The organism is Parasynechococcus sp. (assembly GCF_045559935.1).
In the GTDB taxonomy this organism is placed as follows: domain Bacteria; phylum Cyanobacteriota; class Cyanobacteriia; order PCC-6307; family Cyanobiaceae; genus Parasynechococcus.
Map to the genome: position 1 here is coordinate 159,438 of NZ_JBJLJL010000010.1, position 53,472 is coordinate 212,909.

A 53,472-nucleotide genomic window follows, 5' to 3' on the forward strand; every position below is an offset into this window, starting at 1 on the left:
AACAGCGGCTGCGCAACCACCGGTTCCCCCTCCCCAGACAACGACATCCCAGGACATCACGCGTCGCCGCCTGGGTGGAGAGCGGCGAGCCCGGCCTGCAGGCTCCTGTCATCCAGTTCTGAGGAGCGCGTCATCAGGTGCTGCAGAGGATGGTCGTTAGGATCCGGCGTCGCTGCGGTGCAGCGGAGTTACCGCTTTCAAGATGCCCTACACCCTCACAACTCCGCTTTATTACGTCAACGACAAGCCCCATCTCGGCAGTACCTACACGACCATCGCCTGCGACGCCCTGGCCCGCTACCAGCGTTTGCGCAACGGTTCCGTGGTGTTCATCACCGGTGTTGATGAACATGGCCAGAAGATCCAGCGCACAGCGGAACGACAGGGGGTTTCACCCCAGGAACACTGCGATCGCATCAGTTCCACCTACCGCGACCTCTGGGCCCGCTGGGGAATCAGCCAGGACCGCTTCATCCGCACCACCGATCCGCGACACCTTGACCTGGTCCAGCAGTTCTTTGCACGGGTCGAGGCCTCCGGCGATGTGGTGACAGGACGCCAGACGGGCTGGTACTGCGTTGACTGCGAGGAATTCAAGGACGATCCGGCCGAAGCGGTTGACCCCGACTGCCCGATCCACCGCAAGCCATTGGAGTGGCGCGATGAGGAGAATCTCTTCTTCCGGTTGTCCCGTTACCAGAGCGCCATCGAGGAGCTCGTGAACCGGGACGATTTCATCGCCCCGGCCAGCCGTCGCCAGGAGGTGCGCAATTTCGTCGCCCAGGGGCTGCGGGACTTCTCGATCTCCAGGGTCAATGTGTCCTGGGGACTGCCGGTACCCGGCCATGACGGACACACCTTCTACGTCTGGTTTGATGCCTTGCTCGGCTACCTCACGGCCCTCCTCGATGACGGAGGCGATGTCGACCTCGACAGGCTTGAGCAGTCGGGCTGGCCTGCATCAGTGCACGTGATCGGCAAGGACATCCTCCGCTTCCATGCCGTGTTCTGGCCGGCCATGCTCATGTCGGCCGGATTGCCGTTGCCGCATCGGGTGTTCGGCCATGGATTCCTGACCCGTGAAGGGCAGAAGATGGGCAAATCCCTCGGAAACGTCCTTGATCCGGAGGTGCTGCTCGAACGCTGCGGGACGGACGCTGTGCGCTGGTACCTGTTGCGGGACATCCAGTTCGGAGACGACGGCGATTTCCAGCAGCAGCGGTTCGTCGATCTGATCAACAACGACCTGGCGAACACGATCGGCAATCTGCTGAACCGAACGTCGTCCATGGCACGCAAGTGGTTCGAGGAATCCGTTCCCCCCGGTCGCGATGGTGCCGGCGCGGATCACCCGCTTGCCGTGCAGGCTGCCGGGGCGGTGAGCACCTGTCTCGAGGGACTCGATCGGCTGGCGTTCAAGACGTCCTCAGAAGCCCTGTTGCAACTGGCGATCGCAGCGAACGGCCACCTGAATGACACCGCACCCTGGAGCCGAATGAAGCAACCGGGTCAGGAGTCAGTTGTGGCGATCGACCTCTATGCGGTCCTGGAAGCGGCCAGGATCGTCGGTGTGCTTCTGTCCCCGCTGCTGCCGGATCTGAGCGCAAGGATCCTCGAACAGCTGGGGAATCCCAGGGCAGCCGACCGCTGGGAGGATCAACTGGTCTGGGGGGGACTGACCCCGGGAACGCCGCTGCCTCAGCCCAGTCCTGTAATGCAGCGACTGGAGCTGGACGAACCGCTCTGATGGCGATGCTGCTTGGTCCCGTCGGTCGGCGCCTGATCCCGCTGCTTGCCGGCCTTGCCGTGATGACAGGCTGCCAGGAGAAGCCAGCGAGCAACCAGCAGGCACCTCCCTTCGTGCTGCGCTCCCTCAGCCTCAATCAGCTCAAGCCCGACGGCTCCCGGGACTGGGATCTCAGCAGTCCGGAGGCCCGCTACGACCTCGACAGCCGAACCGTGCGTGCCAAACGCCCCTCCGGCGTGCTGTACAAGGCTGATCGCCCCGGGTTCCGGATCACTGCTGATCTCGCCACTGTTCTCAATGACGGGGAACTGGTGGTTCTGGAAGGGAACGTGCGTCTGCAGCAGCTGAATCAGCGACGCCTCCTGATCCAGGGCCAACGACTGGTGTGGACGCCGGACCGATCGCAGATGGTTCTCGAGCAGCGACCGGTGGCGGTGGATGCGGAATCAAGACTCACCTCCCCGCGCCTGAACTACCGGACAGACACCGACAACCTGATCTTCGAGGGGCCTGCCCGCCTGCAGCGCTGGGACAAGGCGCGAACGGCGGACAAGCCTCCTGACACGCTCATCCAGGTTCAACGTGGCAGCTGGAATCTCGCCACCGGCCGTCTGGATGCCTCCGGTCCTGTGCTGGGCGAACGCCAGCCGGATCGTTCGCTCACAGCCAGCCGGCTGGAGGGCAACACCAAAGAGGGATATCTGGACCTGATGGAACCGGTGCAAGTTCGTCTCGGTGATTCAGAGGATGAGATCAAGGCCGGACGGACACGCTGGAACTATCAGCGACGGGAACTCCGTTCCAACAGACCATTCACAGCCACATTCGAGGCAGGTGAGGCCAGTGGCACTGGATTCATCATCGATGAGGAGGCCACCACGGTCACCATTGCAAGCGACTGCCGTCTGAACCAGCCGGGAGAGCAGCTGCGTGCCCAACGCTGTCGCTGGAACTGGAGCAATGAACGCGTCAGGGCAGAAGGGGACGTGGAAGTCCGGCGTGAAGCACTTGAACAGATCACCAGGGCTCCTGTTCTGGAGGGGGTGGTCGGGGAAGACGGCAACCTGCGGTTCAGTGGTGGGGGTGAGCGGGTTCGGTCCCGGATCAGACTGGGGGAACCGGCCCGTCAGCAACGGAATGGATCCCCTGCAGAGCTGTTCTGAGTCGGACGGCCCATCCTTCAGCCCAGCGTTCGTCCGATCGACTGAAGCAGCGTTCTGACCAGCCACCGATCACGACCACCCCATCCCCTCCGAGGGGACAGATCAACACGGAGGGAAGGGCGTCCAGCACGGGGTCAAATTCCCCTCGACCCGGAAACAGCGCGGTGCTCACCAGGGAGACACTGCTGTTCTTCTGCATCACGCGCCGGCAGATGGTTCCGGGGTGGAAGTCTCCATCGCTGATCAGCCCCCGACGCAGCAGGACAATCCCCTGCCAGTAGACCAACACGGTCGACGCAGCCGTCGCCGTCAGCAACATGTGGCTTCCCCAGCCCAGCTCATCGCGGACCGCATCGGAGAGATCGGATGCCAGCACGAGACCCTGTTCGCCACCGAGCTCCTGACGAGCAGCGCTGCGAGGGTCGGCCCGGGTCCACAGCACAGCCACCAGCAGGAGACTGACCGCAGCGACGGCCGAGAGCACTTCGGCCCGTTGCAGTTCCGGGGTGACGGACTGCGCCATCACGGTGTTCAGCACGGCCATCACAAGGATCAGCAGACCCCAGACGAGGACGATGCGGGCCTGGGCGGGCATGCGTTACCGGGCACTGTCAGAACCAAGACATCCTGCTCAAATGTGGACAGACCGTCCCGTCCGCATGACCAGCGCCGAAGCCTTTGCCGCCGTAGCCCTTGCTGCAGTTGCCTGCGACGGGACTCTTGGTCGCGATGAGGCCCATGCCCTGCGACGACAGCTGGAGAACCGCAGCCTGTACACCAGCTGTTCGGAAGCCGCGATGGGTGAGCTGTTCGATCGGCTGCTCACACTGCTCCGGGAGAACGGTGTCGCGGGACTGATCGATTCGGCTGTGCCCGCCCTCAATCAGAGTCAGCAGGAGTCGGCCCTGGCCGTGGCCGCCCATCTCGTTCACGCCGATCGCAAAGTGACGCGTGAGGAGTCCGAATTTCTCCAGAGGTTGACGGAACAGCTCAACCTGCCATCCGGGGAAGCCCAGATGATCATCCGCTCGATCGAAGCACTCAACCGCGACAGCCTCGACAGCTGACGGCAGACTGTGGCCATGAATCGCCTGTGGGAGGAACCGCGTGAAGCCGCACTGGAAGCAGATCGTCACCGCACTGAGCGGCCTGGCTCTGGCTCTGATCCTGATGGTTCCAGCGGCCATGGCGGTCGCCCCGGCAGCGTTCAGCACCGAACGGCCGGTTGATCACGTGATCGACGATGCCGACGTCTTCAGTCGTGCCAGCCGCGGGGAGCTGGAAACGCGTCTGCAGGACTTTGAACAGGACCGCCTTGACGCCAGGCTGATCACGCTGCGGCGCCTGGACTACGGATACACCCTCAACAGCTTCGGGACCGAGCTGCTGGAGCAGTGGAGTCAGCCCGGTGAGGCGCCTCTGATGCTGCTTCTGATCGAAAGTCAGGGGAAACGGGCCGCGATTGTCGCGGACGACTCCCTGCAGTCACGCCTTCCTGAAGCCCTGCTGAAAAGCACGGCACGCACCACGATGGCGATCCCACTGCGGGCTGGAGATCGCTACCGCCAGGCCTCGATGGACGGCCTCGGGCGGATCTCGGTGGTCCTGAACGGTGGTGAGGATCCTGGCCCCCCTGAGGAGACGGTGCGCACGACTCTGCCCACCAACATCCCCACCCAGGAAGAGACCCAGAGCAGCAATGCCACCACCTGGATCATCGTGCTGATGGTGCTCGGAACCATCATCCCGATGGCGACCTGGTGGGTGTTCTCACGCTGACCACCGCAGCTGATGACGCGTCGAAACTGGATCCAGCTCTTTTCCCACGACCAGTCATTCGACCTCTCCAATGAACTGGAGAGGGGGTATGAGGCTGCCCTGCTGATCCAGAGCCTCGAGCTTGAGTACTACGCAGACCGTCCGGTTCGTCCGGACCTTGAGCTGTCGGTTCCCCGGCAGGTTCAGCTGACGATTCTTCGACGCTTCCGGACAGCTCTGAACATCTGCCGCTCGAGCAAGGCGGCCATCGAACCGAAACGCGGCCAGTTGGATGTTCAGGAACTGCGACAGCTGCAGCTGATCGAAACCGTCGTGGCCCGCTATGCACCGGGTCGCTCCTCACAACGCGGAAAAATCAGCAGGGACCCGGAACCTCTTCCCCGGTCGCTGCTCAGCCTCTTCGACTCGATGCGTCGTCAGCTGGACCCCTCTTCCGAGGAAACCCTCGTTGCAGGTTTTCGGCGGCGCCGTGATTCCACACTCATCTCCCTGCGTCTGGTCCTGCTGCTGATCCTCGTACCGCTCATGGTGCAGCAGATCTCGCGCACCTATCTGATCTCCCCGGTGGTCGACCGCCTGGCACCTGATCTCGGCTTTCTGAGCTATCCGAAAGACGGCCTCGAAGCAAGGTCTGTGGAGAAGCTGCGGATTTACAAGGAAGAAATCGAGTTTGAAGCTCTGCTCAGCGGCGTCGAGACTCCGACGGGTGATGCCATGCGGGAGAAACTGAGAGTCAAGGCAGAAGAACTGAACCGTGAGATCACATTCGAGAGCCTGCAGGCGATCAAGAATGTTCTTTCCGATCTTGCCGCTCTGCTGGCCTTCGTTGTGGTCTGCTTTTCGAGCCGAGATGAACTTCGGGTTCTACGAGGTTTCATCGATGAAGCTGTTTACGGTCTGAGTGATTCAGCCAAGGCTTTCGGCATCATTCTGTTCACAGATATCTTCGTGGGCTATCACAGTCCAGAGGGATGGACTGTTCTGCTTGACGGTGTTGCCAACCATTTCGGATTACCGGCTCAGGAGAACTTCATCATGTTGTTTATCGCCACCTTCCCGGTGATCCTGGCAACGATTTTCAAATACTGGATCTTCCGTTATCTCAACCGGGTCTCACCCTCGTCTGTGGCGACACTGAAGGGAATGAACGGTGGAGGCTGAAGCCCCAGCGCGGGCAGGATCCCTCGTTCTTGTCCACGGTCCGGCCCGCGGCGGCAAGAGTCGCTGGGCAGAAGCACTGTTGAAGGACATCACCCCGGTCACCTACGTCGCGACATCACCGGGACGACCTCAGGATGCGCGCTGGCAGGAGCGATTGCGTCTGCACCGCATGCGGCGACCGGATCACTGGGCGTTGCTGGAAGCGGGTCCGGACCTTCCCCAGGATCTGAAGCGCGTTCCTGGGAACCATGCCGTTCTGATCGATGCTCTCGGCGGATACGTGGCCCGGCATCTCGACTCGGACAGCAACATCTGGGATCGGCAGACCGAACGCCTGCTCAGCCAGCTTTCGACCATGGGGCAGACCTGTGTTCTGGTGATCGAGGAAACGGGGTGGGGCGTGGTTCCGCCCACCGCCATCGGCGGTCTGTTCCGTGACCGACTCGGAGCTCTTGCCCAGCGCCTTGATCGTCAGGCGGTGGCCAGTTGGCTGGTGGTGCAGGGTCGGGCACTGGATCTTCACGCTCTGGGGGTACCGGTTCCATGAAGCTTCCGGATCCCTCAGCAGCGCTGCGCATCGCCTTGTTCGAACCGCAGATTCCTCCCAACACCGGGAATATCGCCCGCACCTGTGCGGCGTTCCAGCTGCCACTGGCTTTGATCGAACCCCTCGGGTTCCGGATTGACGACCGCAGCCTCCGGAGGGCCGGTCTCGACTACTGGCCGCACGTGACGGTCTCCACCCATGAGGATCTCAACGATCTGACAGGACAGCTCCCGAGGGAGAGCCGTCTGATCGGCTGCAGCCGCTACGGCGGTGTGGCCTTGACGTCAATGGTGTTCCAGCACGGTGATGTGCTGTTGTTCGGACGGGAGGACACGGGGCTGCCGCCATCAGTGCGTGAACGCTGTGACGGCATGGTCACGATTCCCATGCCAGGCGCGGCGGACAGCTCGGGCCGAGGAGGCGTGCGCAGTCTCAACCTTTCGGTGGCCTGTGCTCTGGTGGCATTCCACGCAGGAACTCAACTGAGTTTGTGGTGATCGACGGAGTGATCCAGTCCCCCTTGCACCCAAATGTTTGGCTCGTTACCTTCGGCCCATTCAGACGGTCGTATGCCGTCCAAGACTTCCTCCGGGCTGCATGCGTTTCGTCCAGGTCCTACTGACGGTCACTGCGCCGATGCTGACCCTGGGCATCTGGCAGGGTCAGCCTGGACAAGCCAACAACCGCCCACTGATCGCTGAACTCCCTCCGCTTCCATCTCTGACGGAGGAGGAAATCGCCAGCGACAAGATGATCTGGGTGCAGCTTCAGGAGAGGATCGGCCTCGGAAGCCTGGCTGAACTGCTTGGGCTGCAGGGTGAGGAGCTCTCCAGACTGAACGAGAAATCGGAAGCTCACCTCTACCTATCTGGCTCGTGGGTCAAGCTGCCAGCCGAGGCCGTTGATGAACTCGAGTTCATCTCAGCGGTTGATGCTGAGTCCCGCCGCACATCGCCTCCCGTTCTGGCACCTCCTCCGGTCGGCAACACGGCGCGTGTTCAGTCGGGTGACTCTCTCAACACGTTCCTGTCCCGCAACGGACTCACCTGGGATGAGTTGCGCAGCCTGAATCCCGGCCTCGAATTGAGTTCGATGGCCGCCGGGAGTGAACTGACGGTCGCCAAAGCCAGCAGCGCAAGACATCTTCTGGCCATCCGACCCACCATCAGTGGTGGTGCCAGCTGGCCTCGGCGGCCTCAGTTCGAGACACCGGTGAAGCAGGCTCCCGAGCTTCTCAACAATTCCTACTCCTGGCCCACCAAAGGCATCTTCACGTCTGGCTACGGCTGGCGTTGGGGACGGATGCACAAGGGCATCGACATCGCCAACAACACGGGCACCCCGATCCATGCCGCTCGGGATGGAATCATCACCTACTCGGGTTGGAGCAGCGGTTACGGCTATCTGGTGGAGATGTCCCACGCCGATGGAGAGTCCACGCGGTATGCCCACAACAGCCGGCTGCTGGTCAAGAAAGGCCAGGTGGTCCCTCAGGGAGCCCGCATTTCCCTGATGGGAAGCACCGGACGCAGCACCGGCCCCCATCTGCACTTCGAGATCCGCCGTTCCGGTGGAGCTGCTGTCAATCCCCTCTCCAAGCTTCCAACCCGTCAGGCCTGAGCGTCTGGTGATCCTCTAAAATTCGTTCACACAAGGCTCGGTAGCTCAGCTGGTTAGAGCGTGGGATTCATAACCCCAAGGTCGGGAGTTCAAGTCTCCCCCGAGCCATTCGTCTGTTCTGAACATCAACTTCTCAACGCATGTCGATGGCGTTGAGCCGGTCGCGGAACGTGCGGTTGTTGTCCTTCTCCTGCATGGAGGTGGTGGATGCCGTTGGAGTCGACCTGGACTGCGGCGGCGCCTGACGTCTCTGGCGCTCGGAGCGACCGGATGTGCCCGGCATCCTGAGAGCTCCCGTCGTGCCGTCACGATCCAGCGGTCGCTTCTTCAGGTCACCGCGCAGCTGATTCAGAAGCCGGAAGTGCCCGGTGGAACTGAATTTGCGCAGCAATGAGGGATCCCAGCTCATCAAGACCGAAAGGTTGTTGCAAAAGTGTATGGTCTAGAGCAGCGGGACCCGTGATAGGTTGCGCGCGCAATTGGAAGTCGATCCGACTACGACTTAGTCGCCGTCGACGACCGGTTCATCACCACCGCATCCCGAACATGCCCGAAAACGGTTGCCTGCGTGTGGGCCAGATGGCCCCGGATTTCACCGCCACCGCTGTGGTGGATCAGGAGTTCAAGGAAATCAGCCTGTCCCAGTACCGGGGCAAGTACGTCGTGCTGTTCTTCTACCCCCTGGACTTCACCTTCGTCTGTCCGACAGAGATCACGGCCTTCAGCGATCGCATCGCTGATTTCACCAGCAAGAACACCGAAGTTCTCGCGGTCTCCGTCGACAGCAAGAACTGCCACCTGGCCTGGATCCAGACCCCTCGTAACCAGGGTGGCGTGGGCGATATCAGCTATCCGCTCGTCTCCGACCTGAAGCGTGAGATCTGCACCGCCTACAACGTGCTCAACGACGACGGCGAAGCCGATCGCGGACTGTTCATCATCAACCCGGAAGGGATGGTCATGCACATGACCATCAACAAGGCGCCCGTCGGTCGCAATGTTGATGAAACCCTTCGCGTGCTCCAGGGCTACCAGTACGTGGCGGCAAACCCCGACGAGGTCTGCCCCGCCAACTGGACTCCTGGCGAAAAGACCATGAAGGAGGATCCCGTCGGCAGCAAGGAGTACTTCTCTGCCATCGGCTGATCAACCGAGCACATCCTCGTTATCCGGCTCCGGCGGTCTCTGACCTGCCGGAGCCTTTTTCATGAGCTGATCGATCGCGCCAGAGAGCGTATCTGCCATCGCGATCCCGCGTCCGTCACTCACCACGATCCTGACAAGCGTGGGAAGCCCCCCCTGGCTGGCGCGCAGATAGACCGGCTCGACGTAGAGAAGGCTGCTGCCAACGGGGACCACCAGAAGATTGCCCTGAACCACTTCAGATCCGCCGCGATCCCAGAGTCCGAACATCTTGCTGATATCGGGATCCTGGTTGATCCTGGCCTGCACCTGCTGTGGCCCGGGGATGGGCTTGTCCTGAGGGAAATCAATCAGCACCAGTTCCCCGTAGTGATCGCCGTCATTGCGTGCTGCAAGCCAGCCGGTGAGATTCGGTCGGGCCTGGGGGGTGAAGGGCTGAAGCAACAGGAATTCCGAACTGCTGTTGGCTTCCAGTTGTGCCGTGATGTGATAGGGCTCAACAGGCACTTCCCTGTCGCCGTAGGTCTCAACGGGCAATTGCCACACGTCGTCACCGCTGTAGAGCACCCTCGGATCGATCACGTGGTAGGTCTGAAGCTGCTGGACCTGCACCTTGAACAGGGCTTCCGGTACACGCAGGTGCCGGCGAAGGCTCTCAGGCATGGCGCTGAGGGGTTCGAACAGATCCGGGAACAAGGCTGACCATCCACGGATCAGCGGGTCTTCCGGTTCACTCACATAGAAGTGGACGCTGCCGTTGAAGGCATCGACAACGGCCTTGACCGAATTGCGCAGATAGCGATCACTCAGGGCGTCGCCGACAGCTGCGCTGTAGGGGTAGGTGGCTGAACGGGTGAAACCCTCAACGATCCAGTACTGGTTCTGATCCTGCTCATAGCCGGCCCGTCCCTCCTGGATCGGGACGGAGACCAGATAGGGATCGCCGCGGAACTCCAGGAACGGGGCGATCGCTTTGACCCGCTGGTGGACATCACGCCTGAGCAGAAGACGGGTGTCGGATGTCATCGAACCGGTTGTCAGCAACCTCGGCTCCATCAGATAGGCAGCAGCAGCAAGCCTCTGGGGGAGGAAACCGATGGGAACACCAGCTGCCCCCGAGTAATTGGTGTAAACGTTGACATCGCCCTCCGGGTAATCGAACTCGTCCACGAGGGTCGGAGCCACCGCATAGGGCGAGGGCAGCATGCCGAAATACAGCGCCGCCCGGTTCACAGGGACAACCCGCTCAACATCCCCGCGGGAGATGCCAAGCCTTGCATTGCCTTCGATGCGGGTGGCGGAGCCCAGATCGCTGATGAAATAGGGCGGAAGGCCATCCGGACGGGCCGCATTCACCGGGCTCAGCGTGAATCCGTAGCCGTGGGTGAACACGAAATGACGGTTCAACCACGTCCGGGACCGTCTGGGCAGTTCGGACTGCTCCAGCTCCCGGGCCGCGAGGATCACCTGCTGAGCCGTGTCGCGATCGGGGAGGAGCGGATAGCGATCAACGGCGGCGTTGGAGAAGCGGTAGTAGACACGAAGCTGCTGCAGCTGTCGATTGGTCTCCAGCAGAGGCCTGCTGTCCCATAGACGGATGTTGTCGACGGTGCTGGCTGCCGTCTCCAGATCGGCGCTGGTGAGATTGGAACTCAGATCATCCGAGCGGAAGCTGATGCGATCCAGCTGGAAGGCGCGTCGGGTCGATGTGATCGCCTGCTCCAGGTAAGGCATCTGCAGCGTCAGTTCCTGGGGTCGCAGCAACAGCCAGCGGGTCAGAGGGGTGACCAACTGCTCGATCAGCACGGTGATCACCAGCAGCACCAGCAGCAGACGCGGCGCGCGCCGGCGGAGACCATCGTCTCCGCCGGCGATCACAGCAATGGCCAGGAGCAGCAGCAACAGCGCGATCAGGCTGCGGAACGGCAGGGTCAGATGAACCTGCAACCAGCCGGCACCGGCGACCATGCCGGACTGCGTCCAGAGGAGCTGATGGCGTGACAGCCAGCACCAGCAGGCAGCGGTGGTCAGGATCAGGCCGCTCCAGCGGCGCAGCCCGTTCAGAGCGTGAGGGGCAAATCCGGGACATTCCCAGTCACTGAGACACGGAGGACGGATCAACCGCCCCCAGACCGTGCCCGACAGGGTGAACAGCTGAGCCAGCAACCCCAGCTCCAGCAGCAACTTGATGGCGGCGAAACGGGCGAGGGAGAAGCTGATGTCGCCGCCGAGCAGAGGTTCGGTCAAGCCCGTATCGGGAATGTCCACAGCCAGCGCCCACACACTCCAGGCCCTGGCGGCGATCACCACAAGGCCGATCCAGCCGAGACGCATCAGCCAGACCATCCAGGGGAGTCGGAGAGCCAGCAGGCCCACGGCCAGACTCAGAAGCACGAGGACCTGGCGAGAGCCGGAGAGATCGAAGGACCACTGCCCCAGCGTGGTCGGATGACGCAGCGCCTCGACCACCAGCAGGCCGATCAGCACCCCGCTGACCAGGAGCACGGCACCACTCACGGCCAGAAGCAGGCTGTAGCGCCACCCCCGCAGCACGGGAGCAAGGCTGTCCGAGCGGTCCACCGGAGACGCCAGGACGGTTCGGCTCCAGCGGGATGCGGCCAGCAGCAGGATCGCGGCGCACCCCCCTGACAGAAGCTGCAGGCCCCAACGCTGCAGCAACACGCCCTGCCAGTCGAACTGAGCGAACCAGAGCCACTCCACCAGCATCCGGGCTGCCAGCCACGACAGCGGGAGCAGGAGAAGCAGACGGATCACGTCAGGCCGGCAAGCTGCATGAAGCGGTCCCCCGGCAGGGTCTCCTCGTCGATCAGGGCCTCGACCAGACGGTCCATCACCTGCCGTCTCGGCTGCAGAAGAGCCACTGCCTGCTCAAGGGAGCGGAGGGCAAGGGCACGGACCTGGGAATCAATCTCCCGTCCTGTCGTCTCGGCGTAATCGGGACGCTGGTTGAACCAGTCCTTGCCGAGGAAAACCTCGGAACCTGCCGACTCAAGGGCGACCGGTCCCAGGCTGGAGAAACCGAAGCGGGTGACCATCTCCCTGGCCAGACGGGCCACTGTCTGGAGGTCACCGCTGGCTCCCTGGGTCACTTCCTGAGCTCCGAACACCACGAGTTCAGCGGCGCGTCCCCCCAGCATCACCACAAGATCCGCCTGCAGATAGGCGCGTGTGTAGAGGCCCGAGTCGAGGCGTTCCTCATCCGGCATCAAACGGGAGTAGCCGGCCGCACCACCGCGGGGAAGGATCGTGACCTTGTCGACGGGGTCAGCTGCCGGCAACAGCGCCGCGACGAGAGCGTGGCCGATTTCGTGATAAGCGATCAGACGTTTCTTGGCACTGTCCTGGAGGGGTCTGGCGCTCAACCCCATCGTGATCCGATCCAGGGCGCCTTCCAGTTGGGTGTCCGTGATCGCCTGCTCCTGCTGACGAGCGGTGAGAATCGCCGCCTCATTGAGCAGATTGGCAAGGTCGGCTCCGGAGAATCCCGGTGTCCGCCGTGCCCAGTGCTCCAGATTCACGCTGGGATCCAGGGGCCTGGTTCTGGCATGGACCGCGAGGATGTCAGCGCGGCCACGGCGATCGGGCAGCGAGACATCGATGCGGCGATCGAAACGGCCCGGACGCGTCAGAGCGGCATCGAGCACATCGGCCCGATTGGTGGCCGCCAGGAGAATCACCCCGGAATTCTCCGCGAAACCATCCATTTCGGTGAGCAGCTGATTCAGCGTCTGCTCCCGTTCATCATTTCCGCCACCGATGCCTGCCCCGCGCTGACGACCGACGGCGTCGATCTCATCGATGAAGACGATGCAGGGAGCTTTCTCCTTGGCCTTTCGGAACAGATCCCTGACTCTGCTGGCTCCGACACCGACGAACAGCTCAACGAATTCGGAGGCGGCCATCGAAAAGAAGGGAACGCCGGCCTCCCCGGCGATCGCCCTGGCCAGAAGTGTCTTGCCGGTTCCTGGTGGTCCCACCAGCAGAACACCTCTGGGAATCCTGGCCCCGAGCCGGATAAAGGACTCCGGCTGCTTCAGGAAGGTGACCACCTCCTGAAGTTCCTGTTTCGCCTGGTTGATGCCGGCGACGTCCTCGAAGCGGACCTGAAGATCCTCCTGAGCCTTGACCCGAGGCTGACTGCGTCCGAAACCCAGCGCTTTGTTGGCCACCTGAGCTGAGCGCCTCAGCAGCAGCGAAAGCCCCACAACGATCAGCACGATCAGGGCAAGGTTTCCGGCCATGCCAGCCAGGGCCTGATCCTGGCGGACATCCCGCACCGTCAGTGGAGTGCCGGAAGCTTCGGCAGCCCGCAGAATCTGCTGATCGTTGGCGAAGACAGCAACGGTGGCGCGCCGGCCATCGCGATAGGTCACCTGCACTTCCCGGCGCCCGGGGATCAGCTCGAGGTTGCTGACGTCCTTCTGCTCAATCTGACGCAGCAGCGTGGAATAGCTCGTCGGGGGCTGTCGCCGACCCAGAGCGGGCATCAGGGACGGCTGAGGACGGCTGGTCTGTTCCGGAGCGCTCGAACCTGAACTCACGACATCTCTGCTCTGTCATGAGACTAGCGATTTGACGCCGGGCATCTCCAGGCGGGACAATCCCCGTTTGGAGATACAGCAGCCGCAATGGCCGTCCCGAAGAAGAAGACATCCAAGGCCAAGCGCAACCAGCGCCATGCCACCTGGAAAGCCAAGGCGGCGGTCGCTGCCCAGCGAGCCATGTCGATCGGCAAATCGGTGCTGAGCGGCCGGGCCCAGGGATTCGTCTACCCCGTCCGCGATACCGACGACGAGGAGAGCTGATCCGGTCCGATGCGGATGCGGCGGAGCCGCCGCTGAACATCGATATCGAAAACCACATCAGCGGATGGAAGCTGGAAGCTCACGGCGGGAATGGCGGCCATGATCATCCGGGTGAAGCCTTCCAGCTCCCTGCGATCCAGGGAGACACCGCTCGTGTGCTGCATCGTGGCCTCCTGATCCTGCTTCCAGAGCCTGGAGGATGTGAAGTCGAGGGCCTGAAGCTGCCAGAGCGCATCAAGGCTCGACCACACCGGGGCGTAAGTGCGCAGCTGGTCCTGCACGGTGTGGCGGTACCGGAGTTCCTCCGCACTCAGGGGAGGAAGCAGATGCTCCGAACCCGCCGAAATCGGTTGACCGGCGGCCAGGGGTTCACAGCCCACGAACCAACCTTCCAGCAGCAGAATCCGCGCCGGGCACGGACGCCAGCCGCAGCGGTCCCCGCGCCCCTGCCGGAGTGCCTTGTCGAACATCGGAAGGTTGGGCTGTTTCCCCTGCCTCCAGGCACTGAGGCGATCCAGCAGCAGAGGCAGATCATGGCTTCCAGGCAAGGCCCGGGGCACTCCCCAGGGGTTGCCCTGCATCGCCAGATCGAGACCGGCCGCATCGAGATAGAAATCGTCGATGGACACCACCTGCAACGACAGCCCGAGCTGAGATGCGGCGCCTTCCAACCAGCGTCCGAGACTGGATTTGCCACAACCCGGCAGGGCGCTGAGGCCGATGAGATGGCGTGTTCCACGGCTCTCAAGCTGTTCAGCCAGGGTCAGCAGAGGCAGCCCGAGCGCCCACAACCAGTCGGCCGATGCACCGCGAGCCCAGGCATCCGATGCGAGATCGGTGGCGGAACGCTGACGCCAGCGCCTCTCCCAGCCTTGAGGGTCAACATCCCCGAGATGTTCAAGCAGTGCGATCAGATCCGCCTGCGGCAGATCCCTCGGTGCTTCAGGATCCAACCTTGAACGCCTCCAGCACGATTCCGTAGACCAGTCCGATCCGGCCATTGTCCAGAAGCTGCCAGGAGAGTGGCAGCGGCTCCTGGCGGACACGGCGGCGGAAGAACACCAGGGCTTCACACAAAGCCAGCACGAGAAGCCCGGCGAACGTTCGCATCGATACGGCGTTCACCAGATGAACAGTGGCCACGGATCCTGAAAGGAATCCGAGCAACAAAGCGATCAGTGAGAGGCTGCGCCGCCACCAGGGGCCAGCGAAGGACTGGCTGAGACGCGCCCCGAATCGACCCTGAACCCCGGCGAGACGCGTGGTCTGGTAAGAGCGCATCACGCCGGTGGATCCAGAAGAAACTTCAGGTACTCCAGCGTCACCAGGCCCTGCGGGCAAGGGGGCCCCCAGCATTGGTGAGCCGGCCGCTCCCGCTCACCGAGATGCTCGAGAACGGCAACGGCCAGCCCATGCAGCGGCAGAAGGTCCCGGTCCCATGGAGAGGGCGTCAACAGGCAGGCGAGGCCCGAGGCTCTGGCCGCCCGGAGTCCAGCCGCCGAATCCTCCAGGGCCAGTCCTTCCTCGGCACTGAGGCCACTGGCCTGCAGCGCGTGGAGATAACCGGCAGGCGATGGTTTGCCCTCAGGCACGTCATCAGCCGTGACGATGCCCTGGAACGGCCATGGTCCGTCGCCACCACCGGACAGCAACGCGCTGACCGAGCCACGGCCGCTGGAGGTGACGATCCACTGCTGCACACCGGCGCAGTCCAGCTCCCGGAGCAGTCGCAGCACGCCTGGCCGCCAGCGCACATGGCCGGACCGGCAGCGTTCCAGGTAACGCTCCCGCTTGCGGCCACGAAGTGTCAGAAGCAAGTCATCATCAAGGCTCACGCCCTGCTGCCGGGCAGAGAACCTGACACGGGCCATCCCTCCTGGAACGGAGAGCAGATCGGCGTAGTGCTCCGGAGTCCAGTGAAGGGGGAGACCGAGGTCCTCGAACGCTTGGTTGAAGGCGGGGCGATGGCCATCCATCTCGGTGTCCGCCAGGGTTCCGTCCACATCCCAGAACACGCCGCGCAGCTCAGCCATCGCCGGTGCCGACGTGCCGTCGGACGCACAATGCACGAGCATCCCAGCACACGATCGCGGCCGACGTTGACGCACCATTCACCTCTCTGGAGCTGGTCCCTGCCGGAGGTGATCACACCGTCCCCGCTGGCGGAGGTGGATCTGCCCCTGCCGTTGCGGAGCCTGCTGCAACGACGGGGCATCCGAACGGTGGAAGCAGCGGAACACCTGCTCGATCCGCCGGATCTGCCGGATCCGGAACAGGAGTTCCCGGATCTGGCATCAGCGGCAGCACGCCTGGCGCGGGCCTGCAGAGGCGGTGAATCCCTGGCGATCTGCGGGGATTACGACGCCGATGGGATGACGAGCACAGCCCTGCTGATTCGCGCCCTCCGCCCCCTTGGAGCGGACGCTGTGGCAGCGATCCCTTCGCGGATGGATGACGGTTACGGGCTTAACACCGGCATGGTCGAACGCCTGCAGGCCCAGGGGATCCGACTGCTGGTGACCGTTGACAACGGAGTTGCAGCGGTAGCGGCCCTGGAGAAGGCGATCGAACTCGATGTGGAGGTGATCGTCACCGATCACCACACGATTCCGGCTCAGCGACCGCCGATGGCAGCGCTGATTCATCCGGCCACAACCCCCGAAAGCTCGCCCTACCGAGGACTGGCGGGGGTCGGACTGGCCTACGTGCTGGCGGAGGCGGTGGCATCCCGACTGAAGCGTCCGGAAGCGGTGGCGACCGCCCGGGATCTGTTCTGCATCGGCACCGTCGCCGACATGGCTCCCCTCACCGGAGCGAACCGTCGCTGGCTGCGGGACGGGCTGAGACAACTGCACCGCAGTCGATGTGAAGGGCTTCAGGCGCTGCAACGCCTTTCAGGGCTTGGTGACCGGCCGCTGCGCAGCGATGACATCGGATTTCAGATCGCTCCGAGAATCAACGCCGTGGGGCGCCTCGGGGAACCGAGCCTTGTGGTGGACCTGCTGACGGTGGAGGACGCTGAAGCGGCCATGGCTCTGGCACGCCGTTGTGACGATTACAACCGGCAGCGCCGGGATCTGTGCAACGCCATCGAGGCCGAAGCCGTGGCTCTGGTGGAAGCAGACCGGGGAACAGTGCCGCCGTTCCTGCTGCTGGCTCAGGGTCACTGGCATCACGGCGTCATCGGCATCGTGGCGGCGCGCCTGGTTGAGCGCTATCACCGGCCGGCCGCCCTGCTGGCGGGAGAGGGGGATGGCCGCCTGCGGGCCTCCGTGCGGGCACCATCCGGATTTGCCGTGGATGCCGCCCTGAACAGCTGCAGTGATCTGCTGGAACGTTTCGGCGGTCATCCGGCAGCCGGTGGCTTCACCGTGGCGGCGGAGCAGGTGCATCCACTCCAGGAACGGCTCAACTCCCTGGCGGAGGATTGGCTGAGCCGGCAGGGACAGGGCATTCCTATCCGCCCCGACGCCCTGCTGAGCCTTGAACAGGTGAACTGGGATCTCTGGAGTGCGCTGCAGCGCCTGGAGCCCTTCGGCATCGGCCATGAGACGCCCCTCTTCTGGTCGCGGGACTGTCGGGTGACGGAATCACGCACCATGAACGGTGGTCATCTGGCTCTGAAGCTGAGCCAGGGATCTGCCGAACGAAGGGCTGTCGCCTGGCGCTGGTCAGACCAGCGATCCGTTCCCAGCCGCTGTGATGTGGCCTTCCGGATCAACCTCAATCGGTGGCAGGGGGAGCAACGGCTGCAACTCGATGTGAAAGCGCTCAGACCGCACAGCGACAGCATCACGCTCTGCCGAGGAACCAACCGGTACACCGCCGCCCGGAACGGGGAAGGTCTGACCCTCAGCAACGACCAGGGACGCACGATCGAGGCACGCGTGCCCGCGGAGGAACCGCTGAACTGCCGGGACCCTCTCGCTCAGAACGAACAGGTTCTGCACCTTCTCGAGGAGGCGAGCCTGGCCCTTGGACTGAGGCCCTGAGCAGAGCTCAGAGGGCGCCGCGGCGATAGAAGAGGATGAAGATCACAGCGGGGCCGGCGAGAGTGATCAGCGCAAGGGCGGCGAAATTGGCGATCAGATGGATGTCGATGCCCATGGTTCGGAAGCGCTGTCAGACGACGATTGGCAACTCAGGCTACGGGGCCTGCGGACCTTCGGGTCCGCGAGGGGTGAAGCTCTGTGATTGCTTGTCACAGCGAGACCGATGAACGGGGTGCTCGGGAGCTGGACCTGCATCAGCCAGTGCGGAGCGTGCTGCCGGCTCTGCCCGGAGGAACGGGGCGAGGCGCTTGAGGCCCTCAGTGAAGATCAACGGCGTGACTACTTGTCGATGGTTGGGCCGGATGGCTGGTGCATCAACTACGACAGCGGCGGCCGCCGTTGTCGCATCTATGAGACGCGACCGGACTTCTGCCGGGTCCAGCAGCTCGGAAGCCTGTTCGATGTGAGCGACTCCGACCTCGAGCAGTTCGCGGTGAGCTGCTGCCGTCAGCAGATCCGATCCGTCTATGGAGGACGCAGCCGCGTCCTGCGTAGGTTCGACCGAGCCCTGCGCAGGTCCACCCCCGGCGATGACTGAGTCCGCTCGGCCCCCGTTTCTGACGGTTCTGATCAGCAGTTTCACCACGGTTTTCCTGGCGGAGCTCGGGGACAAGACGCAGCTGGCGACCCTGCTCCTCGCCGCTCAGTCAGGCTCGCCCTGGCTGGTCTTCCTCGGTGCTGCCCTGGCGCTCATCGCCTCCAGCCTCGTTGGGGTGCTCGTGGGCCAGTGGTTGTCCAAGGTGCTGCCTCCGGAACGGCTGGAACTGATGGCCGGCGTGCTGATGGTGAGCCTTGGCCTCTGGCTCGGTCTGCAGGCGGCACGGGCGCTGCTGATCACCCACCCCATGTTCTGAGCCATGGACCTCGCGCTGCTTCTGTCCACCTTCGTGACGGTCTTCCTGGCGGAGCTGGGGGACAAGACCCAGTTGGCCACCGTGGCGCTCAGTGGAACCTCCGACCGTCCGTTCGCCGTCTTCCTGGGATCGTCGTCCGCCCTTGTGCTGGCCAGCCTTCTCGGGGCTCTGGCGGGAGGGTCGATGGCGAGCATGATCCCTGCTGATCTGCTGCAGCTGGCTGCCTCCATCGGCTTCCTGGTGATCGGAACCCGTCTGCTCTGGCCAGCACTTCGCGGCGCAAACCTGCTGGAGGAGAAGGAGGGACCCGCCGACTCCTAAAGTCGGAACGGCCTGGAGTTCGCTGCATGGTCCACCCCACCGGTGGCCCGCTCCGCGTCACCTTCCCCCGGTCCTGACGGCCGGTCTTTTCCCGATTTCCGATGAAGTTCACGGTCGCCGACCTGCTCGATCAACTGTCCATCGATGCAGCGGTCGAGCCACCGAAGCTGGCCAAGAGCCTCAAGCTCACCAAGCAGAGCGAGAAGCAGTGCCTGGATCTGGCCCTCGACGCCCTCGGCAGGATCGGGGTGGTCGCGATCCAGGACGACGGTGGCGTCATCCGTTGTGAAAACGATCAGCTGATCGATGCCCGGCTTCGCTGCAGCAGCAAAGGCTTCTGCTTCGCCATCCGTCATGACGGCGGGGATGACATCTACATCCGCGACCATCAGCTCAATCACGCCTGGAACGGTGATCGCGTGCTGGTGCGAATCACCCGAGAAGGCGGGCGACGACGATCACCGGAGGGAGGTGTTCAGTGCATCCTCGAACGCAGCACCACCTCGCTGCTGGCCCAGGTGGAACGTCAGGACGAGCAGCTGGTGGCCGTTCCCCTCGACGACCGGCTGCTGGCCAGCATTCAGTTGCCGAAAGAAGCTGGAGAGCATCTCCAGGAGGACAAACCAACCTCTGTTGTGGAGGTTCAGGTCGATCGCTACCCGGTGGCTCAGCATGCGGCTGTGGGTCATGTGGCGCGTCCGCTTCCCCTGAACGGGGGCCCTGCGGCCGATCGCGAACTGCTGCTCACCAAGGCAGGGCTGCATCACCGGCAGGCCGCGCCGCGTGGATCCGCCAAGGCTCCAGCCACGAAGGGACGCACCGATCTCAGTGATCAGCCCTGTCTGCTGCTGCGCAGCTGGTCCGTCGAGGACGCCCCCGGGCTGCCCGCCGTTCACGTCGAAGCCCATGAGGGCGGGAGCCGGCTCTGGGTGCATGCGCCCACGGTCGCCGAACGGATCGGCAGCGGAAACAGTCTGGATCTGTGGTTGCGCGATCAGGGGGAAGCTCTCTGCCTCGGGAACGCCTGGCAACCGCTGCTCACGCCAGCACTCAGCAAGGCCGGAAGCTTCGTGTCAGGGGAAACGGCCGAAGCGATCACGGTGCGCCTCGATGTCTCCGCGACGGGGGAGGTCACGGACTGGACCTTCATGCTCAGCACCATCCGTCCGGCGGCGACGGTGTCCTCGGAGCAGATGAAGGCGCTGGCGGAGCGCAAGCCCAGAAGCCGCAGTCTCCCCACCGCGCTCAAGCCGATCAAGGACCACCTCGGACAGCTGGAGACACTGCAGTTCTGTGCCCGCTGTCTGATGGATCGCGAGCGTCAGGCCGGCGTGGTGCAACTGGATCTGCAGCTGCCGGAGATGGAAGCGCTCGGAGACATGATCTGGGCCGATCCCACAGGGCTGCGGCATCGCTGGGTCGATGCCATGGCTCCACAGGACCCACAGTCGCTGCTGCAGCCGCTGCTGCGTGCCGCCAACCGGGCCTGGGCACAGCATCGTGAGTCGCTTCAGCTGCCGGGCATCGTTCTGCAGAGTGGGGAACCGGATCCCGCTGTTCTGACGGATGTCGCGAAGACCGCGATCGCCCTCGATCTGCCGCTTGAACTCGATGAAGAGGGCAGCCCATCCGCTCAGGAACTGCTCGCAGGCTTCAGCGAGTCAGCCCATCGACGTGTGCTGGAGCAACAGCTCAGCCATGCCCTGCCGCAACCGGCGTTCGCCGTTGCCGGCCTGGCTCCGGTGCCGACGGAAGCCGAGGAATCCACCGCATCGGCCACCGGTGGCGAGAAGGCGACAGATCCTCTGGTCGCCGAGGTCCCGTGGTGCTGCGCAGGCCTCAGCTATGCCCACCTCGCCAACCAGCAGGTGCTGGTCAGCCTGCTCCAGGACGGCAAGGATCGGCCGACTGTGCGCCACAAGACCCGTCTCACCCTCGGGGAACGCGGATGCGGCGAAGCGCTGAGCTGGCCTCTGTTCACGGCGTCCCAGGAGGAGAAACTGCAGGGGATCTGCACGGAACGCTTCGTTCAGAGACTGAACAGCCGCCGTCGTCAGATTCATGAGCTTGAACGGGATCTGGTGACCATGGTTCAGGCGCGGTCCGCCGAGCCGCTGGTGGACAGCGAAACGGAAGGCCGAATCAGTGGTGTTCAGAGCTACGGATTCTTTGTCGAGGTGGGGCCGACACGGGTTGAAGGGCTCGTGCACGTCAGCTCCCTGAACGATGATTGGTATGAGTACCGATCGCGCCAGAACCGTCTCGTCGGACGCAAGACACGCCGCGTGTATCAACTCGGTGACAGCGTTCGGGTGCGCGTGATCAAAGTCGACGTGCTGCGCAATCAGATCGATCTGGACGTGATCGCCGACCCCTTGCCGGCGCCGGAAGCGGAGGACACGGGCATCACACCGATTCCAGTCACCCTCAGCAACGCCTGACCATGCATCCCTACGTCCTTGCGGTGACCGGCGCATCCGCGCAGCCGCTGGCGGAGCGGGCTCTGCAGCTGCTGTTGCGACGCGGCCGCGACGTTCATCTGGTGCTGAGCCGCGGAGCCCACGAGGTGTTCCGCGCCGAGCAGGGACTGAGGATCCCAGTGGCACCCGATGAGCAGGAACGCTTCTGGCGCGAGCATCTCAAGGAATCAGCGGGTGGGCTGGTGTGCCATCGCTGGAACGATCAGAGCGCCTCGATCGCCAGCGGCAGTTTCCGCACACGGGCCATGCTGATCCTTCCCTGCAGCATGGGCACGGTCGGTCGCATCCGTGCCGGTGTGGCGATGGATCTGATCGAACGCTGCGCCGATGTGCATCTCAAGGAGGGACGCCCGCTGGTGATCGCTCCTCGCGAAATGCCGTTCAACCTGATTCATCTGCGCAATCTCACGGCCCTTGCGGAAGCCGGGGCACGCATTGCAGCTCCGATTCCTGCCTGGTACACACGGCCGGAAAGCCTGGATGACATGGTCGATTTCCTCGTGATCCGCCTGCTGGATGGTCTTGAGGAGGATCTCGGTCCGCTCGATCGCTGGCAGGGCCCTGTCGCATGACCGCGTTGCAGAGACTGCTGCTGCTGCCCTGCCTGGCACCATTCGTGATGGTGATCGTGCTGTCTGCGCTGACGCGCGGAACACCGGTTCGGCTGCAACTGCTCATCTGGCGCACGCCACCCCTGCCGATCGGAGCCTGGACGGCTCTGGCCGCCTCCACGGGCGCCGCTCTGGCGGCGGGCACGACCTTGCTGCTGAGGCCGTCCCGCCAGCCCCTGCGCCGTCAGGTGCATCGTGCCGTCGAGAACGTCGAGCGGGAACCGCAACCTCCTCAGCCGAGCCCGTCGATGCCCGAACGGGACATCCGGGAGCCGGCACCCACCGTTGCTGTCGCCTACCGGGTGATTCAGCAACCCGAGCGCGTCCGGTCGCGACCGAGCGACAGCGACACGTCGGACTGGGATCAGGATCCCGACCGCGATTGGTGAGGCACCTCCGGGGCTGCCTAAAGTTCCCGCAGAGATCTGGATCCGGTGAGCGACACCCCTGCTGAAGCCGAAGCGCAGGCGAAACCGAAGCCGAAGGCCAAACCTCCCAAACCGGAGGACAAACCATTCGAGCTGTTCATGCGCGAGGAGTTTCTGCCGGCGGTCAGCAGCCAGCTCAAGGATCACGCCATCGCCCCGGACCGGCTTGAGCTGGTCACAGGCGAGCGACCGGTGGTCGGAGGCACCTGCCCGATGGTGGTCGGGGAACTGCCTGGTGACCGTCGCTTCTGGCTGTGTTTCAACAGCGAGGACATCGCCAGCGGAAAGACCATCACCCTGGCGGACCCGGGCAGCGACCCGACCCTGCTGGAGTCCTTCCTGATCGATGAGAAGCGGATGTCACTGGCTCTGCTCGTGTCCAGGCTTCTGCAGCGCCTGAACGGTCAGAAATGGCTGGGGGGGAACTGAAGCGCGACGGAGATCACGGTGTCACCCCTACATTGGATGACACCTTGTACCGGAGCTGATGGTCCCTCCCACCGCCATGGCCGAGCAGGCAGCCGAGAGTGCTGTCGCCGTCAAGGAGCCCGTCAAGGACACAATCCTCACTCCGCGGTTTTACACCACCGATTTCGAGGCCATGGCCGCCATGGACCTGCGCCCGAACGAGGCGGAGCTCGAAGCGATCTGTGAAGAATTCCGCAAGGATTACAACCGTCATCATTTCGTCCGCAACGACGAGTTCGACGGCGCCGCCGACAAACTCGACCCCGAAACACGACAGGTCTTCGTTGAATTTCTCGAGCAGAGCTGCACGTCGGAATTCTCCGGTTTCCTCCTCTACAAGGAGCTGAGCCGTCGGATCAAGCAGAAGAACCCTCTTCTCGCCGAGTGCTTTGCCCACATGGCCCGCGATGAGGCCCGCCACGCCGGCTTCCTCAACAAGGCGATGAGTGATTTCGGAGTTCAGCTCGACCTCGGGTTCCTGACGGCCAGCAAGAAGTACACCTTCTTCAAACCCAAGTTCATCTTCTACGCCACCTACCTGTCAGAGAAGATCGGCTACTGGCGTTACATCGCCATCTACCGGCACCTGGAGAAGAACCCGGACAGCAAGATCTTCCCGATCTTCAACTTCTTCGAGAACTGGTGTCAGGACGAGAACCGCCATGGCGATTTCTTCGACGCCCTGATGAAGGCTCAGCCCGACACCGTGCGTGGCCCCATCGCCAGGTTGTGGTGCCGGTTCTTCCTGCTGGCCGTGTTCGCCACCATGTATGTGCGTGATGTGGCCCGCAAGGAGTTCTACGAGTCACTCGGCCTTGACGCCCGCACCTACGACCGCATGGTGATCGACAAGACCAACGAGACCTCGGCCCGCGTTTTCCCGGTCGTGCTCGATGTGCGCAACGACAAGTTCTGGGAGCGCCTCGAGCAGTTGGTCAGCAACAACGCAGCTCTTCAGGCTGCGGATGCCGGCACGTCCCCTGCGCCTGTGCGTCTGATCCGCAAGCTCCCCCACTGGCTCGGCAACGTCTCCGTGATGGCGAAACTGTTCCTGATGTCCCCGATCCCCAGTGATCGTTTCCAGCCCGCCGTCCGCTGACGGGCTTCTTCTCACGACAACGCACTTGACCGCCGCTCTTTTCACGACCAACGGAGCCGCACTGCTGGAGGACCTTCTCCAGCGGGGCGTTTCGGCCGGGGCCTCGCTCGTCGAGGTGTTTGCTGAACGAACCGATCATCTCGGTCTGCTCGCCGAACAGGACAACATCACCAGCGTCAACCCGTCCTTCGCCTGCGGCGCTGGAATCAGGGTGTTCCGCGGCGAGCGGGACGGCTTCGTGAGCACCAACGATCTCTCGAGGGATGGCCTGACCAGGGCTCTCGACCAGGCCCTGGCGATGCTTGGGCTGGAGATCGGAACCCGGGATTCCGCTGCGGGCTTCCAGGGTCTGCGTGCACTCATCAACCATGCCGCAACCAAAGAGGACTGGTTGCAGCGCTGCCCCTCCATGGCGGCAGCCGGCGACAGGCTGAAGCAGGGAACCGCTCATCTGGAGCGCCTCGGCCAGCATCTGCAGGTGCGTCGTGGCAGCTATTCCCGCGATTGGCAGGAGGTTCTGGTGGCCGCGTCGGACGGCACCTTCGCGCGGGACATCCGTCTTCACCAGTCCACCGGACTCTCGGTGCTGGCAGCCGATGGCGACTACCGCGCCAGCATCGGTCGGCGCTACGGGAGCACGGACCGACCGGAGGATCTCGTCAACTGGAACAGCGAGACGAGTGCCACGGAGGTCTGCGAAAGCGCCGGCAAGATGCTTCGCGCTGATTACGTCGAGGCCGGCCAGATGCCGGTGGTGCTCGCCAACCGCTTCGGCGGTGTGATCTTCCATGAAGCCTGCGGTCACCTGCTGGAGACAACGCAGATCGAACGGGGCACCACCCCCTTCGCGGACAGCGTCGGTTCGCTGATCGCCCATCCAGCGGTCACGGCGGTTGATGAGGGCCTCAGTGACGGGGCCTTCGGAACCCTCTCCATGGACGACGAAGGCATGGCGCCGGAACGCACGGTGCTGATCGAGAACGGCATCCTGCAGCGGTTCATCAGTGACCGCGCCGGGGAACTCCGGACAGGCCACCGTCGAACCGGCAGTGGTCGGCGCCAGAGCCACGCCTTCGCGGCCGCCAGTCGCATGCGAAACACCTACATCGATGCCGGTCCCCACAAGCCGGAGGATCTGATCGCGTCGGTGGATCACGGTCTTTACTGCAAGGCCATGGGCGGTGGCAGCGTTGGACCCACTGGTCAGTTCAACTTCGCCGTGGAGGAGGGCTATCTGATCGAGAACGGTCAACTGGGACAACCGGTGAAGGGCGCCACGCTGATCGGGGATGCCAAGGAGGTGATGCCGCGAATCTCCATGTGCGCGGATGATCTCGATCTGGCAGCCGGCTTCTGTGGCTCCGTGAGCGGCAGCATCTTCGTCACCGTGGGGCAACCGCACATCAAGGTCGATTCCATCACCGTCGGAGGCCGCTGAAGATGACGGAAACGAACGGTCTCAACGCCTCCGCCCTGCGTGATCGGCTGCAGGAACTCGCCAGACGCGAAGGGATCCATCAGTGGGACCTTGGCGCCGCCTGCAGTGACGACTGCTCTGTTCAGGTCGATCGGGGAGAAGCGAAACAGCTGAAGGCGGCTCAGCGCAGCTCAATCACCGTGCGTGTCTGGAACGGCGATGGGCTGGTGGGGATCACCAGCACCACCGATCTCTCCGAGGCCGGCCTGGAGAAGGCCCTCACCGGAGCCCACGAAGCCAGCCGCTTCGGCAATCCAGACGATGTGCCCGGCTTTTCACCGCTGGCGACGGCACCGCTGCCCGAGCTGGACCGCCCACTGAAACAGCGCCGGGGAATCCTGCCGTTGCTGTCGACCCTGCGCGAGGCCGAAGCCGACCTGCTCGCCCGCCACCCCGCGATCAACAGCGTGCCGTACAACGGACTTGCTGAGTCGCTCTCGCAGAGCCTGTATCTGAACAGCGACGGGGCCCTGCGCGAAATGCAGCGCACCCAGGCCTCGCTTTATCTCTACGCGAAGGCGGAGGAAACCGGTCGTAAACCGCGCAGCTCCGGCGCCGTTCGCCTCGCTCTGGGCAGTGGCGACCTCGACGTGAGCGGCTGCATCGAGGAGGCCGTCGAACGCACCGTCAGTCACCTCGCCTATCGACCGATCGACACCGGCAGCTATCGGATCTGCTTCACACCGGAGGCGTTTCTGTCTCTGCTCGGGGCCTTCAGCAGCATGCTCAATGCACGCTCGGTTCTGGATGGCGTCAGCCTCAGCCGGCGGGAGTCGCTCGGGACCTCCGTCGCTGTTCCGTTCCTGTCCCTTCACGACGACGGACTGCACAGCGGCAACATCGGCGCATCGGCGTTCGACGGAGAAGGAACACCGACGCGACGGATCAGCCTGATCGAGGGTGGCGTGCTGACCAACTTCCTGCACTCGGAGGCCACAGCCCGGGCCTTCGGCGTCGCACCCACCGGCCATGCCGGCCTGGGGGCGAAAGTCTCGGTCGGTCCGGACTGGTTTGTGGTGAGCACCACAGAAGGCGTCAGCAGCGGTCACGATCTGCATCACAAGACCCATCAGGATCCGTTTGTGCTGATTGAAGATCTCAGCGCCCTGCATGCCGGCGTCAAAGCGAGCCAGGGCTCGTTCTCCCTCCCCTTTGATGGCTGGTTGGTGAAGGGCGGCGAACGCATTTCGGTGGAAGCCGCCACCGTGGCCGGCGATATCCGCACCGTGCTCAACAGCCTTCTGCATCTTGAAACGGAATCGGAAGTCACCCCGAGGGGGGTCAGTCCCCATGTCTGGGTGGACGGACTCTCGATCACCGGCGAAGCATGAGAGTGCTGTTCTGGGGCACTCCCCAGTACGCCGTCCCAACTCTGAAGGCACTGCATGCCGCCGGCCACGAGGTGGTCGGTGTCGTCACCCAACCGGACCGGCGGCGGGGGCGTGGGAAGCAGCTGATGCCATCGCCCGTCAAACAGGTGGCGCTGGAGATCGAATGTCCGGTGTTCACCCCGGAACGGATCCGTCGGGATCTGGAGTGCCAGCAGGCACTGGCAAGGCTGAATGCGGATCTGTCCGTTGTGGTGGCTTTCGGCCAGATCCTGCCGAGATCCGTGCTGGAGCAGCCTCCGTTGGGATGCTGGAACGGCCATGGGTCCTTGCTGCCGCGCTGGCGCGGAGCCGGACCGATCCAGTGGAGCCTGCTGGAAGGTGACCCGGAGACCGGTGTCGGCGTGATGGCGATGGAGGAGGGCCTGGACACAGGGCCGGTGCTGCTGGAACGGCGCTGCAGGATCGGTCTGCTGGAGACCGCCGAAGAGCTGGCCTTACGCCTGAGTGCGGTGACGGCCGAGCTGATGCTGGATGCGCTGCCCCGTATCGCATCAGCTGGAGAGGGCCCTCAGGAGCTTCGCTGGCAGCGTCTGGGGGTCACCGCTCAGCAGGAGCGGAACGGGGAGGTGACCTATGCACGCATGCTGACCAAGGACGACCTGCGGCTGGACTGGAGTGAGTCGGCCCTGGCACTGCACCGGCGTGTGATGGCGCTGCATCCGAACGCTTTCACGCGATGGCGGGGACAACGCCTCAAGGTGCTGCGCTGCGAACCGCTGATCGAGCGTTTGCGCGGGGAACTTTCAGAGGACGCCAGAGATCTGGTCGGTCGCTGGCCGACCGGCGAGGGCACACCCGGGACTGTTCTGAGCACCGAGGCGGGCCTCGGACTGGTGGTCAGCACACGGGGATGCCCCCTGTTGATCCGCGCAGCGCAGCTGGAAGGAAAGTCGCGCAGCGACGCAGACACACTTCTCCAGCAACTGCGCGCTCAGCCCGGCGACCAGCTGGGAAACGATATCGACACGAAAACGTAACGATATTGCAACGATTCTGAAACGATATCGTTCAAGTCTCAGTCGTCGGCATAGAGCATCCTGGCCTGGGACCAGACCGCCTCCAGATCGCCATCGTCCAGGTCGAGAGCTTCAGGCCAGGCCTGCCGGAGCCAGACACGCCGTTGCTCCCCCTCCGTGGAGACAAAGAAGCTCTGCTGAGCAGCCAGCACCCTGAATTTCAGACATTCCAGAAGACGGGACCGCAACCGCACCCCATCCACCAGGGCGATCCGGGATCGGTGATCGACGATCTCCATGCGGGAGTTCGGTTTCACCCCATTGAGGCGCGGAGCCAGCAACTCAAGGGTGCTGGAGGATTGCCAATGACGCTGCTTCGTTTCGGGGTGAGGGCGGTAAACCCAGCCGCAGGCCTGTTGCCCGTTTTCGGAGATGAGATCGACCCGCCAGAACGAAAACGTTTCGGGTGGATGCAGATCGGTCCAGCGAAGGTGCGGAAAGCAATGGTCCGGATCCTTCAGACGCAGTTCCAACGGCGCGAAACTGAGGTTGATCGTGCCGGGCCAGCAGTCGCTGAGGTCGAGACCGGCCTGACGGAACACTGGCGTCTGCATCGCGATGGTCCCGGCGGGGTACGGGGAGCCATCGCTGCGGCCTGAGGCCACGCCATGACCACTCACGATGCGTCCGATCAGGCGACTGGTATCGACACGGCTCATCGCGACTCGCGGTGCTGGCACTCATGACAGGGGCCATCCGGCCAGACCGCACAACGCAGCAATGGACTGTGCGCGTTGAATCGACAGTCAGGATCTCCGATGACCCAGCCGTGGCGCCAGGCCTTGGCGTCAACTGGTCTGATCTGAGGCTTCACGACAAGGGCGACGGAACCGATCTCATATCGACCGTTGCGCAGCTGGTATCGATGCCGACGCTGCATCACCAGGTAAGACCTCCCGTTCAGTTCAACCCAGCGGCCGGGGTGGGGGGGAACATCCAGCTGCAGGCGATCCAGCAGCACATCACTTCCCGACTGGCGCAGCTCAACCAGCATGACGCGCGTCAACAACGGGATTCCGTAGTGAGAACCCCCAGGTGAACAGGACCATGACAACGAGGAACATCAACCAGTCGGGTTGCTGGACCGCCGGAAGTGCCACATGCACAAACAGACGAACCGCCACGAAGGCCACCGCGAGAAAACCGGCGGTTTCGAGGCGAGGGTAGATCTCCAGCCAGCGGATGAACAGCCCTGAGGTGAATCGCAGGGCAATGATCCCGATCACCGCGCCGGTGCCGATCAGCAGGGTCTGATCACTGATGGCCACAGCCGCCGCGACACTGTCGATCGAGAAAGCAAGATCGGTGAAGGCCAGCAGAACCACCGTGCGTGCGAGTGAGCCGGACAGACCGCCCTCCTCGGGCAGATCCTCTGATGCCGGGTTCGATCGGCTGCGCAGATGGTCGATGAACAACCAGAGCAGGTAGGTCGCCGCCAGGATCTGCACCGGTGGATGGCGCAGCACCCACTGAGCCATCACGATCAACGCGATCCGGAGCACGAACGCCAGTGCGATACCGATGTTCAGAGCAAGTCGCTCCTGATCCTGCTGACGACAACGACGCGCGATGGCCGCCAGAGCCACGGCATTGTCAGCCGACAACACCAGCTCGAGGGCCACGAGCACCGGCAGCACGGAGAGGACCTCTCTCCATTGGTCGACGCCCTCGAACGCATCGCTGATCGAGGGAAGTGCTGTGACATCCATGGCGGCAGCCTAGAAAGTACGCAGTCGTTGCATGACCGTGCAGTTCCGGGCTGAGCTGTGTCACGTCGATACGCTCCGATGCGTGGTGCGCGTCGAGGCCTGGGAGAACGGTCAGCTGCTGGCCAGCACACTGGGAGAGGCCGAGAGCTGTGAGGCAGCGGAGGACCGGGCCCGCCAGCGTCTCGCCAGCACGACACCGGCTCCAGCGAGGAAGGCTCCTCAGGGTCCGCAGACCACCCCGACACGATCCACTGATTCCAGACCCGACACCGATCCGGACCTGAGACCACCAGCGGCAGCGGTTCCATCACCAGAGCCGACTCCCGAGCCAACCCCAGAGCCCCCCTCGGAAGCTCCGACCGACCCTGAGGACTGGAGTGAGGAGCTCACTGCCATCGATCTGGAGTTGCGTCGCATTGGCTGGGATCGTGAGCTGGAGAGCACCTATCTGGAGAGAGCGTTCGGACATGCCAGTCGCCATCGGCTGACCCGTTATGCCGATCTGGTGTCGTTTCTGCGGCAGCTGCGCGGTCTCCAACCAGGAGATCGTCCGGAGTCAGCTCCTGTACCCATCCGCCGTAATGATCTGATCAACCAGGGAGACCTGATGCTGCAGCAGCTGAGCTGGGGAGCAGATCAGGCACGCCGTTTCCTGCAACAGCATCTCGGCGCAACAAGCCGGCAGCAGCTCAGCGACGAACAGTTACTGCAATTCAACATGCTGCTGGAGGAGCAGACGTTGCAAACAGGGGGTGCATCCTGAATCAGCAGCGTTTCATCTCAACCCTGCGGGAATGCAACCAGGAAACTCGGAGCATCGTTCAAGGTTTGTTGGTCTACTTATTGCTAACAGGCGCCACATCAACACCAGTGGCTGCTGATCGAGAATGGGAACTCAGTGCATTGCCCCTGTCGTCGGATCTCAGGGGCGAGAATAAAATCAGATTTCCGGCAACCAAACCTGCCGTGACAATGATCGCTGCAGCAACCTCAAGAGCTTGAATCACGCGAAATCAGTTGATTCGTGTCATTCAGTCAGTCTACCCGATATCGAACAGAGTTCCGACTTGAGAAGACGCGACAGACTCGCAGGACCGAAATCCGCAAGACACAAACTGCAGCTTATGGATCAAGATGTGACGAACCACCGGAATTGAACCGGCAACATCCGCAGGAATAGCGGACCATTCGTTGCATCAAAAGATGCGAACTTCATGGCCGTTCCGATATCCGTGGAGTTCCTCACGACATTCTCAGCGAAATCACAAGATCTGTGCAACCAAGCGCATCAAGATCACAGAAGATCATAACAGTCCTGATCTGTGGATAACAATCGACTCATCTTCCGGCGCAGAACATCACGCCTCGTCCATTTCAACCCACTGGGAATCTGCCTGATCACGATTGCATTTGGCGTGTTCATCAGCGACGGCGTGGATCATGCTGTTGCCAACATGCACAGCAACACAGAACAGCACAGCGCACTCTGCGTTCAGCCAGAGAACAGGTCCTGCAATGATTTGATCAAGTAAAACCGGGAACAGGTTCAGTCGATCGCCACAAGATTCGGCATTCCTTCAACAGAAGCGAATGTGACCATCACAACAGCTGGTGTCGTCCCCTTGTTGACCACATAATGCGGCTCATCGGGAGACCCTTCAAGAAAACCCTCCCCGGCCACAATCAGATCAACGACTTCGGCACCATCTACAACCCGAACATTATGCAGGGCGCCTTCCTGTACAAAAGCGACAACAGGGGACGGATGGGTATGGAGAGGAATGGTTGAACCGGGAGCGAGAGTGACTTTATAAACCCTCATCTCCGGCTTTCCTTCTGGATAGACGACGGATCGACCGCCCAGCGTCTGATTCGATTTGAACAATTCATCGATGACGGGCTTTGGTGCCGCCAGAGCTGAAACGTTGAAAAAAAGAAGCGTCGACGCTGCAGCCAGACCGATTGATTTCGCGACCATAGCAATTCCGCAGCCGAAGTAAATGCCGTTGATCGTACTCCAGAAAATTTGACGATGTTCAGACCTACCAACACATCAACGCCCTGCAGCTGAACGGCATGCGTCCTGGCAATTAACCACCCGGGACGATATGCGTCACCAGATCGGCGCAGACCCATCGCAGCGTTCCGCTATCGACATCAACCACATGAAACAGGCTCGGCACTTCGGGCTCCCGAGCCGTACAGGACACGTGAAGGACATCTGCCATCCACCAATCGTCGCCGTCCGGATCACCACAGATCACCGTCATCCCGGCGGTGACACTGAGAAAGACGGGTGGCAGACCAGCGGGCCTGCAGGCAGCAGGGGCAACCATCACTCAACCCTTAAGTACACCAGTACTAGCCGCGCGAGGTGGCTGTGTCAAGCATGACCCTCCCGTTCAGGCTGAGATCAGACAACGGCCGCGGCAGCTTCCACCGCCGGCCACATGCTTGCGAATTCCCGATCGGTCACCACGGCATTGACCTCGAACTGAATGCCATAGCCCTTGATCCAGGGGCCGAGATGCGCCCAGACCTTTCCGATGTCAGTGGCCTGCACAATGGCAACACCGCTTCCACTGATCGGCTCACAGACGCGGTACTGCAGAGCGAAACCATCGAACTGATCACCGGGACATCCCCCATTGATGTAGTCAGCGAACCCAGGGCATGACTGCCAGGACCCCTCAACTGTCGGGAAGCTCCAGACAATCAGGTAATGCTGCATGATTTTTTTGATTCTTTCTGCTGATTAGCAAGAGCTGGAACCAGCGGAAGCTTCTTGAAGCAATCAACACCGAAGCGACAGAACAAATCGGCAGCATGATCGAAGGGATCAGACAACCATCGCTCTCATGCGTTAGTCGAAGACTGGCCCCTCACTCGGATCAAGCGTGTTGGTGATGGTCTTGCTGCACAGGAAACTGTCGGACAGCGGCTGTCGGCAGTCTTCGTTGCCCGGCTCGCGAACATTCACCATCAGCACATAAAGCGATCCCCGGAAACGGCGATCAACCGAGAAATCGACCGCACTGTTGGTCGTCGGGGTTGTCACACTGGTCGTGTGGCTGGGGCTGACGAAGGTCCGTCGCGTGATCGCCGTCTGTGTCTGGGATCTGGCAGCGGGACCCACCGCCAGGATCAACAAGGCAGAAACAGCGAGAGAAGCTGGGAAAATGGCCATATTTCAAGTTATCCCAACTCGGTTGCAAAAATCCAGTGATGGTCGTTACCAGCCCTGAAGGAACATCACGGGATGGCTGCCTGAAGCTCTCAGCTGGTACGCCGATGGCTGCCGAGCTCCGACAAAGCCAGATCAGACTGGGCAAGAACGCGCATCAACAGGTCCTCCAACCTGCCGAGCCGGCTCCAGCTCGGGGTGCCGAGGGCGGAATCGGGGAGGTCCGCCTTCATCTCAGAAAGGATGGCCATCGTTTCAGCGGCCGCTCTTGAGAGATCCTGCATGATCAAAACCCCATATGCCGCAGTCAAGCCAATGCGCTAAGGCTGTCAATCAGCAGAATCGCTCTCGGCAGGGAAGCCAGCCAGCAGGTTCAGCGATGGCACGCCGCTCGGAACCGTTGAGATCCGGATGTGAAACCATGCTTCGTCTTCCGCCCTGTCACACGCTTGCGCCACATCCGGAATGATGATGGTTTTAGTTCCGTTCTCATCAACGCAATCACCTCAGGCTCAGTCACTCCGTACTGAGCGTGTATCGCGTCAAAAGTTGTGCGGTCCTCCCAGGCCATTTCGATGATCCTGTCAATCTCATCAGGCTGAAAACCGCGCATCGAACCTGCAGCTGTTGTGAAGATGGTATCCAGATCCTGCGAGAACCCGAGGATCCGGACCATCACAACAACACCGAAATAAGCCTTGAGGCCGATGTTCAGAGAAAATCAAACTCCTCTTCGACTTCATCATCCTCGAGGGATTGCAGCCAAAGCGCCGAGATGGGAAAAACGAGACAGCCAGCCAGAATGAATTCCATGGATGCCGGAGCAGTTGACATCACCATGCAGGCACAGACTGCACGCTTCTGTATCTGTCATTTCCAGATCGTCAGAGAAGCGTCGCAATGGATGCTTTCCAAATGAGTTAGGCATTTGAACTCAAGCGAGAGATTTCGCCTCAACGACTACATCTGCGTTTCACCGGATGCCGGAAGTTGATTGCGTTACACCCTTTTCCGATGGAAGTTCTCGCCGTTGTCGTCATCGTTGCCATCTCCGGTGGATTCGCTGCTGCACTGACGCCGGGTAAATCCTGATCATGTACACGTTGACTGTGATCATCATCACAATCGGATTCCTTGGCCTGTTCAGACCGATCATTTCGATCCTCTGATCAGGTTCTGGCATCAGGACTCCTGACGGAAGAACGTTGAGTGGCTGAGATCGCTCGGGGGCTTCAGACTTCCGGTTCAGTCAGGCAACAGCCATGAACCCCGGTTCAGACGACACGACGCAGGCTCTTCGTCTGCTGCTGACCACGATTGCGGGTCCGAACTATGCCGGTGCCCTCGAAGATGGAAATCTCTCTCAGCAGATCGATCGCTGCATTGGATGGGTCAGAGCAGAAGTTTCAGAAGCTGTTTCGCTGATCGAATCCTGTGTGCCCCATGGAAAACCGATGCTTGCTCAGGCCCAGAAGCGACTTGAGAACCTGGAAGCCATCAGAACAGTGGAACAAGTGACAACCCGCCATTTCAGGGCCACGGAATCCGGTTCAACAACCTCAGCTGCAGACCCATCCGGGAACAATGGCCAATAAAAATCCGGCTTCAGCAGAATGCCAAGGCCGGATGATCTTCCCTGAAAGCTGAAAAGCACCTCTGCCTTTCACATTCAGTGTCGTCAAGGCTGTCCCCGGCGACATGAGAACTCGATGAAGACTGTCCACAACGAGAGTGAGTATCTGAACCCCAGGGCTAACTGAATCCCCAAACGCAACAGCATCAGGCTGCTGCTGAGGACCTTGGCCTTCACGCCGAGCGGTCCTTGTGTTCCGGTTGAACCGGAGCGGAAGGATTGAACAACATCGGCACTGACGACAACACCAGAACGCTGCCGACTGACAACAGGATCAGCAGGGGAAGCGGCCGCACAAGCGGTTGGCGCTCAAGCGGAGTGCGGCAACGGGAGCAGATCGGTGTGGCTCCCTTCGGCGGATGAAGCACGAGGGCCGGACCGCAGCAGCAGGAAGGACAGCGGTAGCGCGGCATCGACCGTTGGTCGCGGCTTGGCGCACCATATTGCGAAGATCGTCTGTTGCTGCACTCAGCCACCCATGCCCCTCAGTTCTCTGGTGCGTCAGCTGCAGGAGGCAGCACTCACCGGGGAACTGCTGGAGCGCAGCCGGCGTCCTGATCGTCTGCTCATGCGCGGTGCCGGTCGTGGTTGCCGGGCGCTGGTGGCCAGCGCCATGGCCCAGCGCGACAAACGACCGCTGCTGGTGGTGGTGCCAACTCTGGAGGAGGCGGGCCGCTGGACCGCGCTGCTGGAGTTGATGGGATGGAGCACAACCCATCTGTATCCAACCAGCGAGGGCTCTCCTTACGAACCCTTCGATCCCACCAGTGAGATCGTGTGGGGTCAGCTTCAGGTTCTCAGCGATCTGATCGCAGCGCCAAGCCAGGCCAACCGGGCGATCGTGGCGACGGAACGCTGCCTTCAGCCGCATCTGCCACCTGCGAAGGCCCTCTCAGAGCGTTGCCGGATCCTGCGGCGGGGAGATCAGGTGAATCTCGAGGACCTGGGGGAGACCCTCGCCAGGTTGGGCTACGAACGCGTCTCCTCGATCGACCAGGAAGGGACCTGGAGCCGGAGGGGCGACATCGTTGATGTGTTTCCCGTCAGCAGCGAGCTGCCGGTGCGCCTGGAGTTCTTCGGGGAGGAGCTCGACAAGCTCAGAGAGTTCGACCCCGCCAGCCAGCGCTCCCTTGATCCGATCGATCAGCTGCAGCTGACACCCACCGGTTTCAGCCCTCTGATCGCCGACGCTCTGCGCGAACGGATGCCCGAGGGTCTGGATCGTCTGCTGCAGGAGCAGGAGGTTGATCTGTTGCTGGATGGGGGCACACCGGAGGGGATGCGACGCCTGATGGGGCTCGCCTGGCAGGAACCGGCATCGCTGCTCGACTACCTCGGCGTGGACTGCTTCGTCGTCATCGACGAACGCCGTCACGGTCTCGCCCACGGGCAGCAATGGCTCGACCATGCCCGTGAACATCACAACGAGATGGCCGCGGAACGGGGCCTGAACGATGGGGATCGGGACCGTCTCTGGCCGGGTCTGCTGCACCGGGATATCGACGAGGCTTTCGGCACGGCGGAGGGCTTCAAAGGCTTCGATCTGGCGGAACTGCTGGAGGAGGACTCCCATCCGAACAGCTTCGATCTCGCCAGCCGCCCCGTCCCGGCCTATCCGAACCAGTTCGGCAAGCTCGGAGAACTGATCAAGGGATTCCAGCAGGAGCGGATCGCCACCTGGCTGGTCTCCGCCCAGCCCAGTCGGGCCGTGGCCCTTCTCGAGGAACACGACTGCATCAGCCGGTTCGTCTCCAACAGTGCCGATGCCGCGGCCATCACGCGCCTGATCGAGCAGAACACTCCGGTGGCTCTGAAGGCACGCGGCAATGCCGAGCTGGAGGGCCTGCAACTGCCGGCCTGGCGGATTGCGCTGGTCACCGACCGGGAGTTTTTCGGGCAGCAGACGCTCACCTCAAGCGGCTATGTGAGACGCCGGCGCAAAGCCGCCAGTCGCACGGTGGATCCGAACAAGATGCGGCCGGGAGATTTCGTGGTGCACCGCAACCACGGGGTCGGACGCTTCAAGGCGATGGAGAAGCTCGCCATCAGCGGGGATGTCCGCGACTACCTCGTTGTGCAGTACGCCGACGGGCTGCTGCGGGTGGCCGCCGATCAGCTGGGCAGCCTCGGCCGGTATCGGGCCACCAGTGAAAAAGCTCCGGAGCTGAACCGCATGGGAGGCACCGCCTGGACCAAGGCGAAGGAGCGGGCCAGGAAGGCCGTGCGCAAGGTGGCGATGGACCTGGTGAAGCTCTACGCCGAGCGACACAAGGCGAACGGATTCGCCTACCCCACGGATGGGCCCTGGCAGAGCGAGCTCGAGGAATCCTTCCCCTACGAACCCACCCCGGACCAGCTGAAGGCGACCGCCGATGTGAAACGGGACATGGAAAAACCGGAGCCGATGGATCGACTCGTGTGCGGTGATGTTGGATTCGGCAAGACGGAGGTGGCGATCCGGGCGATCTTCAAGGCGATCACCGCAGGACGCCAGGTGGCGATGCTCGCCCCCACCACCGTTCTGGCCCAGCAGCACTGGCGCACCCTTTCGGAACGGTTCGCTCCGTATCCGATCAAGGTCTCACTGCTGAACCGGTTCCGGACGGCCTCGGAGCGCAAGACCATTCTTGAAGGCCTCAAGCAGGGCACGATCGATGCCGTGGTCGGGACTCACCAGCTGCTCAACAAGGGGGCGGCATTCGACAAGCTCGGGCTGCTGGTGGTGGACGAAGAACAGCGCTTCGGCGTCAATCAGAAGGAGAAGATCAAGGTTCTGCGCAAGGACGTCGACGTTCTGACCCTGTCGGCTACCCCGATTCCGCGAACGCTCTACATGAGCCTGTCGGGAGTGCGCGAAATGAGTCTGATCACCACACCGCCGCCGCTGCGCCGACCGATCAAGACGCATCTGGCCACCCTCGATCCCGAAGCGGTGCGCAGCGCCATCCGCCAGGAGCTCGATCGCGGCGGCCAGGTCTTCTACGTGGTGCCGCGGGTGGAAGGAATCGAGGATGTGGCCGCAGGCTTGAGGACCATGCTTCCAGGCCTGAAGCTGCTGGTGGCCCACGGTCAGATGGCGGAGGGCGAACTGGAAAGCGCCATGGTGGCCTTCAACGCCGGTGAAGCTGATGTGATGCTCTGCACCACGATCGTGGAGAGCGGTCTGGACATCCCCCGGGTCAACACGATCCTGATCGAGGACGCCCATCGCTTCGGACTGTCGCAGCTCTACCAACTGCGAGGGCGGGTGGGACGCAGCGGTATCCAGGCCCACGCCTGGCTGTTCTATCCCGGCAATGCCTCCCTGAGTGACACCGCCCGGCAGCGGCTCCGAGCGATTCAGGAGTTTGCGCAGCTGGGGAGCGGCTATCAGCTGGCGATGCGGGATATGGAGATCCGCGGCGTGGGCAATCTGCTCGGCGTGGAGCAGAGCGGCCAGATGGAGGCGATCGGCTTTGACCTCTACATGGAGATGCTGCAGGAGTCACTCGCCGAAATCCAGGGGCAGGACATTCCATCGGTGGACGACACCCAGGTGGATCTGCCCGTGACCGCATTCGTCCCAGCGGAATGGATCACGGATGCGGACGAGAAGATCGCGGCCTACCGCGCTGCCGCTGACTGCGAAAGCTCAGAGGCTCTGGTGGAGCTCGCAGCCGGTTGGGCCGATCGGTACGGAGCACTTCCCGCCGCCGTGCAGTCCCTCCTGCAGTTGATGGAGATGAAGCTGCTGGCCAAGCGTTGCGGCTTTTCCAGGATCAAACCGGAGAAACCGAACATCGTTCTGGAAACACCCATGGAGGAACCCGCCTTCCGTCTGCTGCGCCAGGGACTTCCCCAGCACCTGCATGGCCGGCTTGTGTACCAGGCCGGCAACGGCATCCTCCACAAGGTGATGGCAAGGGGCCTCGGGGTTCTGCCGATGGAGAAACAGCTGGAGCAGCTGATGGAGTGGCTGAGACTGATGGCCGCTCAGATTCCGGATGCAGAAGGGGTCAGCAGCGCTGAGCGCGAGGCAGCTGAGCGCGAACGCAACGCGTCGGTGCTGCGCGTGTGACGGCGTAGTCGCATTTCTGAGAAAAACTCCACAGACCCGCAATTCTTCGTTACATTGCTCGAAACGCTGGATCTCCGATGGGTGAAGTGATCGAACTCAGTTCAGCGGGCGGTTCCATCGGAGCGGTCAGCGGTGTTTTCTGTGTTGCGGCGCTTGGCTTGTTTGCCTTGTTTCAGACCGGCCCGAGTGACGATGACGACTCCAATGGCGGTGGTGGTGGCGGCCTGATGCAGCCGATTTCCTGAGCTCCGCTGGATCCGGACGCATCTGGTCGCACCTTGCCAACACTTCTGAGATGAATGGGACGGTGTCGTCCTCCAGCGTGAGGAAGTCCTCCTCAGATCTTGATGAGCAACGTTCCGGTCCGATGTCTGCTCTGGTTCGGCCTGCTTTGTTTTGCAGTCTCAGTTCCTGTCCAGGCCAGATCCTGGGCAGAGGTTGATGCGCTGCGCTGGCGTCTCGAGCGCAATGGTGTCCGTGTGTCCCAGACGGATTGCCAGCGGGGATTGCAGGGGGCGTACGACTCCAGACGCAACAGGCTTGTCGTCTGCCGTGCCCATCGGAGCCCCGGACAGGTCTGGAACACGCTGGCGCACGAGGCGGCCCATCGCATGCAGGACTGCGCCGGTGGTCCCATCTCCAAACCGGAGTACACCCAAACCATGCTGAGCACGCTCCGGCGCTACTCGCCGGAGGATGTCGCCGCACTGCGCGCCTACCCGAGGCGGCAACACCGCAGCGAAATCGAGGCCCGCTACACGGCGCAACTTCCTCCTCAACAGGTGATGAGGCTGTTCGACCGCTACTGCGGCGCTCGTTCGGCATGAATCAGATCTGACGACTCTCCCTAACGCACACCCACATCCTCACGACCAATGGAATCCCTCTTAATGCAACTCGCGATGGCTGCCATGAGCCAATTCGGTGGCGGTCGATCCGTCCCGATGTCCGGTGGAATGCCCATACCGATGCCGTCGAGGCCCATGGCTCCCTACAGCAGCCCGGCACCTGTCTCCAATGGCTGGCAGCCGTCGATGCAGGCCAGCACGCTGGCCTCCACGACGTGCCTGTTGCGCAGCGGCCGGATCAGCCGTGATCAGGCCATCACCCTGCTGGACCGGCAGGGTGAGACCTGGGGCTGGTCCCGGGGCTGGGGTCGGTCGGTGCCGATCTCAGTGGTGGATCGCACCATCGATTCGGCCGGAGGCTGCCGGGCCTTGCTGAACGGCAACGCCCCTGGAAGCGCATGGCAGGGAGCCCCCATCCAGGTGGCCGGAGGCCATCAAGGTCGAAGTCAGCGGGAAGGTTTCGGTCTCTATCCCTACCGCTGACTCGATTCCATGGTTTCGATCGCTTGCCGCTGGAATGACTTGCGGTATTGGCATTGATTCGCCTTCCATCACGCATGTCCGGCTTGAGCGAAGTCTTCCGAACACAAAGAGAAGGGTTCAGAGGAAGCGCTTGATCCGGGCAAGGGATCTGCCTTCACAACATTCAGCTGTTCTTCAAGAGACCTACATCAAATTCAGATCCCAGATAGCAGCAATCAAAGTACCGATGATTGTCACCAACCAGACTTCTCGAGAAAGCCTGTAAGGGGAGTCGGGTCTCAATCGCTTATGACCTGTCGTGTAAGCGAAGATGAAGCACGTGTTGTAGATGCTTAGAAAAAAGAAGAAGTAGAGGATTCTGTCAGGCAACTCAGCTTCGCCTCGTTAACCTAACCTTAATTGTGGTTTTACCTGTGTCTGCAGCGGTTTATACCTTTCATACCGATGGCGTTTAACAGACGATCCTGAGGTCATGGAGACCTGAATCGTTGTTGCTGCGTGTTTGAGATTGACTACTCAGGAGTTTGAAGCGCGGATTGAAGATTGGCACCAGTTGGGTTGTAGGTCTGACCGGCGTCGGCTTTGGTGAGCACTTTCACGAGGGCGGACTCAGCGACTTTGTACTGACCGTCCTTTGCCGTTCCGAGATCATCCGGGGTGAGTCCCTTGATCTCCTTCTCAGTGAGATCGGCTTCCAGATCCGGTTTGATGCCGTTCTGGTGGATGTCCGTCCCACGGGGGGTCAGATATTTGGCGATGGTCACCGTCATTCCGGAACCATCAGCAAGGCCGCGAACGGCCTGCACAAGCCCCTTTCCGAAGGTCTTCATGCCGACGAGTTCGGCACGGTTGTTCTCCTGCAGTGCTCCGGAGAGGATCTCGCTGGCACTGGCCGACCCCTCGTTGATCAGCACCACCATGGGCTTGTCGGTGAGAGCGCTGCCGGTGGCACGACGCACATCACGGATGCCCTCACGGGTGCGCGTGCTGACGATGGTGCCCTCGTTCAGCCACTGGCGGGCGATGTCAACACTGGCTTCGAGCAGACCACCTGGGTTGCTGCGCAGATCCAGCACGTAGCCGTCCGCCTCCTGCTCCTCGAGTTCGCGGATCGCATCGCGCATCTCACGGGATGCATTGGCATTGAAGGTCTTCAGGCGGATGTATCCGACCTTGCTGCCGTCCTGGGCGGTGTTGAGGCTGGACTTCACCGCATTGAGTTCGATGCGGGCCCGGATCAGAGGCACATTCAGAACCCTGCCGTCGCGGCGGAGGCCGAGCACCACCTCGGAGCCCTCAGGTCCGCGGATCAGCTTGACGGCATCGGAGGTGCTCATGCCCTCGGTGGAGGCACCATCGATGGTGACGATCACATCCTTGGACTGCACACCGGCCCGTGAGGCAGGAGTTCCATCGATCGGCGAAATCACCACCAGTTCCTTGGTCTCCTTGTCGAGACCGAGCTGAATCCCGACACCCATCAGCTCCCCGGTGGTGTCGATCTGCATCTCCTTGAACTCCTTCGGGTCCAGGAAGCGCGTGTAGGGGTCGTTCAGGCTGTCAAGCATGCCGCGGATCGCCTCATAGGAGGCATCGCTGTCGGCGTAGGACTTCCTGAGCAGTTCGCCCCGCAGCTGACGCCAGCGCGATTCGGTGTAGGCACCACTGGAATCCATGTAATCGCGATACACGATCTGCCAGACCTGATCGATCACCTCTTTCGGGCTGTCGGTGATCGAACCGCCGGTGGCGCTCGGAAGACTCAGTCCCGGCCGCGACAGCACAACGGCAGCTGCGATTCCACCCAGACCCAGGATCAGCAGGGAGCCCGACCGCACCACCTTCCGCATGGGTGAAACGCTGGGCATGCGCCCTGAAAGTTGATGTTTCAGCCTAACGACTTCAGGCCGGATCAACCCAGCGGCCGTCCTCCTTGATCAACTGGATCAGAGCGGAGACGCCCTGATCCTCGGGAACCTTGCGGATCTCCTCGCGACCGCGGTAGAGAGAGATGACGCCGGGTGTCTTGCCGACATATCCGTAGTCAGCGTCCGCCATCTCGCCAGGACCGTTGACGATGCAACCCATCACGGCGATGTCGAGCCCCGTGAGATGAGCCGTGGCATCGCGCACCTTGTGCAACACCTCCTCAAGGTTGAACAGGGTGCGACCGCAGCTGGGGCAGGCCACGTATTCGACCATCGTCTTGCGCAGGCCCAGCGACTGAAGAATCGAGTAGCAAACTGGGATTTCCCGCTCTGGAGCCTCGGTGAGCGACACCCGGACGGTGTCACCGAGCCCATCGGCAAGCAGGGTTGCGATCCCAGCGGTGCTCTTGATGCGGCCGTAATCACCATCTCCGGCCTCCGTCACCCCGAGATGCAACGGGTAATGGAAACCCTCCCGATCCATGGTGTCGGCCATCAGGCGGTACGCCGCCAGCATCACCGGAGCGCGGGAGGCCTTCATGGAAATCACGATGTTGTGAAAGTCGAGGTCATCGCAGATGCGCACGAATTCCATCGCCGACTCGACCATTCCCTTGGGGGTGTCGCCGTAGGTGAACAACATCCGTTCGGCGAGGGAGCCGTGGTTGACACCGATGCGGAGAGCCTTGTTCTGATCCCGCAGCAGGGTGACGAGTGGCTCGAAGGTTTCGCGGATGCGGGCTCCGATGGCGGCGAATTCCTGGTCTGAGAACTCCTGACGCCCGGGGTCGGGCTTGTCAAAGACGAACAGGCCTGGATTGATCCGGACCTTGTCGACGTGCTGAGCCACCTCCATGGCGATCTTGACGCCGTTGTGATGCACATCAGCGACGAGCGGAACCGTGCAGCCACGGGATCGGACGGCAGCCCGGATCTCACCCATCGCTCGGGCATGGGCCATGGAGGGAGTGGTCACCCGCACGATCTCGCTGCCCGCCTCGGCCAGCCGGATGATGCCCGCCACCGCGGCCTCGATGTCGAGGGTGTCCTCATTGATCATCGACTGCACCACCACGGGATGGTCACTGCCGATGGGCACGTCCCCCACCATCACGGTGCGGGTGACGCGCCGGTGGATCTGGGTGTCGTAACGACGATCCACAACAGCTGGCGTGGTCGGCAGTGTGGCGGTCATGACAGGGTTCGCCGCGAGCGATTCAACGTTCGCACAGGTGCTGTCGCACCGCGGCCAGATCCCGGCGCGTCAGATCGATGGGAGCACCTTCATCAGGCGAAGGATTTCTCAGCAGATACGAGGGGTGGAAGATCGGCATCACCGCACGGTCCTGCCATCGCTGCCAACGTCCCCGCAGTTGCGTCATGCCGCCCTTGATGCCCAGGATCGCCTCCACCGCCGTCGCACCGGCCAGGACGACCGCTGCGGGGTTCACCTGTTGCAGCTGAAGATCGAGCCAGGGCCGGCAGGCGGCGAGTTCCACCCGCTTCGGGCGTCGGTTGCCCGGCGGTCGGCATTTCACGGCATTGCAGATGTAGACGTCCGTCTCGAGGTCGAATCCGGCTTCCACCAGCAGACGATCAAGCGCCTGGCCGGATCGTCCGACAAACGGCTGGCCGGTGGCATCTTCCCGGGCTCCGGGGGCCTCACCGATCAGCATCAGAGGCGCCGACGCGGAACCTCGGCTCACCACCACCCTGGTGCGGGTCTCCGAGAGGGAACAGGCGGTGCAGCTGCCACAGAGGTCCAGTTCCGTGAGCGGGGTCTCGGCCATGACGGATCAGATGGACGGGGCAACCACAAGCAGCGGATTCTGCTCGGGATCCTCCAGCCAGGCTTCAGCCCCGAACGGCTCCACGCGCGGGGGCTGCTGCACTCTGGCGCCAGAGGCGATCAACTCGGGGAGACACGCCTCGAGCAGCTCCAGGGGATGCTCACAGGCGGAGAGCCTGAGACAGGGCGCCAGGGTTCGTCCACGCTCTGGGAAAGGACGCGATCGAGAGGGGCGGTAGATCTCCAGACATCCCCCATCCGCCAGCGGCACGCGCCAGTGCTGCCGAGAGAAACCCTGTTCGGCGACGGTCCCGAAGGCAAGGGCATAGAAACGGGCCAGGGGTTCGGGGGCGTGGGCCGCCAGCACCCAGGTGATCGAGATCGGTTTCATGGCGATGAGCTGGCAACTGGTTGTCTGGGACACCACATGAGGCAGGATTAACTCTTTCAAACGCATCCGGGGGAGGTGCGTTGCTGATGCCCACCCCGACCGTTCTGTCCCAACGGGCTGAAGCCCTGAAGCCGTCCCTGACCCTTGAAATCGGGGCCCGAGCGAAAGCGCTGAGGAACGAGGGCCGCGACATCTGCAGTCTGAGCGCCGGAGAGCCGGATTTCGACACCCCCGAGTTCATCGTCGACGCCGCCCGCAAGGCCCTCGGCGATGGAATCACCCGCTACGGGCCGGCGGCCGGTGATCCCGAACTGAGAGCGGCGGTGGCTGAGAAGCTGAGCAGCGAGAACGGCATTCCCACCAGGCCGAGCCAGGTGCTGATCACCAACGGTGGAAAGCAGGCGATCTTCAACCTGTTCCAGGTGCTGCTCAATCCCGGCGACGAAGTGCTGATCCCTGCGCCGTACTGGCTCAGTTACCCGGACATGGCCGCTCTGGCGGGAGCCAGGAGTGTTGTGATTGCGTCGAACCCTGAGGAGGGCTTCCGGCTCGATCTCTCCGAGCTGGAGGCACGCATCACGGAACGCACGCGCCTGCTGGTGCTCAACACCCCCGGGAATCCGACCGGACGGGTGATGAGCCTTGCGGAGCTGGAAGCTCTGGCCGAGCTGGTGCGCCGGCATCCTCGTCTGTTGGTGATGAGCGATGAGATCTACGAATTCCTCCTGGCGGAAGGGCAGGAGCACCACAGCTTCGCGGCCGTCGCACCGGATCTGGCGGAACGCTGCTTCACGGTCAATGGGTTCGCCAAAGGCTGGGCGATGACCGGATGGCGCATCGGGTACCTGGCCGGAGACGAGACCGTGATCAAGGCGGCGTCGGCGCTTCAGAGCCAGAGCACCAGCAACGTCTGCAGCTTCGCCCAGCGCGGTGCGCTGGCGGCACTGCAGGGCAAGCGGGACTGTGTGATTCAGATGGCGGAGAGCTACAACCGCCGCCGGACTCTGCTCACGCAGGGACTGCAGGCGATCGAGGAGATCACGCTGCTGCCGCCCCAGGGTGCGTTCTACGCCTTCCCTCAGCTTCCGGAACGGATCAACGATTCCATGGCGTTCTGCCGCAGAGCCCTGGACGAGTCCGGGCTGGCCGTCGTTCCGGGTGTCGCCTTCGGAGAGGACCGCTGCATCCGACTGTCCTGTGCGGTGTCGCGTGAGACGATCGGGGATGGTCTGAACCGACTCAGTCAGATGCTGCAGACGTTCTGATCAATCGTTCAAGACCCACGAATTCCTGATGCCTGTGCGAGAACGCCTGGCCGTGGTCGTCACCGGACTGCTGTTCGGTCTCGGAATCACGGCCACCCCCACCGCCGCCGTCCGTCCTCTTCGGATCGGAGCGATCCCTGACCAGAATCCCGAACGGCTCAACCGCCTGCACGGGGCACTGTCCGCGGAACTGAGTGAGTCCCTCGGAGTGCCGGTGCGCTATGTCCCAGTCAGCAATTACGCCGCTGCGGTGAGCGCCTTCCGCACCGGCAGTCTGGATCTGGTCTGGTTCGGAGGACTCACCGGTGTGCAGGCACGCCTGCAGACCCCCGGGGCCAAAGTCGTGGCTCAGCGCGATATCGACGCCCGTTTCACCAGTGTGTTCATCGCCAACAGCGGGAGCGGTCTGCGTCCGATCACCAGTCAGGACCAGCTGAAGCAACTGAAGGGAAAACGCTTCACCTTCGGCTCGGAAAGTTCCACCTCAGGACGGCTGATGCCGGAGCACTTCCTGCGGCAAGCCGCTGTCACCCCCCGTGATTTCGCTGGAGGGAGAGGCGGATTCAGCGGCAGCCACGACGCGACGGTCGCTCTGGTGCAGAGCGGGGCCTATGAAGTCGGCGCTCTGAACGAGCAGGTCTGGACCAGCCAGGTGAAGGATGGACGGGTGGACAGCAGCAAGGTGAAGGTGATCTGGCGCACGCCTCCGTATGCCGACTATCACTGGCTGGCACGTCCCGGACTGGACGACCGTTTCGGCACCGGATTCACCGAACGGGTGCGCGGCACCTTCATCGCGCTGAAACCGGATAGCGAGCGCCGGCGCACGATCCTGGAACTGTTCGGTGCGGGCAGCTTCATTCCGGCGAAGGCGTCGGACTACGACGCGATCGCCAACATCGGTCGGCAGCTCGGCAAAATCCGTTGACCGCTGTGCTGGCGATGCGGCAGGTGGGCATTCGGGGGCGCCTGGAACCGCTCGATCTGCGCATTGCCATCGGAGAACGTGTCGCTCTGCTCGGAGCCAGTGGCGCCGGAAAAACGACGCTGCTCAGCCTCGCCAATGGCAGTCTTCAGCCCGATCAGGGCCAGGTGCAGTGGCGAGGCCAGCCGATCAGGACACTGCCGCGGCGGAGGCGTCTGGAGATCGGAACCCTCTGGCAGGACCTGCGGCTGATCGAGGAACTGACGGTCAGCCGCAATGTCAATGCCGGTGCCCTCGGGCGACACTCCCTGCTCTGGGCCCTGCGCAATCTGCTCCAGCCGCTCGAACGGCGGGAGTGCCTGGCCGCGGTGACCGCAGCGGGTCTGGAGCCTGAACTGATGGACACCACGGTGAGCCGTCTGTCCGGCGGCCAGCGTCAGCGGGTGGCTCTGGCCCGCCTGTTGCGGCAGCAACCGCTTCTGGTGCTCGCGGATGAACCCCTCTCCGCCCTGGATCCCGTCCTTGCCGAGGAGGTGATGCTCGGTCTGCTGGATCAGGCCGGCTGCCTGGTGAGCCTGCACCGTCCCGACCTGGTGCATCGCTTCGACCGCGTCATCGGCTTACGGCAGGGGCGCCTCGTGCTCGACGAATCCACCGGCGATGTCACGTCTGACGCGATCGCATGCCTCTACCAATCCCTCTGAAACCGGCTCTGCCCCTGTGGCCACTGCTGCCTGGCCTGGTCTTTCCAGTGATGCTGCTGGTGCTGGCACTGGATCTGCATGGCGGCGGGCTGAACCTGCTCGGCCGTTTCGCACTGGCTGCCGTGCAGCCCAGCCTGGATCCTCCGCTGATCGCAAGCCTGCTGCAGGGTCTCCAGGTGACGTTGATCACGGCCCTGCTCGCCTGGGGGGTGAGTTGCCTGGCGGGATGTGCCCTGGGACTGCTCAGTTCACGTCATGTCTGGCTGCTGGTGAACGGCACCACCACAGGTGCCGTGCTGGTCCGACGGCTGCTTGCTCCGATCCGTTCCCTGCATGAACTCATCTGGGGACTGCTGCTGCTGCAGGTGTTCGGTCTGAATGGATGGGTGGCGGTTCTGGCGATCGCCGTCCCCTATGCCGCTCTGCTGGCCAGGGTCGTGAGTGATCAGATCGACAGTCGTAATCCGCCGGCGTCCCTGGCGCTGCAGAGAGGTGGAGCCGGTCCGGGAGCCGCCTTCGTCACCGCCGTGCTGCCGACGGTCGGACCGTCGCTGATCAGTCAGATGGCTCAGCGTCTGGACTGTGCCCTGCGTTCGGCTGTGCTGCTGGGGGTCTTCGGTCTCGGAGGTCTGGGAACCGATCTGGTCCTCAGTCTTCAGTCACTGCAGTTCCGTGAGCTTTGGAGCGGGCTCTGGATCCTGGCGCTCGCCATGGTTCTGCTCGAAGTGCTGCTGAACCGCTTTCCCACCGGAATGATCCTGCTGCTCCTGACGGCAGCACTGCCGGCAGGCCTGTTGTGGGGATCCATGCTCCAGCTGGATCTCACAGCACCGCAGCTGGCGGATCTGTCGTTGTTCCAGGCGGTGGATGGCGCTGCGCTGATGGAGGCCCTAACCACGACACCCTGGCCAGGCCTGATTCTTTCCACACTCGGATTGACACTGCTGGGCAGCGCTGTCGCCATCAGCGGGCCGGTGCTGGGGTTGATGGTCTGGCCCGGGCGGTCAGCGGCGCATCTGCAGCGGTGGGGATGGGGACTGCTGCGTCTGTTACCACCACCGCTCACAGCCCTGCTGCTGATGATGATGGTGAAGCCGAGTCTGTGGCTCGCCGGTCTGGCCCTCGGACTGCATCATCTCGGTGTGATGGGCCGGATTCTTGTGGAGGACCTTGATCACAACGATCCCGGGCTCTCCCAGGCTCTGCGCTGCATGGGAGCCGGACAGCGCCAGGCGTGGCTGATGGGGGAGCTGGCTCCATGCAGTCGCAGCTATCTGATCTATGCCGCCAGTCGCTGCGATGTGATCCTCCGTGACACCGCTGTGGTGGGACTGGTCGGTGGCGCCGGACTGGGCTGGCAGCTGATCGAAGCGCTCGGTTCCTTCCACTGGGCCCAGGTGTTCTGGCTGGTGCTGGCCTATGCCACCCTCACCAGCCTCGGGGAACTGCTGATGGACCGGCTGCAGAGACAGTGGGCCTGTCAGGCTGGCTCGCTCTGAGTCGTCCACGCTGATGGCAATGGCACCGCGGCAGCTGGTGGTTCTGGGTGACAGCGGCGTTCATGGCTGGGGGGATCGGCTGGGCGGTGGTTGGTGCGAGCGGCTCAGGCTGGAATGGATGGGACTGCCCCAGGCGCCGGTGATCTACCCGCTCGGCGTGCGTGGTGACGGACTGGAGGCCGTCTCGGCCCGATGGCGGAGGGAATGGAGCTGCCGGGGCGAACTGCGTCGGCAGCAACCGGATGGTGTGCTGCTCAGCGTCGGCCTGAACGACACCGCTCGCATCGGCAGGCCCAACGGCCGACCACAGCTCAGCGAGGAGGCTTACGCCTTCGGCATGGGGCAGCTGCTGGAAGCCATCAGCGGGGAGAGCAGCGTGCTGGTGATCGGCATGACGCCGGTGGACGACCACGTGATGCCCTTTGCGGACTGTCTCTGGTACGCCAACCCAGTGATCGAGCAATACGAAGCGGTGCTGGCGGAAACCTGCCGGGAACACGATGTGCCCTTCCTCGCAATGCACAGGCCAGTGCAGGCTGAAACGGACTGGCTGAGCTGGCTGGAGCCCGATGGACTTCACCTGAACGCCGATGGCCATGCCTGGATGCATCAGAGGCTGCGGCAATGGCCCGCTCTGCTCGCCTGGGCCGGGTTACAACCCCTGAAGACACTGACTCCGAACACGACCTGAGACCTAATGTGCGTGTTCCCTGACACAACTGATGGACGTGGGGCCCGACCGCAATCTCGACCCGACCACCGGACGCACCTCCGCGCAGCGGAAGACAACACTGAAATGGGATGAGAACGGTGAGCTCACCGCCGTGGACATGGCTCGCATCATCGATCGGCTGACCCAGCCGGAGCTTGCCCGCTGCGATCTGGATCCCTCCTGAATCACGGAGCATCGGCGACACCCGGGTGGTCAACAGCGGCACTCGAGTGGGCGTGCCGTCGTCCTGAAGCCGGGAACCCTGGGGAGGACGATGCGTTCTCCTTTTGATCAACCAACATCACTGGCGCCATGAGCAGCGCCGACCTCTGCCCGATGCCCTGCGGCGTCGCAACCATCGGGTTCTTCAGCACCTGGGACTGGCCCACCTGGTCGCCAAACGTCAGCGGCGACAGGGTCCGGAGGAGTACGACGATCTGCTCCAGGAGGCCTGCCTTGGTCTGATCGCCGGGGTGGATCGCTTCGATGCAAGTCGGGGACTGAAGCCCAGCTCCTATCTGCTCAGCCGTGCGAACGGCCAGGTGATGCACTACCGACGGGATCGTGCGGCAACGCTGCGCATCCCCTGGCGACTGAGGGATCTGGCCGTGCGTGCCGGACGTCTCGGCGATGGTCTCTCGCCGGAGAGTCAGCCGCCTCTGTCACGCCAGGGTCTTGCCAGACGTCTCGGCGTCACGGAGACACGGCTGCAGGATGCCTTCGCAGCCCTCCACTGCGCCCGGAGCCAGAGCCTCGACGCCATGCCATGCGAGCTGCCCGATGAGCGAGCCCTTGATGACCAACGCGAGTGGCTTGTCAAGGCCATGGTCGAACTGGATCCGGAACAACGCCGGGTGCTTCAGGCCCATCTGATCGACGGGCAGAGCCTTCGCGAGGTGGCGCGACGTCAGAACGTGCGTGCCGGCGGACTCCGATCTGTGATCCAGGCGGGGATCGCGCGTCTTCAGGAACTGGCGGAGAGAGACGGTGAGCTGTCGCTCAGATCCGCATCGCTGTGATGGCCAGAACTGCCGCCAGAGAGGTCTGCAGCGCATTCACCAGTTCGTTGCTCATCCAGTCGTAACGGTCCTGCACCAGCGCACCGAACAGACTCTCGGCCAGGGTCGCCACCAGACCGATCAGCATCACCAGACCGGTCAACGGCCAGGACGGAATCAGCTGCAGCGCAAGCATCAGAACACTCATCAGCAGGCTGCCGAAGGCACTGGCCAGGGTTCCCTCCAGGCTGATCGCCCCTTCCGTACCGGGTGGCACGCGACGGAAGCTGGTGATCAGAACGGTTGTGCGTCCCCAGCGCTTGCCGATCTCACTGCCGAAGGTATCCGCGAGCTTGGCGGCGAAACTGGCGGCGAAACCCACCAGCAGCACCGACCTGGGCTCCACTCCGGCGCCGATCAGCAACGCCAGCGCAGCACCGGTGGCAGCCGAACCCCAGACGTTTTCCGGCCCACGGCTGCCTCCGCGGGCTTCGGCCAGACCACGGCGCTGCTTGTCGCGGAAACCGAGTTTGGTGACGGCACTGCCGAGCACCAGATAGAGCACCACGGCCAGCCAACCCTGCCAACCAAGGGAACCCAGCAGAATCGTTCCAAGGGCTCCGGCATGGATCCAGCCCGCCCGTGTGAGCAGCGGCAGTCGCTGCGCCAGGGCGATCAGCACCCCATGAATCAACAGGGCTGAGAGCCAGGGCATGCCGACTGTGTTGCACTGCCCTAAGCATCCCTCGTCATGCCAGGCCGACGGGGGAGAATCACCCGTGATCGTGCAGCGACCAGGGCATGGTGTTCAACAAGCAGAACAAAGGGTTCTTCCTCACCCTCGATGACGAGGCAGCCCCTGCCGATCTGAGCATTCCGAGCCAGGCGACGGACAGCCCCGAACCGACGGCCACTCCGGTTGTGGTCACCGAACCGTCTGAGATCACTCCGGAACCGGTCCTCACCCCAACGGCGGTGACGGCGTCCGCTCCTGACTCCGATAGCGCCACGCAGACCACGGCCGAGGCGATCGCCGCCGAACTGGCCGCGGCGGAACAATCCCGTCCGGCCGTCACCATGGCGACCTTCGCTCCCGAGAACCTGCTTCCCGGCACAGGCTTGAGGGCACGTCGCCGGCAGCCAGGGGCCTCCATGCGCGGTTTCCGTGCCATCGCCAGCGATCTGTTCAAGGTCTGATCTGGCGCCACGACGACAACTTCACCGCCGCACAAACGCCGGCGGTGGAGGAGCGCAGGATCGTCGGAGCCAGTCCCACCGGCTGCCAGTGGCGTTGCCCGAACAGGGTCTGCTCGTCCGCTGTCCAACCGCCCTCCGGGCCGATCACCAGCCACAGATCCTGATCCGGAGCCGCCGCATGCTCAAGCCAGAGGCTCAGCTCCTGAACCTGATCACAGCGCGTGACAGCGACCGCCAGCTGAGACGGGGGAGCAGGAGACCAGTCCTGAAGCGTGCGCAAGGGATGCAGCGTCGGTTGCCACAGGCGTTCGCACTGCTCGGCCGCTTCGCGCAGGATGCTGGCCCAGCGGTCCGGACGGTGCTCCGCCTGGGGGGTGCATCGCGCCGTCTGCAGTGGCTGAAATCGGTCCACCCCCAGTTCACAGGCCATGCGCAGCAGATCGTCCATGCCACGGCGGACCAGGGCCACTGCAAGACCCAGCTGCTGACGCGGTCGCGGCTCGCTTTCGGCGGGTGCGGAGGGGGCGGTGTCCAGGATCAGGGCAGCGTCGACATCCAGACGGGCACTCCAGAGATGGCCGCAGCCATCGATGACGGCCACCGGATCACCGACCTTCAGGCGCAGCACCCGACGCAGGTAATGACGTTCGTGCTCCCTGAGGGTCAGAACCCGGTTCCGGCTGGAGAGATCCCCCAGACGATCCGGCTCGATCAGCAGCCGGCGCAGTTCAGCCACCCGCTGGGAACAGGCTGTCTGGATGGTCCTCCACGGGCCAGTCCTCATTCACTCCGCCGACGACCAGTTCCTCGATCTGAACCACGTCGGAATCGAGCTGTCGCAGCGCATTGATGAGCACATCAAGGCCGACGGCATCACTGGTGCCGAGATCAACCCAGCATCGGCCCCACGCGTCCCGGTATTCCATCTGCCCCATGTTGTGCATCAGGGCGGGCATCACCGATTCGGCCTCCTCGTTGTCGTAGGCCATCCAACTCAGGTCAGCACTTTCCTCATGCACCTGCAGGTTCTCGGCATTGAATCCGCCGAGACGGCCGATCACATACCAGCTGTCGAAGATCCCATCGACGTAATTCCGCTCCCCCTGGCTTGGAACCTCCGCAAAACGCAGCCAGAGCCAGCAATTGAAGGGGTCGACCTCCCGAAACCGGATGTCCATGGGTCCATCGATTTCACCTCATCATCATTCAAGCTGGACGACATGCTTGATCTGGACGCGCTGCACTACAGCCCGGCGACAGCCGCGGATCCAGTGCTGCGTGGGGTGACCCTGTCGGCCAGGAACGGGCAACCCGTGCTGATCGCCGGAGCCAGCGGCAGTGGCAAGACCAGCCTGCTGGAGGTGATCAGCGGCCTTGCCGGCAACCAGCACGGCGAGATCCGCTGGCAGGGTCAGGCCGTCAACCGTCGGCAGCGACGCTGGCTCTGCGGCATCGTGTTTCAGTTCCCGGAACGGCATTTTCTGGGGCTGAGCATCCAGCAGGAGCTGAAGCTGGGTCAGAAGCGACTCGGATGGGAGCAGCAGCAACATGTGCTGAAACGGGTCGGTCTGGCGGATGTGGACCTCAGCACCCCGCCGGAGCGACTGAGCGGCGGCCAGCAGAGAAGGCTTGCCCTCGCGGTGCAGTTGCTGCGCGGTGCAGAGGTGCTGCTGCTGGATGAACCCACTGCCGGCCTGGACTGGTCGGTGCGCCGCGAGGTGCTGCAGCTGATGTCGGACCTGGCCGATGAGCGGATCCTGATCGTTGTCACCCATGAACCGGAACTGTTCGAGGGCTGGCTTTGCGACCGACATGCCCTCCTGGACGGACAGCTGAAGCCACTGGTTACATTGCCCTGACTTGGAGCGGGAGCATGGCCGACCGTCTGGTTCGGGCAACGGCGGCAGGTGGCGGCATCCGGCTGGTGGCGGTGGCGACGACGGAGACCCTGCGGGAGGCCCGGGAGC

At 63.0% G+C, this 53,472-nt stretch carries 64 protein-coding genes and 1 tRNA gene (2 of these 65 running past the window's edge); 39 read left to right on the forward strand and 26 right to left on the reverse strand.

Annotation, left to right across the window (positions count from 1 at the left end):
* Positions 1–57, reverse strand: partial view of an FAD-dependent oxidoreductase gene (locus ACJ0G7_RS10725; protein ID WP_407396114.1) — the 5' end (the start) only. Its footprint begins 1,722 nt before the window's first position; the window shows 57 of its 1,779 coding nt (coding positions 1–57); the start codon lies at positions 55–57; the stop codon falls past the left edge of the window.
* Positions 58–202: 145 nt separating this feature from the next.
* Here ACJ0G7_RS10725 and ACJ0G7_RS10730 point away from each other — a divergent pair, with 145 nt between their 5' ends.
* Together ACJ0G7_RS10730 and lptC are read left to right on the forward strand one after the other, a co-directional pair.
* A complete protein-coding gene (locus tag ACJ0G7_RS10730; protein WP_043691145.1) occupies positions 203–1,747 on the forward strand; it encodes a methionine--tRNA ligase in 1,545 nt (514 codons plus the stop codon).
* Positions 1,747–2,910: an LPS export ABC transporter periplasmic protein LptC gene (lptC, locus tag ACJ0G7_RS10735; RefSeq protein WP_407396115.1), complete on the forward strand. Its 1,164-nt coding sequence runs from the start codon at positions 1,747–1,749 to the stop codon at positions 2,908–2,910. The genes ACJ0G7_RS10730 and lptC overlap by 1 nt, the downstream gene beginning before the upstream one ends.
* Here lptC and ACJ0G7_RS10740 read toward each other — a convergent pair.
* Positions 2,852–3,505: a cofactor assembly of complex C subunit B gene (locus ACJ0G7_RS10740; protein WP_407396116.1), complete on the reverse strand. Its 654-nt coding sequence runs from the start codon at positions 3,503–3,505 to the stop codon at positions 2,852–2,854. The two genes, lptC and ACJ0G7_RS10740, sit on opposite strands and share 59 nt — an antisense overlap.
* 64 nt (positions 3,506–3,569) lie before the next feature.
* Between ACJ0G7_RS10740 and ACJ0G7_RS10745 the strand changes: the two genes are divergently transcribed.
* The 7 genes from ACJ0G7_RS10745 (at position 3,570) to ACJ0G7_RS10775 (ending at position 8,125) form a co-directional block, all read left to right on the forward strand.
* Complete coding sequence (locus ACJ0G7_RS10745; RefSeq protein ID WP_043696492.1) at positions 3,570–3,977, forward strand: tellurite resistance TerB family protein; 408 nt, start codon at positions 3,570–3,572, stop codon at positions 3,975–3,977.
* 103 nt (positions 3,978–4,080) lie between these two features.
* A complete protein-coding gene (gene psb32, locus ACJ0G7_RS10750) occupies positions 4,081–4,689 on the forward strand; it encodes a photosystem II repair protein Psb32 (protein WP_407396344.1) in 609 nt (202 codons plus the stop codon).
* Between the two features lie 12 nt (positions 4,690–4,701).
* Positions 4,702–5,850, forward strand: coding sequence for a proton extrusion protein PcxA (gene pxcA / locus ACJ0G7_RS10755; RefSeq protein WP_407396118.1), 1,149 nt, complete (start codon positions 4,702–4,704; stop codon positions 5,848–5,850).
* Entirely contained in the window at positions 5,840–6,397 is a 558-nt protein-coding gene (locus ACJ0G7_RS10760) for a bifunctional adenosylcobinamide kinase/adenosylcobinamide-phosphate guanylyltransferase (RefSeq protein WP_407396120.1), read from the forward strand. Before pxcA ends, ACJ0G7_RS10760 begins: the two co-directional genes overlap by 11 nt.
* Positions 6,394–6,894, forward strand: coding sequence for a tRNA (cytidine(34)-2'-O)-methyltransferase (locus tag ACJ0G7_RS10765; RefSeq protein ID WP_407396121.1), 501 nt, complete (start codon positions 6,394–6,396; stop codon positions 6,892–6,894). The genes ACJ0G7_RS10760 and ACJ0G7_RS10765 overlap by 4 nt, the downstream gene beginning before the upstream one ends.
* Positions 6,895–7,033: 139 nt before the next feature.
* Positions 7,034–8,017, forward strand: a complete 984-nt coding sequence (locus tag ACJ0G7_RS10770) for a M23 family metallopeptidase (RefSeq protein ID WP_407396122.1) — start codon at positions 7,034–7,036, stop codon at positions 8,015–8,017.
* Between the two features lie 34 nt (positions 8,018–8,051).
* Positions 8,052–8,125 (forward strand) — tRNA-Met (locus ACJ0G7_RS10775).
* Positions 8,126–8,150: 25 nt separating this feature from the next.
* Here ACJ0G7_RS10775 and ACJ0G7_RS10780 read toward each other — a convergent pair.
* Positions 8,151–8,426 carry a hypothetical protein gene (locus ACJ0G7_RS10780; protein WP_407396124.1) on the reverse strand — a complete coding sequence of 92 codons (276 nt, stop codon included), beginning with the start codon at positions 8,424–8,426 and terminating at the stop codon, positions 8,151–8,153.
* A 137-nt stretch (positions 8,427–8,563) separates the two neighbouring features.
* Here ACJ0G7_RS10780 and ACJ0G7_RS10785 point away from each other — a divergent pair, with 137 nt between their 5' ends.
* Positions 8,564–9,163, forward strand: a complete 600-nt coding sequence (locus ACJ0G7_RS10785; RefSeq protein WP_043691161.1) for a peroxiredoxin — start codon at positions 8,564–8,566, stop codon at positions 9,161–9,163.
* Here ACJ0G7_RS10785 and ACJ0G7_RS10790 read toward each other — a convergent pair whose 3' ends face one another.
* A complete protein-coding gene (locus ACJ0G7_RS10790) occupies positions 9,164–11,935 on the reverse strand; it encodes a UPF0182 family protein (protein ID WP_407396125.1) in 2,772 nt (923 codons plus the stop codon).
* Positions 11,932–13,668, reverse strand: coding sequence for an ATP-dependent zinc metalloprotease FtsH (gene ftsH / locus ACJ0G7_RS10795; RefSeq protein ID WP_407396346.1), 1,737 nt, complete (start codon positions 13,666–13,668; stop codon positions 11,932–11,934). Before ftsH ends, ACJ0G7_RS10790 begins: the two co-directional genes overlap by 4 nt.
* A 141-nt stretch (positions 13,669–13,809) precedes the next feature.
* Between ftsH and rpmF the strand changes: the two genes are divergently transcribed.
* Positions 13,810–13,986 carry a 50S ribosomal protein L32 gene (gene rpmF / locus ACJ0G7_RS10800; RefSeq protein WP_043691166.1) on the forward strand — a complete coding sequence of 59 codons (177 nt, stop codon included), beginning with the start codon at positions 13,810–13,812 and terminating at the stop codon, positions 13,984–13,986.
* Here rpmF and ACJ0G7_RS10805 read toward each other — a convergent pair.
* From ACJ0G7_RS10805 to ACJ0G7_RS10815, 3 genes are read right to left on the reverse strand one after another with little or no spacing between them, the layout of a single operon-like run.
* Entirely contained in the window at positions 13,950–14,939 is a 990-nt protein-coding gene (locus tag ACJ0G7_RS10805) for a phosphoribulokinase (protein ID WP_407396126.1), read from the reverse strand. The two genes, rpmF and ACJ0G7_RS10805, sit on opposite strands and share 37 nt — an antisense overlap.
* On the reverse strand, positions 14,929–15,267 hold the full coding sequence (locus ACJ0G7_RS10810) for a DUF565 domain-containing protein (protein WP_407396127.1): 339 nt from the start codon (positions 15,265–15,267) through the stop codon (positions 14,929–14,931). The genes ACJ0G7_RS10805 and ACJ0G7_RS10810 overlap by 11 nt, the downstream gene beginning before the upstream one ends.
* A complete protein-coding gene (locus ACJ0G7_RS10815) occupies positions 15,267–16,019 on the reverse strand; it encodes an HAD-IA family hydrolase (protein WP_407396347.1) in 753 nt (250 codons plus the stop codon). The genes ACJ0G7_RS10810 and ACJ0G7_RS10815 overlap by 1 nt, the downstream gene beginning before the upstream one ends.
* 66 nt (positions 16,020–16,085) lie before the next feature.
* Between ACJ0G7_RS10815 and recJ the strand changes: the two genes are divergently transcribed.
* Positions 16,086–17,978: a single-stranded-DNA-specific exonuclease RecJ gene (gene recJ, locus ACJ0G7_RS10820; protein WP_407396128.1), complete on the forward strand. Its 1,893-nt coding sequence runs from the start codon at positions 16,086–16,088 to the stop codon at positions 17,976–17,978.
* A gap of 7 nt (positions 17,979–17,985) precedes the next feature.
* On the opposite strand, the gene psb30 is transcribed toward recJ, so the two are convergent.
* Positions 17,986–18,093: a photosystem II reaction center protein Ycf12/Psb30 gene (gene psb30 / locus ACJ0G7_RS10825; protein WP_043691176.1), complete on the reverse strand. Its 108-nt coding sequence runs from the start codon at positions 18,091–18,093 to the stop codon at positions 17,986–17,988.
* Positions 18,094–18,201: 108 nt separating this feature from the next.
* Between psb30 and ACJ0G7_RS10830 the strand changes: the two genes are divergently transcribed.
* The 11 genes from ACJ0G7_RS10830 to fmt all read left to right on the forward strand — a co-directional run bounded on the left by ACJ0G7_RS10830 (position 18,202) and on the right by fmt (position 28,144).
* Positions 18,202–18,576, forward strand: coding sequence for a YkgJ family cysteine cluster protein (locus ACJ0G7_RS10830; RefSeq protein WP_407396349.1), 375 nt, complete (start codon positions 18,202–18,204; stop codon positions 18,574–18,576).
* The gene (locus ACJ0G7_RS10835; RefSeq protein WP_043691180.1) at positions 18,569–18,892 is read left to right on the forward strand and encodes a TMEM165/GDT1 family protein; all 324 of its coding nucleotides are present in this window, start codon (positions 18,569–18,571) and stop codon (positions 18,890–18,892) included. Before ACJ0G7_RS10830 ends, ACJ0G7_RS10835 begins: the two co-directional genes overlap by 8 nt.
* Before the next feature lie 3 nt (positions 18,893–18,895).
* On the forward strand, positions 18,896–19,213 hold the full coding sequence (locus tag ACJ0G7_RS10840; protein ID WP_043691182.1) for a TMEM165/GDT1 family protein: 318 nt from the start codon (positions 18,896–18,898) through the stop codon (positions 19,211–19,213).
* 101 nt (positions 19,214–19,314) lie between these two features.
* Positions 19,315–21,654: an RNB domain-containing ribonuclease gene (locus ACJ0G7_RS10845; RefSeq protein WP_407396130.1), complete on the forward strand. Its 2,340-nt coding sequence runs from the start codon at positions 19,315–19,317 to the stop codon at positions 21,652–21,654.
* A gap of 2 nt (positions 21,655–21,656) precedes the next feature.
* Complete coding sequence (locus tag ACJ0G7_RS10850; RefSeq protein ID WP_043691185.1) at positions 21,657–22,265, forward strand: flavin prenyltransferase UbiX; 609 nt, start codon at positions 21,657–21,659, stop codon at positions 22,263–22,265.
* Entirely contained in the window at positions 22,262–22,693 is a 432-nt protein-coding gene (locus ACJ0G7_RS10855) for a hypothetical protein (protein ID WP_052378135.1), read from the forward strand. The genes ACJ0G7_RS10850 and ACJ0G7_RS10855 overlap by 4 nt, the downstream gene beginning before the upstream one ends.
* Before the next feature lie 45 nt (positions 22,694–22,738).
* Complete coding sequence (locus ACJ0G7_RS10860) at positions 22,739–23,161, forward strand: DUF2996 domain-containing protein (protein WP_043691187.1); 423 nt, start codon at positions 22,739–22,741, stop codon at positions 23,159–23,161.
* A 58-nt stretch (positions 23,162–23,219) separates the two neighbouring features.
* Positions 23,220–24,299, forward strand: a complete 1,080-nt coding sequence (acsF, locus tag ACJ0G7_RS10865) for a magnesium-protoporphyrin IX monomethyl ester (oxidative) cyclase (protein WP_043691189.1) — start codon at positions 23,220–23,222, stop codon at positions 24,297–24,299.
* Positions 24,300–24,324: 25 nt separating this feature from the next.
* The gene (locus tag ACJ0G7_RS10870) at positions 24,325–25,737 is read left to right on the forward strand and encodes a TldD/PmbA family protein (protein WP_407396132.1); all 1,413 of its coding nucleotides are present in this window, start codon (positions 24,325–24,327) and stop codon (positions 25,735–25,737) included.
* A 2-nt stretch (positions 25,738–25,739) separates the two neighbouring features.
* Positions 25,740–27,107, forward strand: coding sequence for a TldD/PmbA family protein (locus tag ACJ0G7_RS10875; protein ID WP_407396134.1), 1,368 nt, complete (start codon positions 25,740–25,742; stop codon positions 27,105–27,107).
* Positions 27,104–28,144, forward strand: a complete 1,041-nt coding sequence (gene fmt, locus ACJ0G7_RS10880) for a methionyl-tRNA formyltransferase (protein WP_407396135.1) — start codon at positions 27,104–27,106, stop codon at positions 28,142–28,144. Before ACJ0G7_RS10875 ends, fmt begins: the two co-directional genes overlap by 4 nt.
* Positions 28,145–28,182: 38 nt before the next feature.
* Here fmt and ACJ0G7_RS10885 read toward each other — a convergent pair whose 3' ends face one another.
* Genes ACJ0G7_RS10885 through ACJ0G7_RS10895 form a run of 3 tightly spaced genes read right to left on the reverse strand, consistent with a single transcriptional unit; the run spans position 28,183 to position 29,892 of the window.
* Positions 28,183–28,842: a hypothetical protein gene (locus ACJ0G7_RS10885; protein WP_407396136.1), complete on the reverse strand. Its 660-nt coding sequence runs from the start codon at positions 28,840–28,842 to the stop codon at positions 28,183–28,185.
* Complete coding sequence (locus ACJ0G7_RS10890; protein ID WP_407396138.1) at positions 28,839–29,177, reverse strand: DUF6464 family protein; 339 nt, start codon at positions 29,175–29,177, stop codon at positions 28,839–28,841. Before ACJ0G7_RS10890 ends, ACJ0G7_RS10885 begins: the two co-directional genes overlap by 4 nt.
* Positions 29,167–29,892 (reverse strand): TerC family protein, encoded by a 726-nt coding sequence (locus ACJ0G7_RS10895; RefSeq protein WP_043691198.1) that lies wholly within the window; start codon positions 29,890–29,892, stop codon positions 29,167–29,169. The genes ACJ0G7_RS10890 and ACJ0G7_RS10895 overlap by 11 nt, the downstream gene beginning before the upstream one ends.
* An 82-nt stretch (positions 29,893–29,974) precedes the next feature.
* Between ACJ0G7_RS10895 and ACJ0G7_RS10900 the strand changes: the two genes are divergently transcribed.
* Positions 29,975–30,655 (forward strand): hypothetical protein, encoded by a 681-nt coding sequence (locus ACJ0G7_RS10900; protein WP_407396139.1) that lies wholly within the window; start codon positions 29,975–29,977, stop codon positions 30,653–30,655.
* Between the two features lie 783 nt (positions 30,656–31,438).
* On the opposite strand, the gene ACJ0G7_RS10905 is transcribed toward ACJ0G7_RS10900, so the two are convergent.
* The 6 genes from ACJ0G7_RS10905 to ACJ0G7_RS10930 all read right to left on the reverse strand — a co-directional run bounded on the left by ACJ0G7_RS10905 (position 31,439) and on the right by ACJ0G7_RS10930 (position 33,752).
* A complete protein-coding gene (locus ACJ0G7_RS10905; protein WP_407396140.1) occupies positions 31,439–31,870 on the reverse strand; it encodes a cupin domain-containing protein in 432 nt (143 codons plus the stop codon).
* Positions 31,871–31,982: 112 nt separating this feature from the next.
* The gene (locus tag ACJ0G7_RS10910; protein WP_407396142.1) at positions 31,983–32,228 is read right to left on the reverse strand and encodes a DUF3104 domain-containing protein; all 246 of its coding nucleotides are present in this window, start codon (positions 32,226–32,228) and stop codon (positions 31,983–31,985) included.
* 77 nt (positions 32,229–32,305) lie between these two features.
* Entirely contained in the window at positions 32,306–32,623 is a 318-nt protein-coding gene (locus ACJ0G7_RS10915; protein ID WP_407396143.1) for a DUF3303 domain-containing protein, read from the reverse strand.
* A gap of 132 nt (positions 32,624–32,755) precedes the next feature.
* Positions 32,756–33,079, reverse strand: coding sequence for a hypothetical protein (locus ACJ0G7_RS10920; protein WP_407396144.1), 324 nt, complete (start codon positions 33,077–33,079; stop codon positions 32,756–32,758).
* An 89-nt stretch (positions 33,080–33,168) separates the two neighbouring features.
* Positions 33,169–33,327, reverse strand: a complete 159-nt coding sequence (locus ACJ0G7_RS10925) for a hypothetical protein (protein ID WP_156957075.1) — start codon at positions 33,325–33,327, stop codon at positions 33,169–33,171.
* A gap of 122 nt (positions 33,328–33,449) precedes the next feature.
* A complete protein-coding gene (locus ACJ0G7_RS10930) occupies positions 33,450–33,752 on the reverse strand; it encodes a TIGR03643 family protein (protein ID WP_407396145.1) in 303 nt (100 codons plus the stop codon).
* A gap of 586 nt (positions 33,753–34,338) precedes the next feature.
* On the opposite strand from ACJ0G7_RS10930, the gene ACJ0G7_RS10935 reads away from it, so the two are divergent.
* Positions 34,339–34,671: a hypothetical protein gene (locus tag ACJ0G7_RS10935; RefSeq protein WP_407396147.1), complete on the forward strand. Its 333-nt coding sequence runs from the start codon at positions 34,339–34,341 to the stop codon at positions 34,669–34,671.
* A gap of 211 nt (positions 34,672–34,882) precedes the next feature.
* Here the strand turns inward: ACJ0G7_RS10935 and ACJ0G7_RS10940 are convergent, their stop codons facing one another.
* Positions 34,883–35,122: a hypothetical protein gene (locus ACJ0G7_RS10940; protein ID WP_407396148.1), complete on the reverse strand. Its 240-nt coding sequence runs from the start codon at positions 35,120–35,122 to the stop codon at positions 34,883–34,885.
* Between the two features lie 65 nt (positions 35,123–35,187).
* On the opposite strand from ACJ0G7_RS10940, the gene mfd reads away from it, so the two are divergent.
* The 4 genes from mfd (at position 35,188) to ACJ0G7_RS10960 (ending at position 40,097) form a co-directional block, all read left to right on the forward strand.
* Positions 35,188–38,766: a transcription-repair coupling factor gene (mfd, locus tag ACJ0G7_RS10945; protein ID WP_407396149.1), complete on the forward strand. Its 3,579-nt coding sequence runs from the start codon at positions 35,188–35,190 to the stop codon at positions 38,764–38,766.
* A 77-nt stretch (positions 38,767–38,843) separates the two neighbouring features.
* Positions 38,844–39,011, forward strand: coding sequence for a hypothetical protein (locus ACJ0G7_RS10950; protein ID WP_173402116.1), 168 nt, complete (start codon positions 38,844–38,846; stop codon positions 39,009–39,011).
* A gap of 102 nt (positions 39,012–39,113) precedes the next feature.
* Positions 39,114–39,593: a hypothetical protein gene (locus ACJ0G7_RS10955; protein WP_407396150.1), complete on the forward strand. Its 480-nt coding sequence runs from the start codon at positions 39,114–39,116 to the stop codon at positions 39,591–39,593.
* Between the two features lie 84 nt (positions 39,594–39,677).
* Positions 39,678–40,097: a hypothetical protein gene (locus tag ACJ0G7_RS10960; RefSeq protein WP_407396151.1), complete on the forward strand. Its 420-nt coding sequence runs from the start codon at positions 39,678–39,680 to the stop codon at positions 40,095–40,097.
* 512 nt (positions 40,098–40,609) lie between these two features.
* On the opposite strand, the gene ACJ0G7_RS10965 is transcribed toward ACJ0G7_RS10960, so the two are convergent.
* The 4 genes from ACJ0G7_RS10965 to ACJ0G7_RS10980 are packed head-to-tail and all read right to left on the reverse strand — an operon-like array spanning position 40,610 to position 44,238.
* Positions 40,610–41,965 carry a S41 family peptidase gene (locus ACJ0G7_RS10965; protein WP_043691210.1) on the reverse strand — a complete coding sequence of 452 codons (1,356 nt, stop codon included), beginning with the start codon at positions 41,963–41,965 and terminating at the stop codon, positions 40,610–40,612.
* Positions 41,966–41,999: 34 nt separating this feature from the next.
* Entirely contained in the window at positions 42,000–43,220 is a 1,221-nt protein-coding gene (gene ispG / locus ACJ0G7_RS10970; RefSeq protein ID WP_407396153.1) for a (E)-4-hydroxy-3-methylbut-2-enyl-diphosphate synthase, read from the reverse strand.
* Between the two features lie 22 nt (positions 43,221–43,242).
* Positions 43,243–43,815 (reverse strand): uracil-DNA glycosylase, encoded by a 573-nt coding sequence (locus ACJ0G7_RS10975; protein ID WP_043691214.1) that lies wholly within the window; start codon positions 43,813–43,815, stop codon positions 43,243–43,245.
* Positions 43,816–43,821: 6 nt separating this feature from the next.
* A complete protein-coding gene (locus ACJ0G7_RS10980) occupies positions 43,822–44,238 on the reverse strand; it encodes a VOC family protein (RefSeq protein WP_253912792.1) in 417 nt (138 codons plus the stop codon).
* A gap of 53 nt (positions 44,239–44,291) precedes the next feature.
* On the opposite strand from ACJ0G7_RS10980, the gene ACJ0G7_RS10985 reads away from it, so the two are divergent.
* The 7 genes from ACJ0G7_RS10985 to ACJ0G7_RS11015 all read left to right on the forward strand — a co-directional run bounded on the left by ACJ0G7_RS10985 (position 44,292) and on the right by ACJ0G7_RS11015 (position 50,329).
* Positions 44,292–45,470, forward strand: a complete 1,179-nt coding sequence (locus ACJ0G7_RS10985; protein WP_407396155.1) for a pyridoxal phosphate-dependent aminotransferase — start codon at positions 44,292–44,294, stop codon at positions 45,468–45,470.
* Between the two features lie 28 nt (positions 45,471–45,498).
* On the forward strand, positions 45,499–46,398 hold the full coding sequence (locus ACJ0G7_RS10990) for a putative selenate ABC transporter substrate-binding protein (RefSeq protein ID WP_407396156.1): 900 nt from the start codon (positions 45,499–45,501) through the stop codon (positions 46,396–46,398).
* Positions 46,395–47,099, forward strand: a complete 705-nt coding sequence (locus ACJ0G7_RS10995; RefSeq protein WP_407396158.1) for a phosphonate ABC transporter ATP-binding protein — start codon at positions 46,395–46,397, stop codon at positions 47,097–47,099. The genes ACJ0G7_RS10990 and ACJ0G7_RS10995 overlap by 4 nt, the downstream gene beginning before the upstream one ends.
* A complete protein-coding gene (locus ACJ0G7_RS11000; RefSeq protein ID WP_407396160.1) occupies positions 47,078–48,598 on the forward strand; it encodes a PhnE/PtxC family ABC transporter permease in 1,521 nt (506 codons plus the stop codon). Before ACJ0G7_RS10995 ends, ACJ0G7_RS11000 begins: the two co-directional genes overlap by 22 nt.
* 13 nt (positions 48,599–48,611) lie before the next feature.
* Positions 48,612–49,289, forward strand: coding sequence for a GDSL-type esterase/lipase family protein (locus ACJ0G7_RS11005; protein ID WP_407396161.1), 678 nt, complete (start codon positions 48,612–48,614; stop codon positions 49,287–49,289).
* A 31-nt stretch (positions 49,290–49,320) separates the two neighbouring features.
* A complete protein-coding gene (locus ACJ0G7_RS11010) occupies positions 49,321–49,494 on the forward strand; it encodes a hypothetical protein (RefSeq protein WP_173402117.1) in 174 nt (57 codons plus the stop codon).
* 103 nt (positions 49,495–49,597) lie between these two features.
* Positions 49,598–50,329 carry a sigma-70 family RNA polymerase sigma factor gene (locus ACJ0G7_RS11015; protein WP_407396163.1) on the forward strand — a complete coding sequence of 244 codons (732 nt, stop codon included), beginning with the start codon at positions 49,598–49,600 and terminating at the stop codon, positions 50,327–50,329.
* Here the strand turns inward: ACJ0G7_RS11015 and ACJ0G7_RS11020 are convergent.
* Positions 50,310–51,023 carry a DUF92 domain-containing protein gene (locus tag ACJ0G7_RS11020; RefSeq protein ID WP_043691222.1) on the reverse strand — a complete coding sequence of 238 codons (714 nt, stop codon included), beginning with the start codon at positions 51,021–51,023 and terminating at the stop codon, positions 50,310–50,312. The two genes, ACJ0G7_RS11015 and ACJ0G7_RS11020, sit on opposite strands and share 20 nt — an antisense overlap.
* Before the next feature lie 86 nt (positions 51,024–51,109).
* Between ACJ0G7_RS11020 and ACJ0G7_RS11025 the strand changes: the two genes are divergently transcribed.
* Positions 51,110–51,505 carry a hypothetical protein gene (locus tag ACJ0G7_RS11025; protein WP_407396165.1) on the forward strand — a complete coding sequence of 132 codons (396 nt, stop codon included), beginning with the start codon at positions 51,110–51,112 and terminating at the stop codon, positions 51,503–51,505.
* Here the strand turns inward: ACJ0G7_RS11025 and ACJ0G7_RS11030 are convergent.
* Entirely contained in the window at positions 51,495–52,241 is a 747-nt protein-coding gene (locus ACJ0G7_RS11030) for a 16S rRNA (uracil(1498)-N(3))-methyltransferase (RefSeq protein ID WP_407396166.1), read from the reverse strand. The two genes, ACJ0G7_RS11025 and ACJ0G7_RS11030, sit on opposite strands and share 11 nt — an antisense overlap.
* Positions 52,234–52,683 (reverse strand): DUF3531 family protein, encoded by a 450-nt coding sequence (locus tag ACJ0G7_RS11035; RefSeq protein ID WP_043691225.1) that lies wholly within the window; start codon positions 52,681–52,683, stop codon positions 52,234–52,236. Before ACJ0G7_RS11035 ends, ACJ0G7_RS11030 begins: the two co-directional genes overlap by 8 nt.
* 42 nt (positions 52,684–52,725) lie before the next feature.
* Between ACJ0G7_RS11035 and ACJ0G7_RS11040 the strand changes: the two genes are divergently transcribed.
* Both ACJ0G7_RS11040 and hslO read left to right on the forward strand, forming a co-directional pair.
* Positions 52,726–53,364 (forward strand): ABC transporter ATP-binding protein, encoded by a 639-nt coding sequence (locus ACJ0G7_RS11040; RefSeq protein WP_407396167.1) that lies wholly within the window; start codon positions 52,726–52,728, stop codon positions 53,362–53,364.
* 14 nt (positions 53,365–53,378) lie between these two features.
* Positions 53,379–53,472, forward strand: the 5' end (the start) of a protein-coding gene (gene hslO / locus ACJ0G7_RS11045) for an Hsp33 family molecular chaperone HslO (RefSeq protein WP_407396168.1). Its footprint extends 824 nt past the window's final position; 94 of the gene's 918 nt are visible here — the first part of the coding sequence; it begins with the start codon at positions 53,379–53,381; its stop codon lies off the right edge, out of view.

Bases quoted from the DNA above. Each gene is read 5' to 3' on its own strand.
- ACJ0G7_RS10730 (WP_043691145.1), top strand. From the start codon at position 203: ATGCCCTACACCCTCACAACTCCGCTTTATTACGTCAACGACAAGCCC.
- lptC (WP_407396115.1), top strand. From the start codon at position 1,747: ATGGCGATGCTGCTTGGTCCCGTCGGTCGGCGCCTGATCCCGCTGCTT.
- ACJ0G7_RS10740 (WP_407396116.1), bottom strand. From the start codon at position 3,505: ATGCCCGCCCAGGCCCGCATCGTCCTCGTCTGGGGTCTGCTGATCCTT.
- ACJ0G7_RS10745 (WP_043696492.1), top strand. From the start codon at position 3,570: ATGACCAGCGCCGAAGCCTTTGCCGCCGTAGCCCTTGCTGCAGTTGCC.
- psb32 (WP_407396344.1), top strand. From the start codon at position 4,081: ATGGTTCCAGCGGCCATGGCGGTCGCCCCGGCAGCGTTCAGCACCGAA.
- pxcA (WP_407396118.1), top strand. From the start codon at position 4,702: ATGACGCGTCGAAACTGGATCCAGCTCTTTTCCCACGACCAGTCATTC.
- ACJ0G7_RS10765 (WP_407396121.1), top strand. From the start codon at position 6,394: ATGAAGCTTCCGGATCCCTCAGCAGCGCTGCGCATCGCCTTGTTCGAA.
- ACJ0G7_RS10770 (WP_407396122.1), top strand. From the start codon at position 7,034: ATGCTGACCCTGGGCATCTGGCAGGGTCAGCCTGGACAAGCCAACAAC.
- ACJ0G7_RS10780 (WP_407396124.1), bottom strand. From the start codon at position 8,426: ATGAGCTGGGATCCCTCATTGCTGCGCAAATTCAGTTCCACCGGGCAC.
- ACJ0G7_RS10785 (WP_043691161.1), top strand. From the start codon at position 8,564: ATGCCCGAAAACGGTTGCCTGCGTGTGGGCCAGATGGCCCCGGATTTC.
- ftsH (WP_407396346.1), bottom strand. From the start codon at position 13,668: ATGCCCGCTCTGGGTCGGCGACAGCCCCCGACGAGCTATTCCACGCTG.
- rpmF (WP_043691166.1), top strand. From the start codon at position 13,810: ATGGCCGTCCCGAAGAAGAAGACATCCAAGGCCAAGCGCAACCAGCGC.
- ACJ0G7_RS10810 (WP_407396127.1), bottom strand. From the start codon at position 15,267: ATGCGCTCTTACCAGACCACGCGTCTCGCCGGGGTTCAGGGTCGATTC.
- ACJ0G7_RS10815 (WP_407396347.1), bottom strand. From the start codon at position 16,019: ATGGCTGAGCTGCGCGGCGTGTTCTGGGATGTGGACGGAACCCTGGCG.
- psb30 (WP_043691176.1), bottom strand. From the start codon at position 18,093: ATGGGCATCGACATCCATCTGATCGCCAATTTCGCCGCCCTTGCGCTG.
- ACJ0G7_RS10830 (WP_407396349.1), top strand. From the start codon at position 18,202: ATGAACGGGGTGCTCGGGAGCTGGACCTGCATCAGCCAGTGCGGAGCG.
- ACJ0G7_RS10835 (WP_043691180.1), top strand. From the start codon at position 18,569: ATGACTGAGTCCGCTCGGCCCCCGTTTCTGACGGTTCTGATCAGCAGT.
- ACJ0G7_RS10840 (WP_043691182.1), top strand. From the start codon at position 18,896: ATGGACCTCGCGCTGCTTCTGTCCACCTTCGTGACGGTCTTCCTGGCG.
- ACJ0G7_RS10845 (WP_407396130.1), top strand. From the start codon at position 19,315: ATGAAGTTCACGGTCGCCGACCTGCTCGATCAACTGTCCATCGATGCA.
- ACJ0G7_RS10850 (WP_043691185.1), top strand. From the start codon at position 21,657: ATGCATCCCTACGTCCTTGCGGTGACCGGCGCATCCGCGCAGCCGCTG.
- ACJ0G7_RS10855 (WP_052378135.1), top strand. From the start codon at position 22,262: ATGACCGCGTTGCAGAGACTGCTGCTGCTGCCCTGCCTGGCACCATTC.
- acsF (WP_043691189.1), top strand. From the start codon at position 23,220: ATGGTCCCTCCCACCGCCATGGCCGAGCAGGCAGCCGAGAGTGCTGTC.
- ACJ0G7_RS10875 (WP_407396134.1), top strand. From the start codon at position 25,740: ATGACGGAAACGAACGGTCTCAACGCCTCCGCCCTGCGTGATCGGCTG.
- fmt (WP_407396135.1), top strand. From the start codon at position 27,104: ATGAGAGTGCTGTTCTGGGGCACTCCCCAGTACGCCGTCCCAACTCTG.
- ACJ0G7_RS10885 (WP_407396136.1), bottom strand. From the start codon at position 28,842: ATGAGCCGTGTCGATACCAGTCGCCTGATCGGACGCATCGTGAGTGGT.
- ACJ0G7_RS10890 (WP_407396138.1), bottom strand. From the start codon at position 29,177: ATGCTGGTTGAGCTGCGCCAGTCGGGAAGTGATGTGCTGCTGGATCGC.
- ACJ0G7_RS10895 (WP_043691198.1), bottom strand. From the start codon at position 29,892: ATGGATGTCACAGCACTTCCCTCGATCAGCGATGCGTTCGAGGGCGTC.
- ACJ0G7_RS10905 (WP_407396140.1), bottom strand. From the start codon at position 31,870: ATGGTCGCGAAATCAATCGGTCTGGCTGCAGCGTCGACGCTTCTTTTT.
- ACJ0G7_RS10910 (WP_407396142.1), bottom strand. From the start codon at position 32,228: ATGGTTGCCCCTGCTGCCTGCAGGCCCGCTGGTCTGCCACCCGTCTTT.
- ACJ0G7_RS10915 (WP_407396143.1), bottom strand. From the start codon at position 32,623: ATGCAGCATTACCTGATTGTCTGGAGCTTCCCGACAGTTGAGGGGTCC.
- ACJ0G7_RS10920 (WP_407396144.1), bottom strand. From the start codon at position 33,079: ATGGCCATTTTCCCAGCTTCTCTCGCTGTTTCTGCCTTGTTGATCCTG.
- ACJ0G7_RS10925 (WP_156957075.1), bottom strand. From the start codon at position 33,327: ATGGCCATCCTTTCTGAGATGAAGGCGGACCTCCCCGATTCCGCCCTC.
- ACJ0G7_RS10930 (WP_407396145.1), bottom strand. From the start codon at position 33,752: ATGGTCCGGATCCTCGGGTTCTCGCAGGATCTGGATACCATCTTCACA.
- ACJ0G7_RS10935 (WP_407396147.1), top strand. From the start codon at position 34,339: ATGAACCCCGGTTCAGACGACACGACGCAGGCTCTTCGTCTGCTGCTG.
- ACJ0G7_RS10940 (WP_407396148.1), bottom strand. From the start codon at position 35,122: ATGCCGCGCTACCGCTGTCCTTCCTGCTGCTGCGGTCCGGCCCTCGTG.
- mfd (WP_407396149.1), top strand. From the start codon at position 35,188: ATGCCCCTCAGTTCTCTGGTGCGTCAGCTGCAGGAGGCAGCACTCACC.
- ACJ0G7_RS10950 (WP_173402116.1), top strand. From the start codon at position 38,844: ATGGGTGAAGTGATCGAACTCAGTTCAGCGGGCGGTTCCATCGGAGCG.
- ACJ0G7_RS10955 (WP_407396150.1), top strand. From the start codon at position 39,114: ATGAGCAACGTTCCGGTCCGATGTCTGCTCTGGTTCGGCCTGCTTTGT.
- ACJ0G7_RS10960 (WP_407396151.1), top strand. From the start codon at position 39,678: ATGAGCCAATTCGGTGGCGGTCGATCCGTCCCGATGTCCGGTGGAATG.
- ACJ0G7_RS10965 (WP_043691210.1), bottom strand. From the start codon at position 41,965: ATGCCCAGCGTTTCACCCATGCGGAAGGTGGTGCGGTCGGGCTCCCTG.
- ispG (WP_407396153.1), bottom strand. From the start codon at position 43,220: ATGACCGCCACACTGCCGACCACGCCAGCTGTTGTGGATCGTCGTTAC.
- ACJ0G7_RS10975 (WP_043691214.1), bottom strand. From the start codon at position 43,815: ATGGCCGAGACCCCGCTCACGGAACTGGACCTCTGTGGCAGCTGCACC.
- ACJ0G7_RS10985 (WP_407396155.1), top strand. From the start codon at position 44,292: ATGCCCACCCCGACCGTTCTGTCCCAACGGGCTGAAGCCCTGAAGCCG.
- ACJ0G7_RS10990 (WP_407396156.1), top strand. From the start codon at position 45,499: ATGCCTGTGCGAGAACGCCTGGCCGTGGTCGTCACCGGACTGCTGTTC.
- ACJ0G7_RS11000 (WP_407396160.1), top strand. From the start codon at position 47,078: ATGCCTCTACCAATCCCTCTGAAACCGGCTCTGCCCCTGTGGCCACTG.
- ACJ0G7_RS11005 (WP_407396161.1), top strand. From the start codon at position 48,612: ATGGCAATGGCACCGCGGCAGCTGGTGGTTCTGGGTGACAGCGGCGTT.
- ACJ0G7_RS11010 (WP_173402117.1), top strand. From the start codon at position 49,321: ATGGACGTGGGGCCCGACCGCAATCTCGACCCGACCACCGGACGCACC.
- ACJ0G7_RS11020 (WP_043691222.1), bottom strand. From the start codon at position 51,023: ATGCCCTGGCTCTCAGCCCTGTTGATTCATGGGGTGCTGATCGCCCTG.
- ACJ0G7_RS11025 (WP_407396165.1), top strand. From the start codon at position 51,110: ATGGTGTTCAACAAGCAGAACAAAGGGTTCTTCCTCACCCTCGATGAC.
- ACJ0G7_RS11035 (WP_043691225.1), bottom strand. From the start codon at position 52,683: ATGGACATCCGGTTTCGGGAGGTCGACCCCTTCAATTGCTGGCTCTGG.
- ACJ0G7_RS11040 (WP_407396167.1), top strand. From the start codon at position 52,726: ATGCTTGATCTGGACGCGCTGCACTACAGCCCGGCGACAGCCGCGGAT.